47 protein-coding genes and 2 tRNA genes (2 of these 49 running past the window's edge) are annotated in these 57,671 nt (G+C 66.4%); 19 read left to right on the top strand and 30 right to left on the bottom strand.

All coding sequences use genetic code 11. From position 1 onward, the window contains the following. A protein-coding gene (locus AC0B44_RS16245; protein WP_471903865.1) for a hypothetical protein crosses the window boundary here: on the top strand, window positions 1-168 show its end. It extends 264 nt beyond the left edge of the window; the window shows 168 of its 432 coding nt (coding positions 265-432); its start codon lies beyond the left edge, outside the window; the stop codon is at window positions 166-168. 6 nt (window positions 169-174) lie between these two features. On the opposite strand, the gene AC0B44_RS16240 is transcribed toward AC0B44_RS16245, so the two are convergent. Further along, window positions 175-348: a hypothetical protein gene (locus tag AC0B44_RS16240; RefSeq protein ID WP_471903864.1), complete on the bottom strand. Its 174-nt coding sequence runs from the start codon at window positions 346-348 to the stop codon at window positions 175-177. A gap of 246 nt (window positions 349-594) precedes the next feature. Between AC0B44_RS16240 and AC0B44_RS16235 the strand changes: the two genes are divergently transcribed. Beyond that, the gene (locus AC0B44_RS16235) at window positions 595-2,535 is read left to right on the top strand and encodes an acyl-CoA dehydrogenase family protein (protein ID WP_471903863.1); all 1,941 of its coding nucleotides are present in this window, start codon (window positions 595-597) and stop codon (window positions 2,533-2,535) included. A gap of 69 nt (window positions 2,536-2,604) precedes the next feature. Here AC0B44_RS16235 and AC0B44_RS16230 read toward each other — a convergent pair whose 3' ends face one another. Beyond that, window positions 2,605-3,894: a lipase family protein gene (locus tag AC0B44_RS16230; protein WP_471903862.1), complete on the bottom strand. Its 1,290-nt coding sequence runs from the start codon at window positions 3,892-3,894 to the stop codon at window positions 2,605-2,607. Between the two features lie 305 nt (window positions 3,895-4,199). Here AC0B44_RS16230 and AC0B44_RS16225 point away from each other — a divergent pair, with 305 nt between their 5' ends. After that, the gene (locus AC0B44_RS16225) at window positions 4,200-5,321 is read left to right on the top strand and encodes a DUF7159 family protein (protein WP_471903861.1); all 1,122 of its coding nucleotides are present in this window, start codon (window positions 4,200-4,202) and stop codon (window positions 5,319-5,321) included. A 16-nt stretch (window positions 5,322-5,337) separates the two neighbouring features. On the opposite strand, the gene AC0B44_RS16220 is transcribed toward AC0B44_RS16225, so the two are convergent. The 19 genes from AC0B44_RS16220 to dnaA all read right to left on the bottom strand — a co-directional run bounded on the left by AC0B44_RS16220 (window position 5,338) and on the right by dnaA (window position 28,450). Continuing rightward, window positions 5,338-6,315: a R2-like ligand-binding oxidase gene (locus AC0B44_RS16220; RefSeq protein WP_471903860.1), complete on the bottom strand. Its 978-nt coding sequence runs from the start codon at window positions 6,313-6,315 to the stop codon at window positions 5,338-5,340. Between the two features lie 65 nt (window positions 6,316-6,380). Then, window positions 6,381-7,553 carry a Dyp-type peroxidase gene (locus AC0B44_RS16215; RefSeq protein ID WP_471903859.1) on the bottom strand — a complete coding sequence of 391 codons (1,173 nt, stop codon included), beginning with the start codon at window positions 7,551-7,553 and terminating at the stop codon, window positions 6,381-6,383. Beyond that, window positions 7,546-8,064: a copper chaperone PCu(A)C gene (locus tag AC0B44_RS16210; protein ID WP_471903858.1), complete on the bottom strand. Its 519-nt coding sequence runs from the start codon at window positions 8,062-8,064 to the stop codon at window positions 7,546-7,548. The genes AC0B44_RS16215 and AC0B44_RS16210 overlap by 8 nt, the downstream gene beginning before the upstream one ends. A 78-nt stretch (window positions 8,065-8,142) precedes the next feature. After that, the gene (locus AC0B44_RS16205; protein WP_471903857.1) at window positions 8,143-8,649 is read right to left on the bottom strand and encodes a hypothetical protein; all 507 of its coding nucleotides are present in this window, start codon (window positions 8,647-8,649) and stop codon (window positions 8,143-8,145) included. Between the two features lie 474 nt (window positions 8,650-9,123). Beyond that, window positions 9,124-9,196: transfer RNA gene (locus tag AC0B44_RS16200), tRNA-Ala, on the bottom strand. 137 nt (window positions 9,197-9,333) lie between these two features. Further along, a tRNA-Ile gene (locus tag AC0B44_RS16195) sits at window positions 9,334-9,407 on the bottom strand. Between the two features lie 74 nt (window positions 9,408-9,481). Then, window positions 9,482-10,936 carry a DUF3566 domain-containing protein gene (locus AC0B44_RS16190; RefSeq protein WP_471903856.1) on the bottom strand — a complete coding sequence of 485 codons (1,455 nt, stop codon included), beginning with the start codon at window positions 10,934-10,936 and terminating at the stop codon, window positions 9,482-9,484. Further along, window positions 10,937-13,441 (bottom strand): DNA gyrase subunit A, encoded by a 2,505-nt coding sequence (gene gyrA, locus AC0B44_RS16185; protein WP_471903855.1) that lies wholly within the window; start codon window positions 13,439-13,441, stop codon window positions 10,937-10,939. It abuts the gene before it with no gap. Window positions 13,442-13,619: 178 nt separating this feature from the next. Next, window positions 13,620-14,393, bottom strand: a complete 774-nt coding sequence (locus tag AC0B44_RS16180) for an MHYT domain-containing protein (RefSeq protein WP_471903854.1) — start codon at window positions 14,391-14,393, stop codon at window positions 13,620-13,622. A gap of 24 nt (window positions 14,394-14,417) precedes the next feature. Further along, complete coding sequence (locus tag AC0B44_RS16175; RefSeq protein WP_471903853.1) at window positions 14,418-15,212, bottom strand: MHYT domain-containing protein; 795 nt, start codon at window positions 15,210-15,212, stop codon at window positions 14,418-14,420. After that, complete coding sequence (locus AC0B44_RS16170; protein WP_169621077.1) at window positions 15,212-15,766, bottom strand: GTP-binding protein; 555 nt, start codon at window positions 15,764-15,766, stop codon at window positions 15,212-15,214. Before AC0B44_RS16170 ends, AC0B44_RS16175 begins: the two co-directional genes overlap by 1 nt. Before the next feature lie 13 nt (window positions 15,767-15,779). Further along, window positions 15,780-16,154 (bottom strand): DUF742 domain-containing protein, encoded by a 375-nt coding sequence (locus AC0B44_RS16165; protein ID WP_072701132.1) that lies wholly within the window; start codon window positions 16,152-16,154, stop codon window positions 15,780-15,782. Window positions 16,155-16,167: 13 nt separating this feature from the next. Continuing rightward, window positions 16,168-16,584, bottom strand: a complete 417-nt coding sequence (locus AC0B44_RS16160) for a roadblock/LC7 domain-containing protein (RefSeq protein WP_072701130.1) — start codon at window positions 16,582-16,584, stop codon at window positions 16,168-16,170. Next, complete coding sequence (locus AC0B44_RS16155) at window positions 16,581-20,654, bottom strand: sensor histidine kinase (protein WP_471903852.1); 4,074 nt, start codon at window positions 20,652-20,654, stop codon at window positions 16,581-16,583. Before AC0B44_RS16155 ends, AC0B44_RS16160 begins: the two co-directional genes overlap by 4 nt. Before the next feature lie 367 nt (window positions 20,655-21,021). Next, entirely contained in the window at window positions 21,022-23,058 is a 2,037-nt protein-coding gene (gyrB, locus tag AC0B44_RS16150; protein ID WP_471903851.1) for a DNA topoisomerase (ATP-hydrolyzing) subunit B, read from the bottom strand. Between the two features lie 212 nt (window positions 23,059-23,270). Then, window positions 23,271-23,825: a DUF721 family protein gene (locus AC0B44_RS16145; protein ID WP_471903850.1), complete on the bottom strand. Its 555-nt coding sequence runs from the start codon at window positions 23,823-23,825 to the stop codon at window positions 23,271-23,273. Beyond that, window positions 23,818-25,053, bottom strand: coding sequence for a DNA replication/repair protein RecF (recF, locus tag AC0B44_RS16140; RefSeq protein ID WP_471903849.1), 1,236 nt, complete (start codon window positions 25,051-25,053; stop codon window positions 23,818-23,820). Before recF ends, AC0B44_RS16145 begins: the two co-directional genes overlap by 8 nt. A gap of 25 nt (window positions 25,054-25,078) precedes the next feature. Next, window positions 25,079-26,263, bottom strand: coding sequence for a DNA polymerase III subunit beta (dnaN, locus tag AC0B44_RS16135; protein WP_169652309.1), 1,185 nt, complete (start codon window positions 26,261-26,263; stop codon window positions 25,079-25,081). Window positions 26,264-26,770: 507 nt separating this feature from the next. Further along, window positions 26,771-28,450, bottom strand: coding sequence for a chromosomal replication initiator protein DnaA (gene dnaA / locus AC0B44_RS16130; protein WP_471903848.1), 1,680 nt, complete (start codon window positions 28,448-28,450; stop codon window positions 26,771-26,773). A 565-nt stretch (window positions 28,451-29,015) separates the two neighbouring features. Between dnaA and rpmH the strand changes: the two genes are divergently transcribed. The 9 genes from rpmH (at window position 29,016) to AC0B44_RS16085 (ending at window position 36,042) form a co-directional block, all read left to right on the top strand. Then, on the top strand, window positions 29,016-29,159 hold the full coding sequence (gene rpmH, locus AC0B44_RS16125) for a 50S ribosomal protein L34 (protein WP_040744549.1): 144 nt from the start codon (window positions 29,016-29,018) through the stop codon (window positions 29,157-29,159). Window positions 29,160-29,179: 20 nt separating this feature from the next. Further along, the gene (gene rnpA, locus AC0B44_RS16120) at window positions 29,180-29,614 is read left to right on the top strand and encodes a ribonuclease P protein component (protein ID WP_471903847.1); all 435 of its coding nucleotides are present in this window, start codon (window positions 29,180-29,182) and stop codon (window positions 29,612-29,614) included. Continuing rightward, a complete protein-coding gene (gene yidD / locus AC0B44_RS16115) occupies window positions 29,611-29,895 on the top strand; it encodes a membrane protein insertion efficiency factor YidD (RefSeq protein ID WP_471903846.1) in 285 nt (94 codons plus the stop codon). The genes rnpA and yidD overlap by 4 nt, the downstream gene beginning before the upstream one ends. A gap of 68 nt (window positions 29,896-29,963) precedes the next feature. Further along, window positions 29,964-31,076 (top strand): membrane protein insertase YidC, encoded by a 1,113-nt coding sequence (yidC, locus tag AC0B44_RS16110; protein WP_471903845.1) that lies wholly within the window; start codon window positions 29,964-29,966, stop codon window positions 31,074-31,076. 22 nt (window positions 31,077-31,098) lie between these two features. Then, window positions 31,099-31,665, top strand: a complete 567-nt coding sequence (locus tag AC0B44_RS16105; protein WP_471903844.1) for a Jag family protein — start codon at window positions 31,099-31,101, stop codon at window positions 31,663-31,665. A gap of 109 nt (window positions 31,666-31,774) precedes the next feature. After that, entirely contained in the window at window positions 31,775-32,455 is a 681-nt protein-coding gene (gene rsmG, locus AC0B44_RS16100) for a 16S rRNA (guanine(527)-N(7))-methyltransferase RsmG (RefSeq protein WP_471903843.1), read from the top strand. Window positions 32,456-33,140: 685 nt separating this feature from the next. After that, entirely contained in the window at window positions 33,141-34,112 is a 972-nt protein-coding gene (locus AC0B44_RS16095; protein ID WP_471903842.1) for a ParA family protein, read from the top strand. Next, complete coding sequence (locus AC0B44_RS16090; protein WP_471903841.1) at window positions 34,109-35,278, top strand: ParB/RepB/Spo0J family partition protein; 1,170 nt, start codon at window positions 34,109-34,111, stop codon at window positions 35,276-35,278. Before AC0B44_RS16095 ends, AC0B44_RS16090 begins: the two co-directional genes overlap by 4 nt. Window positions 35,279-35,337: 59 nt before the next feature. Further along, window positions 35,338-36,042: a GNAT family N-acetyltransferase gene (locus AC0B44_RS16085; RefSeq protein ID WP_471903840.1), complete on the top strand. Its 705-nt coding sequence runs from the start codon at window positions 35,338-35,340 to the stop codon at window positions 36,040-36,042. A 47-nt stretch (window positions 36,043-36,089) separates the two neighbouring features. On the opposite strand, the gene AC0B44_RS16080 is transcribed toward AC0B44_RS16085, so the two are convergent. The 4 genes from AC0B44_RS16080 to AC0B44_RS16065 all read right to left on the bottom strand — a co-directional run bounded on the left by AC0B44_RS16080 (window position 36,090) and on the right by AC0B44_RS16065 (window position 40,109). Next, window positions 36,090-37,268, bottom strand: a complete 1,179-nt coding sequence (locus AC0B44_RS16080) for an N-acetylmuramoyl-L-alanine amidase (protein WP_471903839.1) — start codon at window positions 37,266-37,268, stop codon at window positions 36,090-36,092. A gap of 128 nt (window positions 37,269-37,396) precedes the next feature. Further along, on the bottom strand, window positions 37,397-37,732 hold the full coding sequence (trxA, locus tag AC0B44_RS16075) for a thioredoxin (RefSeq protein WP_471903838.1): 336 nt from the start codon (window positions 37,730-37,732) through the stop codon (window positions 37,397-37,399). A gap of 46 nt (window positions 37,733-37,778) precedes the next feature. Beyond that, a complete protein-coding gene (trxB, locus tag AC0B44_RS16070) occupies window positions 37,779-38,747 on the bottom strand; it encodes a thioredoxin-disulfide reductase (RefSeq protein ID WP_471903837.1) in 969 nt (322 codons plus the stop codon). Window positions 38,748-38,909: 162 nt separating this feature from the next. Beyond that, window positions 38,910-40,109: an NADH:flavin oxidoreductase gene (locus AC0B44_RS16065; RefSeq protein ID WP_471903836.1), complete on the bottom strand. Its 1,200-nt coding sequence runs from the start codon at window positions 40,107-40,109 to the stop codon at window positions 38,910-38,912. Between the two features lie 95 nt (window positions 40,110-40,204). On the opposite strand from AC0B44_RS16065, the gene AC0B44_RS16060 reads away from it, so the two are divergent. Then, a complete protein-coding gene (locus AC0B44_RS16060; protein WP_471903835.1) occupies window positions 40,205-40,768 on the top strand; it encodes a TetR family transcriptional regulator in 564 nt (187 codons plus the stop codon). 16 nt (window positions 40,769-40,784) lie between these two features. Here the strand turns inward: AC0B44_RS16060 and AC0B44_RS16055 are convergent, their stop codons facing one another. The 5 genes from AC0B44_RS16055 to AC0B44_RS16035 form a co-directional block, all read right to left on the bottom strand. Next, window positions 40,785-41,453 (bottom strand): hypothetical protein, encoded by a 669-nt coding sequence (locus AC0B44_RS16055; RefSeq protein ID WP_471903834.1) that lies wholly within the window; start codon window positions 41,451-41,453, stop codon window positions 40,785-40,787. 68 nt (window positions 41,454-41,521) lie between these two features. Next, window positions 41,522-42,082: an RNA polymerase sigma factor SigM gene (sigM, locus tag AC0B44_RS16050; RefSeq protein WP_471903881.1), complete on the bottom strand. Its 561-nt coding sequence runs from the start codon at window positions 42,080-42,082 to the stop codon at window positions 41,522-41,524. 105 nt (window positions 42,083-42,187) lie between these two features. Further along, entirely contained in the window at window positions 42,188-46,000 is a 3,813-nt protein-coding gene (gene murJ / locus AC0B44_RS16045) for a murein biosynthesis integral membrane protein MurJ (protein ID WP_471903833.1), read from the bottom strand. After that, entirely contained in the window at window positions 45,997-48,417 is a 2,421-nt protein-coding gene (locus AC0B44_RS16040; protein ID WP_471903832.1) for a DUF6049 family protein, read from the bottom strand. The genes murJ and AC0B44_RS16040 overlap by 4 nt, the downstream gene beginning before the upstream one ends. Continuing rightward, window positions 48,414-49,019 carry an NUDIX hydrolase gene (locus AC0B44_RS16035; protein WP_471903831.1) on the bottom strand — a complete coding sequence of 202 codons (606 nt, stop codon included), beginning with the start codon at window positions 49,017-49,019 and terminating at the stop codon, window positions 48,414-48,416. The genes AC0B44_RS16040 and AC0B44_RS16035 overlap by 4 nt, the downstream gene beginning before the upstream one ends. A 75-nt stretch (window positions 49,020-49,094) precedes the next feature. Here AC0B44_RS16035 and AC0B44_RS16030 point away from each other — a divergent pair, with 75 nt between their 5' ends. The 6 genes from AC0B44_RS16030 to AC0B44_RS16005 all read left to right on the top strand — a co-directional run. Continuing rightward, the gene (locus AC0B44_RS16030) at window positions 49,095-50,549 is read left to right on the top strand and encodes a CCA tRNA nucleotidyltransferase (RefSeq protein WP_471903830.1); all 1,455 of its coding nucleotides are present in this window, start codon (window positions 49,095-49,097) and stop codon (window positions 50,547-50,549) included. Window positions 50,550-50,709: 160 nt separating this feature from the next. Further along, the gene (locus AC0B44_RS16025) at window positions 50,710-54,780 is read left to right on the top strand and encodes a molybdopterin-dependent oxidoreductase (protein ID WP_471903829.1); all 4,071 of its coding nucleotides are present in this window, start codon (window positions 50,710-50,712) and stop codon (window positions 54,778-54,780) included. Window positions 54,781-54,843: 63 nt separating this feature from the next. Further along, entirely contained in the window at window positions 54,844-55,248 is a 405-nt protein-coding gene (locus AC0B44_RS16020; RefSeq protein WP_471903828.1) for a TOBE domain-containing protein, read from the top strand. Beyond that, entirely contained in the window at window positions 55,245-56,012 is a 768-nt protein-coding gene (modA, locus tag AC0B44_RS16015; RefSeq protein ID WP_471903827.1) for a molybdate ABC transporter substrate-binding protein, read from the top strand. Before AC0B44_RS16020 ends, modA begins: the two co-directional genes overlap by 4 nt. After that, window positions 56,009-56,809 (top strand): ABC transporter permease, encoded by an 801-nt coding sequence (locus AC0B44_RS16010; RefSeq protein ID WP_471903826.1) that lies wholly within the window; start codon window positions 56,009-56,011, stop codon window positions 56,807-56,809. The genes modA and AC0B44_RS16010 overlap by 4 nt, the downstream gene beginning before the upstream one ends. Next, on the top strand, window positions 56,806-57,671 hold the 5' portion of the coding sequence (locus AC0B44_RS16005) for a sulfate/molybdate ABC transporter ATP-binding protein (protein ID WP_471903825.1). Its footprint extends 223 nt past the window's final position; only the first 866 of its 1,089 coding nucleotides appear in the window; it begins with the start codon at window positions 56,806-56,808; the stop codon falls past the right edge of the window. The genes AC0B44_RS16010 and AC0B44_RS16005 overlap by 4 nt, the downstream gene beginning before the upstream one ends.

Below are 57,671 nucleotides of genomic sequence, written 5' to 3'. Positions count from 1 at the left end.
GGACGCAAGACGCTGGTCACGACAGGTGTCGTGGGTGCGCTGGTGCTCGGCGCCGTCGCGCTGTACCGGAGTCGCCGGCCGGCTCACCCGCCGATCGCGCCGGAGCCTCCTCGCGTGCGTCCGGTCGCTACCGACGCCGCCGCAACGCCCGCCGACCGAGCCGGCTGAGCCGGCTTATCGGGGCGTGGGAAGCCCGGGGGTCACGGGATCGGAGACGATCGGCGTGTCGCCCGCAGCGCCGTATTCGCGTTCGGCACTACGGATCAGATGGTCCACGATGCGGACCGAGACGAAGTAGAGCAGCGCTACGAGGGTGAGAAGAACCGGGACGGACGCCAGGAATGTCATGGTCGTCTCCAACTCGATCCGGGGATCGACGAGGGCTGACGGGCGGAAGCGTCGACGGTGACTACTCGAGCGTAGGCGCGATCCGGGGATAGAGCATCTCGGACAGGCGCTGCCGGACACTGATCTGATTCACGCTTTCGGGACCTCCTGCATCGATTACCGGCCGGTATCGTTCCGGAGATTTCTGTGACGCACAACACACATGGGGTGAATACTCGCCGGTAGGCAAGCCATCTGGAGGCAAAAATGGCAGACACCCGCGTCACCGAACAGCAGGCCCGTGAGGTCGCCGAAGAGGCACGGGAGGCGGACTGGACCAAGCCGTCGTTCGCGAAACACCTCTTCCTCGGCCGGTTCACCCTCGATCTCGTCCATCCGTTCCCCCGCCCCACCCCCGACGAAGACGCACGCACCGAGGAGTTTCTGACCTCGCTGCGGAATCTGTGCCGTGACATGAGCGGCCCGAAAATCGAACGCGATGCCCGCATCCCCGACGACTACATCCGGGGCCTGGCCGGACTCGGCTGCTTCGGTATGAAGATTCCGGTGGAGTACGGCGGTCTGGGGCTGTCTCAGGTCGCGTACAACCGGGCGTTGATGGTCGTCGCCTGCGTACACCCGAGCCTGGGGGCACTGCTCTCGGCACACCAGTCCATCGGTGTCCCCGAACCGCTGAAACTCGCGGGCACCCCGGAGCAGAAGAAGCGGTTCCTGCCGCGTTGCGCTCGTGGCGCGATCTCGGCATTCCTGCTCACCGAACCGGACGTCGGTTCCGACCCCGCACGACTGGCCACGACCGCGGTTCCCGTGGACGACGGCCGGGCGTACGAACTCGACGGCGTGAAACTGTGGACGACCAACGGTGTCGTCGCCGAACTGCTCGTGGTCATGGCGCGGGTCCCGAAGAGCGACGGGCATCGAGGAGGTATCTCGGCGTTCGTCGTCGAGGCCGACTCCCCTGGCATCACCGTCGAACGCCGCAACTCCTTCATGGGTCTGCGAGGCATCGAGAACGGCCTGACCCGGATGAGCAAGGTGCGCGTGCCCGCCGAGAATCTCGTCGGACGCGAAGGCGACGGCCTCAAGATCGCCCTCACGACACTCAACGCCGGACGGCTCGCCATACCGGCGATGTGCGCCGGGGCCGGCAAGTGGGCACTCAAGATTGCTCGCGAGTGGTCCGGCGCCCGGGTGCAGTGGGGCAAAGCCCTCGGCGAACACGAGGCGGTGGCCGCCAAGATCTCCTTCATCGCGGCGACCTCGTACGCGCTGGAGTCGGTGGTGGAACTGTCCGGCCAGATGAACGACGAGGAGCGCAACGACATTCGCATCGAGGCCGCGCTCGCGAAGTTGTGGGCCAGCGAGATGGGCTGCGCCATCGCCGACGAGCTGATCCAGATCCGCGGCGGCCGCGGCTACGAGACAGCCGAATCTCTTGCCGCGCGCGGTGAAAGAGCCGTGCCCGCGGAACAGATGGCCCGGGACCTGCGCATCAACCGCATCTTCGAAGGTTCGAGCGAGATCATGCGGCTCCTGGTGGCGCGAGAGGCCGTCGACGCGCACCTCCGCGCCGCCGGCGACCTGATCGACCCCAAGGCGTCTCTCGAGACCAAAGCGCGGGCCGCGGCGAAGGCGAGTGGCTTCTACGCCAAGTGGTTACCCTCGCTGGTGGCAGGCAAGGGCCGTCTTCCCGGATCGTTCACCGAATTCGGGATCCTCGCACCACATCTCAGGTTCGTCGAACGTAGTTCACGCAAACTGGCCAGGTCGACGTTCTACGGCATGGCCCGGTGGCAGGGAGGTCTCGAGAAGCGGCAGAACTTCCTCGGCCGCATCGTCGACATCGGTGCCGAACTGTTCGCCATGTCGGCCAGTTGTATACGCGCCGAACGACAACGCGCCGACGGCCATCCAGGTGCCGACGCCGCATACGAACTCGCAGACGCGTTCTGCCTGCAGTCCAGGTTGCGGGTCGAGGCGCTGTTCGACGGATTGTGGAGCAACACCGACGATTCCGATCGCAAGCTCACCCGCGGTGTCCTCGACGGTCGCTACAGCTGGCTCGAGAACGGCATCCTGGATGCGAGCGAAGGAACGGGCCCGTGGATCGCGGAATGGACACCGGGTCCGTCCACCGAGGAGAACGTCGCCCGGCGGATCATCATGGATACCCGTAACGTCGTGTAAGCCCGACGGGCAGAACCACAACGGCCCGCGCTCATGACGAGCGCGGGCCGTTTGTCGTGAGGGGTTCGGTCAGAAAGCGCCGCAGTTCGAGGGCGCGGGTGCGTCACGCAGACGCGCATCGAGGTACTGAACGGCAACCGGCAGGCCCGAGAACAGCGGCACCGCATGGTTGATCACGAAGCCCGGGAGGATCGGCGGCGTCTGATCGGCATGGAACTGCACGGTTGCGCCCTTCTCGCACCAATCCAGTGCGAGTTGGCGGCCCTGCCCGTACGGAACGGTGTCGTCCTGCGTGCCGTGCTGAAGGAACACCGGAATCTGCGGCGTCATCCGGCCGATCCGCTGTTCGTCGATCGCCTTCTGGACCTGCGGGAGGCGGCCGACCACCACGTCGAGCGGTTCACCGGTACGGGTGAAATCTTCCGTCCGCTGGAATGCGAGGGTGGCAACGGTTTCCGGGACGCACTGGTTCGCAACCGAGGCAAGCATCGCGCGGCCGCGATCGTTGATCTCCGCGTCCACCTCGGGGCCGATCTCCGGGTAGGCCTCGATCAGCCCGTTGATCGTGTAACCCACGGCGCCGGTGAGGAGCGTTCCATCGATCTGCTTCAGGGTCGCCACCAGGTCTGCCGGAGGTGCGCCGACGTACGCGCCCTTCAGGTTCAGTTCCGGGGCGTAACTGGGTGCGAGTTCGGCTGCGGCACCGCTGGCACCACCGCCCTGCGAGTATCCGTACAACCCGACGGGGCTCTCCGGCGTGACGCTCGTTCCGGGCAGGTTCAGCGCGGCCCGAACCGAATCGAGCACCGCATGCGCCCCGGCGGCGCGGTTCACGTACGTGTGGTGACCGGGGGTGCCGAGTCCGTCGTAGTCGGTCACGACAACCGCAATGCCCTGCAGCAGAAACGCGTTGATCGAGAGCAACTCGTATTCCGTGAACAGGTCGAGCGGCGGGTTGTACTGCACGAGCGATCCGAGATTGCGCGACGGAGCGCACTGGTCGCCCTGACCGTGGGTTCCGACCGCCACCGCTACGAGCGGGCGCGGGCCGTCACCGTTCCACGGGGTCGACGGTTCGAGGTAGGTACCGCCCACCGCGTTCGGGGCGCCCTTGGCGTCGTTCGAGCGGTACAGCATGCGCGTGCCCTGCGCGGGGAATACGCCGTCGCCCGTGGGGACGCGGATCGCAAGATCGGACGGTTCGCTGCGAAGAACGTCGCCGGGGTTCCCCGCCGGTTCCAGCGCGGGCGGCGTGTAGAAGTCGCCCTCGGCGTACGCGGTTGCCGGCGCAGCCAGTAGTCCTCCGACGAGGGCCGCCGACGTCAACGCCGCTGCAGCCCATTTCCGGGTCTTGCCCATACCTGCTTCTCCTCCACCGCATCCCGGACCTAGGCGTGCCTTCGGTCACATGGTACGGACTGTAACACGTACATTACCGGGCAGTAAGTTGCGACCTGGAGCGGAGCAGACGTGCTGCGGCCCCCGAAAAGGCTGGCACCGTACCCGACGCGCACCCGATTTCGCCCGCTCGGCAGGAGGACTGTTGCGCAGCACATGTTGCGTGGTATGTCCTGAACACGACGATCTTGGTCGCGGCGCGGCACACTGCTACCGGGTGCTCCCGGTAGCAAGATGTACCCGGATCGGCAGACGAGGGGAGAAGCATGGCAATCGGGGTGGGGCTCCGAATCGGCAGGATCGTGTCCACCGCAGTGGTCGCGTCCAACGAACCCGGCACTCCGGACCCGGTCGTCATCGCACGAGACACCGTTCTTCACATCGGACGCGACGACTCGACCTTCCTCGGCGGGTCCGTCCGGGCGGACGACGAAGTTCGCACCCTCACCGGTTTCCTCTCCCGCGTCGGCGACCCCGCAGGAGTGTCGGCGAGCGACGGCCGTGTGTACCGCGCGGAAGATGCCATGGCCACGGCGATCCACTGCCTCCTCACGGAGTGTCATCCACTGCCGACCTTCGGTGGCATGGACAAGGACAGCGACCCCGGCTACACCGCGACCTACCCCTCCCAATGGGATTCCGCGACCGCCGCCACCCTGCGATCGGCGCTCGACTTCGCCGATCTCCGGCACGTCGACCTCGTGTCGGACGCCCAAGCGGCAGCGGCCTGGTATGCCTCGGAGATTTCCGAGACCCCCGGTCAGCTCGTCGGCGTCTATCACGTCGACGACGTGGGTTCGACTGTGACACTGGTGCGTTCGGGTGTTCCCGTCGGCAAGGCATTCCGAGTTCCGGTCAAGAATGCGCCGTCACCGGCAGCGCAACTCGCCTCCGCACTCGGCTCGTTCGGGTGGTTGTCCGACAACCTCGACGCGGTCGTCGTGATGGGCGACGGACTCGTCGCACGCGACCGGTCGCACATTCAGGAAATCGCCAACAGCCTCGCCACGAAACTGATGGTGCGCAGCCTCGTCGGACCCGGGCCGGAACAGACCGCCGCTCTCGGCGCAGCGATCCTCGCGGCGGGGTTCACCCCGGCACGCGAAATGAAGAAGGCCCGGATCGGCCTTCCCCCGTCGTACGACGAAACCGACGTGCTCACCGGTGGCATCGCGCGCCTCAAGGCTCTCGACGACAGCTACGAACTGGAGAACTCCGCCGAACGGGAGAAGCCCGCCCCTGCCGCCGTCGTGGCCACTGTCCCGGCGCGCACAGCCGAGAAAGAACCTCCACAACCGGTGCGGGGTGGACCCGAGACGGTGCGGATCGCTGTTGCCGTGCTGGTGACGGTACTTGTACTCGTCGTCGCGGTCGCGATCCTGATCTGATCAGGATCGCAGAGGGCTAGCGACCGATCCCGTCTCCCCCGTCGCCGATGGACGCCAGCTCGGCCGCATCCTCCGCGCCGAACTTCTCTTCCAGCGATTCGGGCGAGTAATCGAGATCGATCTCCTCCACCGGACGACCCCGCGCGGATTCGATGGCACCGAGTCGTCGCTCCGCCCTGTCGGCGGCGTAGGAGACGAATTCGTCGGGGTCGAGGCCGTACGGTTGTTCGTCGAACCGATCGTTGACCCAGCCGATCATGCCGAGAGCCATCGGGAGCAACTCGTTCATACGTTGTTGCACCACATCCCAATTCGAGTCGTCTGCCGCGACGTGCCGACGACACGTGAATGTGCCCCATGCCATGTGCCGTCGCTCGTCGTCGCCGATCCGCCGGACCAGTTCCTGCATTCCGGGAAGGATGCCGCGCGTCGTGCAGACCTTCTGCCACGCGTAGTAACCGGTGAGCGCGAGGCTTCCCTCGATCACGTGGTTGTAGGTGACGCTGGCGCGCACCTGGTTGGCCGGCGACGGATCGGACTCGAGCAGTCGCAGCGAGTTCGGCAGTTCGTCGTAGAAGAGTTGCCGATAGAACGGATTGTCGGCCACGTAGGGATGCAGGTCGGAGGTGAGACCGACGGCGTCCATCCACATCCGGAACACCTGGAGGTGCTTGGCCTCCTCGAAACAGAACTGCGTCAGGTACATCTCGTCGCCGATCCGGCCTTCGGCCTCCATCGCGCGGATGAACGGCTGAATGTCCTGGGTGACGGCTTCCTCACCGGCGACGAACTGAGCCACGAGGTACGTGGAACTGCGTCGCTGCTCGGAGTTGAGCGCTTCCCAGTCGGCCGCGTCGCGGGAGAAATCCAGGTCTGCCGGATCCCAGAATTTCCCGTTGCCCTTCGCGAAAAGCCGGAGCGGGAAGGCGTCCCAGTTGAGCCCGCCTTCCCGCAACGACGAGAACCCGATACGCGTCTGTGTGCTTCCAGTCACACCCCGAGGGTAACCCCGCACCGGGAGTCCCGAAAGGATTCGTCACCGGCACGTCCGGCGTGAGTTCACCGGCGCAGGAGCGTATCCCCCGGATAGCCGTCCGGACCGAAACCCGGTGGGACGACGAACACCGCCGACCCGACCGGTGTGATCCACGGATTCAGAGCGTCGTGCTCGGCGAGACGGCCCTGCACGGGGACGAACTGCCGGTCCACGTCGGCCTGATACGCCGCGAACAGCAACCCCGCACTGTCGTCGTCGTAGTTGTAACCACGACGCAGGAACTGCTCGTCGGCGGTCCGCGGGCGCGCCCTCGCGATGTGCGACTCCGGCGGGATCACCGGAATCCCGTACCTGTCCGTGGCCTCGAAGTCGGCGTCGTCGTGCTCCTCGGTGCCGGTCAACGGTGCCCCGTTCGACAGAGTCCGGCCCACTGCAAGCTCACGCGCGGGCCGGTCGAGTTCGTCCCACGTGTCGAGTTCCATCCGGATCCGGCGCAGTACGAGCGACGTTCCGCCGCGAAGCCACTCCGGGTCGCCCTGGTTCCAGACCTGCCGGTCGAAGTCCGGGCCGCCGGCCGCCGGGTTGACGGTGCCGTCCACCTGGCCCATCAGGTTCCGCATGGTCATGCCGTCGGGCCTGGCACCCACGGCGTGCCGGAAGCCGCGCTGCACCCAGCGCACCGCGGTCAGCGATCGCACGCTCTTGGTCAACGTTCGCGTCGCGTGGGACACCACAACGGGGTCGTCGGCACAGACCTGCAAGAGCAGGTCGCCGCCCGACCACCGGTCTTCGAGGCGGTCCACGGAGAACGGTGGCAAGGGCCGCAACCAGGACGGCCGGCGGTCGGGAATACCCGCGACGTCGAAAACGGCCGGTCCGAAACCGACAGTGACGGTGAGCCGGGCGGGATCTGCCGCGAGTTCGGGCTCGGTGTCACCCAACGCGGGTTGTCCCGCGGCGAGACGCCGGATGTCCTCGGCCCACACCTTCATGACACCGATCAGACGGTCGCGGTCGACTCCCTCCGCCAGATCGAGTGCGGCAAACGACGCGAACGCCTGCGGAGCGGTGTCGATGCCCGCCTGGTGCGGGCCGTGGGGATCGACGGTCGCCACACCCATCCGGTCGGGGGTCCGGGCCGCGACGGCTGCACCGCCGCCGACCGCCGCGAGACCGGCAGCCCCTACAGCTGCCAGACCTCCGCCGAGTAGATGACGGCGGCTGAGCTCAGCCACCGTGACCCGCCCCGGTCGTCGCCGGCTCGTACTCCTCCTGTGCCCCTGCGAAGTCGCGTACCTGAGCGGTGAAGTCCTTCGTCGAACCGTCCTCGAACTCGAGCGTGAACATCACGTCGCTGCCCGGCGTGATCGGTTCGACGATGTCCAGGAGCATCAGGTGGTCGCCGCCGGGAGCGAGACTGTGCGTGCTTCCGGACTCGATCAGCAGACCGTCCGCCATTTCACGCATGACCATCGCGCTTCCCTCACCCGGCGCCATTTCGTGCAGTTCGGTGCGCTCGGCGTTCGGGCTCGATGCGGCGACCACGTGCACGTCGGTGTCACCGCCGTTGGACAACTCGGCGAACGCACCGGTCATTCCGCCGTCGGCGGCTTTGACCCATGCGTCGGACACCGTCAGCGCGTCGGCTGCGGTGGCAGGCTCATCGGTGGATCCGCAGGCGGGAAGGACGGCCAGTGCTGCGGCGACTGCCGCGACGACCACGGTACGAACAGGTTTTCTCGTCATCGATTACTCCAGGAAAGTGGGTTGGCGCGCGACGGCGCCGACCGCCGTGTGCACGGTGGTCGAGGAGGGAAAAGGAGGTCAGACGGTGACGAGAGGTGGTCCGCGGGTGGACACACCCTCGGGGAAGACTTGCGTACGACGCCGTTCCGGCCCGGGATCCACGGGCAGTGCGGCCGGAGCGGGCGGCGAAGGAACGGGCCCCGGAACGGACGTCGCGCGGCGCACCGCGTTGAGCGCGACAGCACTACCCCGTTCGGCACCGCGTATCAGCACGGCGGCGGCAAAGACCGCTGCGAGGTGGGCGACGAGCATGCCCGCATCCGGAATGTGGAGATGACCGCTGCCGAGGGAAAGGGCCACGTGGCCGAGAACCTGGCCGACGATCAGCAGGGGAACGATCGCGACTCGGGTCGATGCCGCGAGCACGCCCGCGATCACGGCGACGCAGAGGAGCACCGTCAGCGCGGTGGTCCCGGGATACCGACCCGCCGCAAGAGCGTGGGCGACAGTCGCTACGACGCCGGACGTACCGCCCACGAACCCACCACGCATGCGCGCGAGGAGCTGGGGGTCGGCGGCGGACACGCTCCGATGATACGGGGTTTACTACAGGGCGTCGTATGTCGTGCGTCCCACCCGACGAGCGGGGTTTCACGTGAAACCCACCTGGTAGAGGCCCGGGAGTCCGGATACGACAAAACTCACTTCGACGAATGCTCGGACACGCGAGCGCTGCGCTGACGATCGATATGGGGCACCTGTTCGACGACCACCTCGGCATGGTCGCGGAAAGCCTCGACAAGCTCGCCCGGCTACACGTCGCGTGAGCACTCTTCGACGGATCTCACAGAGGACCGCCCAGACCGATACGTCGCGATACCGGTGCCGGACGGGGAGACCATCGTCCGCATGCGGAAGCGGATCAACGAGTTGATCAACGCCGATCTGCGGTTCACATTCGGGCAGTAGCAGCACCGCGACCGGCGACGGATGTGGGAAAACGAGAAGAGGACATCTTCCGAAATCCCGGAAAACGCCCTCTACCTCGATATTTTCTTGTGGAGCCTAGGAGATTCGAACTCCTGACATCTGCCTTGCAAAGGCAGCGCTCTACCAACTGAGCTAAGGCCCCGTACGCCGACTAGCGACTGGGTACCTCGTGCCATTCGTCCTCACTACGCAGCATGCGAGCGAGTCCGACGACCGCCAGAAATCCGGCTCCCACAGCAATAAGGAACTTCATTCTGGCAGCCTTTCCGGCACGGGGAGTGGGCCTAGGAGGACTTGAACCTCCGACCTCTTCGTTATCAGCGAAGCGCTCTAACCGCCTGAGCTATAGGCCCTCGAACCGGATGGAACACTACCCCACCGACGCCGGATGATTCAAATCGCCTCGGCGGGGCAGCATTCCTGCAGGTCAGTCCGGGTCTGCGAGCGTTACCTGAACGCCGCCGACGAGGTCGGTGCACAGGTTGTAGATGAAGGCTCCGAGCGTCGCGAGCGCGGTCATCAGGACCATGTTCGCCAGACCGATCACGGTCGCGTAGCCGAAGACCTGACCAACCGTCACCAGTCCTTCGCTACCCGCGTCGCTCACGATGTCGGTGAACGCGCTGTTGAGCCGGTCCCACACGCCCATGCCTGCGAGCACGGCGTACAGCAGACCGACAGCGATCATCCAGACGAAGAACAGCGAGACCGAAATCACGGACGAGATCTTGAGCATCGACCACGGATCGATACGCCGAAGCTGCACAGTCGCGCGCAGAGCGTCGCCCGTGGCGACACCTGCGGCAGCCGGAGCGATGGCCGTCGGGCCGACCTTGGGCGTCTCCCCCGTTGTCGGCGCGACCGGCGACGGATGCTTGACCGCAGACAGATCGGGCAGATCCTTGGCGAGATCCTTGCGCTCGATATGCCGTGTCGGCCCGTCGATGACCGCGGCTTTCGCCTTCGCGGCAGCCGCACGATCGTTGCCGCCGTGGTCGGTGGTGCGCGCACCCGAACCGGACGTGCCGGCATTCATCGAAGCCGCTGCCGTGCCCGTCACGACCGGACGAGTCGGCGGAGCCGGATTCTGCGCTGCCGCAGGCTTACCTGCCGCAGGCTGGCCGCTCGTCGACGGGCGAGGAGCGGAGGACCCACGTCCTGCCGCCGGGCCGCCCGACTTGCCGAGACCCGGGCCGACGCCGGGCAGGTTGGTCTGCGGGGTCTTCTGGGGCGAGGATCCACCCTGCGCATTCCCCTGCGGTCCGCCCTGGGCGTTCCCCTGCGGTCCGCGCTGCCACGGAGGTGTCTGACCGCCCGGTCGGGCCGTCTGGTTCGCGGGTCGCGCCGGACGCGATTGATCCGCGCCCTGCGACGGCTGCACGTTGGCAGACGACGACTTGGCGGACGACGACGGTGCCACGCCGTTACCCGCAGCCGGAGTTTCGGGCTGCGACGATGCCGCTTCCTTGCGCCCCTGGTCCTCGGCCTGCCCCTGCTGAACATTCCGCGCCGGCGCATCGGACGGTGCGGACTTCGGTGCGGCACCCTCCGGAGCTTTGCTGTCGGAAGCCTGCTTCGGCGGGGTGTTCACCGGAGTTTTCGGGGAGTCGTCCGCAGGCTTCGACGCAGCGGACGACGACGCCTCACCAGCGTTCTGGGGAGATCCGGCCGGTTTCGCCGTTGCCGCATTCTGCGGTGACCGGTCCTGGGGAGACCGATCCTGCGGCGGTACCCGGTCGTTCGAGGATGCCCCCTGCGGAGCCGGCCCCTGTGAAGGAGCCGCGCCGGACGGACCGGACGGCACCTCCTGCCCATTGCGATCCTCGGGTTGCGGGCCGGGTTTCCCCTGGCCGTTTCCGTTGGGTCCCTGGGGAGTGCTCACTTACGACTCCTTAGCTCCGGATACGTCTGCGTCGTCCAGCTCGTCGGCATTGCGCGCGATCGCCAACAGTGTGTCGCCTTCGGCGAGGTTCATCAGGCGCACACCCTTGGTCTGCCGCCCTGCCTTGCGCACCTGCTTGGCGACAGTACGGATAACGCCACCGTTCGACGTGATCGCGTACAGCTCGTCATCGTCCTCGACGATCCGAGCACCGACCAGGGTGCCACGTCGGCGGTCGTACTGGATGGTCAAAACGCCCTTGCCGCCGCGACCCTGAACCGGGTAATCCTCCATCGGCGTGCGCTTCGCGTAGCCACCGGACGTCGCGACCAGCAGGTATGTGCCGTCCTTGACGACGTTGAGAGACAGCAGGCTGTCTTCGCCGTTGAACCGCATACCCTGCACGCCGGACGTTGCACGACCCATCGGGCGCAGCGCTTCGTCGGTCGCGGAGAAGCGGATGGACTGTCCCAGCTTCGACACGAGGAGCAGGTCGTCGTCGGCGGAGCACAGGACTGCGCCCACCATCTCGTCGTCCCCACGCAGGTTGATGGCGACGATGCCACCGCTGCGGTTGGAGTCGAAGTCCGACAGGCGCGACTTCTTGACCAGGCCGTTGCGGGTCGCGAGCACCAGGTACGGCGCGTCCTCGTAGCTCTGCAGGCGGATGACGCCCTGGATCCGCTCGTCCGGCTGGAAGGCCAGCAGGTTCGCGACGTGCTGGCCGCGGGCGGTGCGGTTCGCTTCCGGCAGTTCGTAGGCCTTCGCGCGGTAGACACGGCCCTTCGTCGTGAAGAACAGCAGCCAGTCGTGCGTGGACGTCACGAAGAAGTGCTTGACGATGTCGTCCTGCTTGAGCTCGGCACCCTTGACGCCCTTGCCGCCGCGCTTCTGCGACCGGTACAGGTCGGTGCGGGTGCGCTTGGCGTAGCCCGTCTCGGTGATCGTGACGACCACGTCTTCGCGAGCGATCAGGTCTTCGTCGGTGACGTCGCCGTCGGCCGCGACGATACGGGTCCGGCGGTCGTCGCCGTACTTCTCGACGATCTCCTTCAGCTCGTCGCGGACGATGGCGCGCTGCCGTTCCGGCTTCTCGAGAATGTCCTTGTAATCGTCGATTTCCCGCTCGATCTCGGCGAGATCGTCGACGATCTTCTGACGTTCCAGAGCAGCGAGACGGCGCAACTGCATCGCGAGGATCGCGTCGGCCTGGATCTCGTCGACCTGGAGCAGATCGATGAGTCCGGTACGCGCGAGGTCGACGGTCTGGGACCTGCGGATGAGTGCGATGACGTCGTCGAGGGCGTCGAGCGCCTTGACCAGGCCGCGCAGGATGTGAGCGCGTTCCTCGGCCTTCCGCAGCAGGTAGCGCGTGCGTCGGACGATGACCTCGACCTGATGCACGACGTACAGCCGGATCATCTGATCCAGACGCAGGGTGCGCGGCACACCGTCGACGATCGACAGCATGTTGCAGCCGAAGCTCGTCTGAAGCTGGGTGTGCTTGTACAGGTTGTTCAGAACGACCTTCGCCACCGCGTCGCGGCGGACGGTCACGACGATCCGCATACCGACGCGGTCGGAGGACTCGTCGTGGATGTCGGAGATGCCCGCGATCTTGCCGTCGCGGACCTGCTCGGCGATCGAGGTGATGAGGTTGTCCGGGTTGACCATGTAAGGCAACTCGGTGATGACGATGGTGGTGCGGCCCTTGGGGTCGTCTTCGATCTCCACGACACCGCGCATCTTCACCGAGCCGCGGCCCGTGGTGTACGCGTCGTGGATGCCCTGCGAGCCGGTGATCAGGCCCGCCGTCGGGAAGTCGGGGCCCTTGATCCGCTCCATCACCGCAGCGAGGGTGGATTCCTCGTCGGCTTCGTAATTGTCGAGCGCCCAGTAGATCGCGTCCGCGACCTCACGAAGGTTGTGCGGGGGGATGTTGGTCGCCATTCCGACCGCGATGCCACCCGAACCGTTGATCAACAGGTTGGGGATACGGCTGGGGAGAACCGTCGGTTCCTGGGTCCGGCCGTCGTAGTTGGGCTGGAAATCGACCGTGTCGTGGTCGATGTCCCGCAGCATCTCCATCGCGAGAGGCGTGAGCCGGCACTCGGTGTACCGCATGGCGGCCGCACCGTCGTTGCCGCGCGACCCGAAGTTGCCCTGCCCGTCGACGAGCGGGTACCGCAGCGCCCACGGCTGCGCGAGGCGAACCAGGGTGTCGTAGATGGACGAGTCGCCGTGCGGGTGGTAGTTGCCCATCGTCTCGGCAACGGCACGCGCCGACTTCACATAGCCGCGATCCGGCCGGAAACCGTTGTCGAACATGGCGTACAGCACGCGACGGTGGACGGGCTTGAGGCCGTCACGCACGTCGGGCAGAGCACGCCCCACGATCACGCTCATCGCGTAATCGATGTAGCTGTTCTGCATCTCCAGCTGGATGTCGACGGGCTCGATGCGGTCGTGCCCCGGCCCCTCCGGAGGCAACGTGGTGTCGGTCATGAGCTCCTTCTTCTACTCGGCTCGAACGTCCGTCCACGGTCTTCCGCCCGACGAACGTCTCGCAACCACACGAGTCTATAGGTGCAGGTCATGCCACGCCGCGAAGGACAGGCACTTTCCCCTGGCGTCTGCCCCGGGGAGAGGGAGATCACAGTCCGGAAGGCTGTTCGGCGGCGCGTCATGAGCGGATCGGCGCGTCTGCCGGAGGCTCGAGAGGGTCCTTCCGGCGGAACTCGTCGCTCCCGGGCGCGAGCACGAGAGCGGTGATCGGTGCCGCCAGCACGATGATGCCGAGGATGAACGCCGGGAAGAGCAACGAGAGCACGGCGATGCCGCTCGGTTCCGGTGCCCCGGGATCGATGACCACGTGGACACCCGCCATACCGGTGTAGTGGAGCGCCACGACTGCCGAGGCCATGACGAACGCCGACACCAGACGAAGAACGAATTGTTCCGCTGCCCGTGCGAGGGCGAGTGCGATTGTCGAGGCGACCAGACCGATGACCACCGAGACGACGATGAACCTCGTGTCGTGGTGGATCGTGCCCTGAACCCTGATCGCACTCATCCCGGTGTAGTGCATGAGGCCCACCGCCATGCCCACCACCGAACCTCCGAGGGCCGGACGGATCCCTCGTGGCAGGCGGTCGAGCACAGCCGAGCGCACAGTCACGATCCAGATGCCGAGCATGGTCGTCACGACCGCGACGATCACCGAGAGCACCGTCGGGACGAGCTGGTACCGGATCGCGCCCGGCACCGAAAACCCCATCATTGCGATGAAGTGCATGAGCCAGATACCGACGCCGCCGAGGGAGAGGGACGCCATCAGCAACCACCAGTTACCCCCGCTCCGGCCCGTTTCCTCGCGCTTGCGACGCATACAGGCCAGTCCGGTGTAGGCCCCGGCGACCGCTGTCGCATAGGCCAGCAGAAAGACCCACGGACTCATGGAGAAGAGGTGCACGCCGAACGGTTATCGACTCGGCGACCGGAAGGATTCGGCGTTCCACTCGTCGACTTCGCGCTCGAGCGTTGCCGCGACGCGATCCGGAGCGAGCAGCACCGCGACAATCGGAACGACGAGCAGGACCAAGCCGGCGACGAACAGTGGGAACAGAATCGAGAACACCTCGATGCCGGAGGGTGCCGGCGTCGTGGGCTCGGGGGTCACCTGGATGGATGCTGCGGCGAGGAAGTGCACGACCATGACCGCAGCGCCGACCAGTGCGCCGCCGACGAACCGCTTGGGCCACGTGTCCGCCTGCTGCACCTGCCACATGAAACCCGCGGCCGTCACGAATGCGAAGAAGACGGCGGCCGCGACGAATGCGGGGTTGAACGAGACTTCGCCCTGGGTGCGGACCGACCACATGATCGCGTAGGGGACAGCAGCGAGGCCGACACCGAGAATCAGGGCCGCCGGTGCAGTCTTCGGAGGGCCGCCGTCCGACGGCGTCGCGACCACCAGTGCCACGAAGACCGCCACCAACGCGAGCAGCATCGAGAACATGATGGTGACGAGGTCGTATCTGACCACGCTGCCCTCGACGGCGAAGCCGGCCATGGGCAGGAACTGCGCCAGCCACACGCCGACGCCACCGATGACGAAACATGCCATCACCAGCCAGAAGTTGCGCGCGCGGTTGCTCACCGCGGTGCGCACCTTCCTGACACTGGTGACCCCGACGAACACCCCGATCGCCGAGGTGAGGTACGCCAGCACGATCACCCATGCACCCATGGTGAACAGCTGGAGTCCCTCGACCACTAGGGGGCCACCGGCTGGTGGAGCTTCCGCAGCGCGTATTCCGTGACGGTGACCAACGCCTGCTTCGCCGATTCACGGGACCGCGCGTCGATCGACACGATCGGGACATCGGGTGAGATCGCCATAGCCTGGCGAATGTCCTCGAGCGGGTAACGCGGAGCGTCGTCGAACTCGTTGATGGCGACGATGAAGGGGAGGTTTCGCGCCTCGAAGAAGTCCACGGCCGCGAAACTCTCGTCCAGTCGACGCGTGTCGATCAGCACGATGGCACCGATGGCACCCCGGATGAGGTCGTCCCACATGAACCAGAACCGGTGCTGACCCGGCGTACCGAACAGGTACAGCACCAGGTCCTCGGCCAGACTGATACGCCCGAAGTCCATCGCCACCGTCGTCGTCGCCTTCTGCGGCGTCGCGGTGAGGTTGTCCACCCCGTCGCTGGCGTTCGTCACGAGCGCTTCGGTTCGGAGGGGGACGATTTCGGACACTGCCCCGACCAGCGTGGTTTTACCGACACCGAAGCCACCGGCGATCACGATCTTGGTCGAGGTCACGCGCTTGGTGGCGCTAGAGTTCGCGAAGTCCACTGAGGACCCTTTCAATCAGCTCACGACGCTCCGCGTCGCTCGAATCGTCTTTCAGCGTGGCCAGGATCTGTACGTGTCCGGCTTCGACAAGATCGGCAACGAGTACGCGAGCCACACCCAGCGGCACGCCCACCCTCGCCGCGATCTCGGCAACCGAGGGCGACTCCTTGCACAATTCCAAGATCGTGGCGTTGATGTTGTCCAGGTCACGGGCTCGAGGGTCCGTGCCCGGGATCGCCTGGATCAGTGCTTCCAACGCCAGTTCGACCGCGGGACTCGTACGTCCCGAAGTCAGCGAGTAGGGCCGTACCAGGCTGGGCTGATCCGGCACCGACTCTGGCTTGCGCGATTCCATGGCCACCTCGACGTCAGGACCCCTGGCCGACCCGCGGGGTTGCCTCGACCGAGGCACCCACCCGGTCCACCAGGAGCGCCATCTCGTAGCCGACCTGTCCGATATCGCATTCCGACGCGGTCAGCGCCGCGAGATGCGAACCGTCACCGACACTCATCAGAAGCAGGTAACCGTGCTGCATCTCGACGACCGACTGCAGGACTCCCCCACCGTCGAACAACTGCGAGACACCGTTGGAGAGGCTTGCGAGTCCGGAGGTGACGGCAGCGAGCTGCTCGGCACGGTCGACCGGAAGGTGCGCACTGGCAGCCATCAGCAGGCCGTCGGCGGACACGAGTACGGCATGCGAGACACCCGGAACTTCGCGCGCAAAGTTGGAAACCAACCAGTCCAGTGGACGGGCCACGTCGGATCCATGATCAATGTTCATCGAACTCCCTGTTCATTGTTCTCGCGATTGCTGGTATTCGCCGAGGTGCGACCGTTACGGACGCCCTGCTGGTGGCGACTCAGGTTCGCCCGAATGGCTTCCGGGTCCCGGCGTCGGATCGTCTTGGGCAGCTCCCCGGTGGCGGGAGCCCTCACCGCACCCGGAACGAGGCGGTGACCCGGCTCGCGCCTCGGAAGGCCGGCCGTGGTGTGTTCTTCCACCGATACTTCTGCTGCTCGCTGCGCTGCTTCCCATCCCGCGTCGGCTGCCGAGCGCCATTCCTTCTTCCTGCGGTCCTCCGGAAGGCTGGTCGGATCGACGAGCCAGTCCGACATCATGTTCGAGAAGATCGGAGTGTGCGGCGCGGGCTGGGGCCGGAGGCCCCCCGCATCCTGCCTGGGCTGGAAGAACGAGGCCGTCTTCGCCGAGTTCGTCCGGTAGCGATGACGAGCAGCGTTCTGCGCGTCGCTCTGCGGCGAGACCGACCCGCCGTCGGCAATACTCGCAGACGGGATGGAGGTCGGACCCGACAGTACAGCTGCCGAGGGTTCCGGCGCGGACTCGGGCCGCGGCGGCAATCCGGGGGTCGCACCGGGCCGGCGGCGCGGAAGCCCTGTGGGCGCTGCACCTTCCGGGCGAGGCGTTCCACCGGCAAGACCCGGCGTGGCACCCGGCCGACGCTGCGGCAACCCGTTCGGAGCCTCCTGCTGTGGCTGCGCCGGACGGAGATTCTGCGGCTGCGGTGCCTGCTGGGAATGCTGCGACTGCGAATGCTGCGGAGCGCGCTGCTGACCCGGCTGGGGTGACTGGCCCTGCTGGGACGGCGGAGATTGCTGCGCCGGCGAAGACTGCTGGGGCGCACCGCGTCCCTGCAGTCCGGGCGTAGCGCCGGGCTGTCGCTGCGGCAACCCCGACGTACGGGTTCCCGACTGCGTATCCGGCGACTGTTCCTGTGCGGCCGGGGCCGAACGGCTGGGCAGACCGGGTGTACTCCCCGGCCGACGCTGCGGGAGACTCGACGAACCTTGCTCCCGAACAGGTTCCGGCTGCCGGTGGGCGGGCGGTTCGCTCGCGGAATGGCTACCGGTCCGTTCGGCAGGACGATCGTCGCGCGCCGCATGCCGATCGCGCTCGTTCTGCTCGGGACGCTCTTGACGAGATTGCTGCTCGTTCTGTGCTTCCCGCTCCTGCCGGCGAGCGTGCTCGTCCTGCCACACCCGGTCCTGGGCCGGCCGGTTCTGGCCGTGCTGACCGCGCGGCGGAAGCGCCGAAACGAATGCGGCTGCAGCATCGGGCTGGATCCTGCGCGGAGCCGGCTGTGGCTGCGGAAGACCGTTGGTCGCACCGGGCTGACGTGTGGGCAGACCGGGAGTCGCCCCCGGCTGACGAGTCGGCAGACCGGGAGTCGCACCGGGCCGGCGGGTGGGCAGACCGGGCGCCGCCCCCGGCTGGCGTGTCGGGAGACCCGACGCCGCTGCACCGGGATCGCGCGGGGGCAGACCGGAACCCGCATCGGGCTGACGCGGGGGAATTCCCGACGCCGATCCCGGCTGACGTGTCGGCAGACCCGACCGGTTGCCCGGACCACGCTGCCCTTGTCCGGGCACGCCGGACTCACGCAGCGCAGACAACTCGTGCGCGCCGGTCGTCTCACGCGGAGCCGCTTCACGAGATCCCGGCGGGAATCCCGGACGACCCGCGTCGCGGGGTGCAGAGACCGCGGCGGAGTCGCGACGGGCTTGACCCGAATCCCGTCCCTCCGAGGACCGCTCGTCCTGGCCGTAGGAGGACCGGTCGTAGGCCTCGATCCGAATCGGCTGCGACTTCGGAGCGGGGTCCTCGCGATCGGGCCGGTCGTACGCATCCACGCGGATCGGCTGAGACTGCGGAGCGGGCTGTGGCTGAGCCTGGGGTCGAGACTGCGGCTGAGCTTGCGGACGAGCCTGCGGCTGCGGTTGCGGCCGGGGCTGCGGCTGAGCTTGCGGACGAGCCTGCGGCTCCGGGCGCGCTTGCGGCTGCGGCCGGGACTGCGGCTCGGGCTGAGCTTGCGGCTGTGGCTTGGGCTTCGCTTGGGGCTTGGGCGCTTCCTGGTCCTTTTCGCGAACAGGAGACGCGAGCTGGGGCATTTCCTGCGACGACGGCGCGGACAGTGCGGCGGGCTGCGGTTCGGGCTCTGCATCGATGACCCGCGGTTGCGGACCCGTGTGCGACAGCGCGAGCGGCGAAACCAGGAGCACGTCCGGGATGTGCACGCTCGCGGTGATACCGGGGTTGCGCGCGGTGTCGAACGTAGGACGGAGCCTGACAGTGAGGCCGTGACGCTCGGCGAGACGCGACACCACGAACAGACCCATGTGACGGGCGGTGTCGGGACCGACTGCGCCGCCGTTGGTCAGACGCTGATTGATGATCTCGAGTTCCTCGGGAGGAATACCGATACCGCGATCGGCGATCTCGACGAGCAAGCCGCCGTCGACCGCGCGCGCGAAGCTGAACGTGACGGTGCTGTCCGGCGGGGAGGCGCGCAACGAGTTGTCGACCAGTTCGGCGAGCAGGTGCACGATGTCGGCCGCAACCGCACCGCTCAACGCACCGTCCGGTGTGGAACCGATCTGGACGCGCTGGTAGTCCTCGACCTCGGACATCGCGGCACGGAGGATGTCACCGAGTTGCACCGGAGCCGAGTGACCGCGGCGGATGCGGGTGCCCGAGAGAATCAGCAGGTTGTCGCCGTTGCGTCGCATACGCGCCGCGAGATGGTCGAGCCGGAAGAGGCTTTCGAGACGACTGGGGTCCTTCTCCTCGAACTCGAGACGCTCGATGAGCCCGAGCTGCTGCTCGACGAGCGACTTGCTCCGTCGTGCCAGCGTCTCGAACATGTCGTTGATCTGGAGACGGAGGTGGGCCTGTTCACCTGCGAGACGCAGAGCCTGGCCGTGCATGTCGTCGACCGCACGCGCGAGCTGACCGATCTCCTCGGTGGTGTGGACAGGAACCCGGGTGAACCCGATGTCCTCGATGCTGTCGCCGACCTTGATGCGGTCGATCGCTTCGGGCAGTTCTTGACGGGCAACCTTGAGCGTTCCGTACCGCAGCCGGCGGATCGGTCCGACGAGAGAACGCGAGACGAGCAGCGCCAGGACGAGGGCCGCGAGCAGTGCTGCGAGCACAATCGCAGTGTCGCGCAACGCCGCTGCGCGGGTCTCCGCAGCGCGATCCTGGATCGTGGTGGTGATCTGCTGGGCAGCGGCATCGATGATGCCGCCGTACACGTCGACGCTGTGCAGCAGGGACGCACGGACGTTGAGGATCGGGAGCGGGCCTTCGCCGGCCGCCGCGACCATGTCGGTGCGTTCCTTGACTCCGGAGCGCAGGTCGGCGATCTGGGCGTCGGCCAGCGGGTAGGAACGTGAAAGAAGATCGAGCATCGCGAGCTCGCCGCCGGAAGCGGTCACGAGACCGGTATCGGGCTTCTCGGGGTTCTCGAGAATGTCGAGCACGCCGAGTACCTGGCCGAAGAGGTAACGCTGGGAGTACCAGGCGTTCACGAGTTGGTTGCCGTAGTCGAGGATCTCGCGGTCGTCGACGCCGTCGAGGACCGCTTCCACGATCCTGTTGAGGTTGTCTCGCACCTCACTGGTGACCGTGGCGATCTCGGCGATCGCGACGGGCCCGGCCTTCATCTTGGTGTAGAGGGCATCCGCGATGGCGATCGTGCGCTCGAGGTCCGAGACGAGTGCCTCGTCGAACTGAGGACTGGCAGCGATCGTCTTCATCGTGACGAAGGTGTCGCCGAGGGTATCCATCTCCTCGGGCGTGATCGTTCCCGCCGCCACGTTGCCCGTCGCTGTCGCGAACGCAGTCGAGAAGTCGACGATGTCGGGCACTACCGCGACCTGATCGGCGGCAGAGGAGAAGTGCACCGCATTGGTGAGTTCGTTCTCGACGCGAAGACCACCCAGGACCATCGCCACTATCACGGGGACAGCGAGAACGGCGGTGACCTTCGTGCGAAGACCCCACCCCTCGATGTTCCACCACCGCTGCCGGGGCGGCGACTTGTCACTCATGGATTAACAGCTCTCCTTCCACCCCGTTCGCGCCAGGCGACGAGCGCCAACCGGCGCACCGCTCGAAACTGAGTGCGTTTTCGATCGATGCAGTCGAACGAGACGTTCCTGGGTGAGGGCACCATAGCGGTACACACAGGGAATACGGAAGGCGATCTCTCACATCCCCCTGCGAAATGCACCAGACCCCCTGTACGGCAGCCACACATGCCGGTGGCCCAATGGACTGTACTAGCGGGTAGCCAGCAAGTGTGACCAGCGTGTCATTGTCACATGTCACAGCATCGGGACCCCTAATGTGATGTCTCTCACGAAAGGGATCCCGATGTGGCCGTTTTTTACTCAGCGAGCAACGAGCAGCCCCGCATCAGACGTCGAGGAACCGCACGTCTTTCGCGTTGCGCGTGATGAAGCTTCGGCGTGCCTCCACGTCCTCACCCATGAGGACGCTGAACAGTTCGTCGGCCGCAGCAGCATCGTCGAGAGTGACCTGACGAAGAATCCGCACCGCGGGGTCCATCGTGGTCTCCCACAGTTCCTTGGCATTCATCTCACCGAGGCCCTTGTACCGCTGAATGCCGTCGTCCTTGTTGATCTTCTTACCGGACTCGAGACCGGCCTTGAGGAGAACGTCGCGCTCACGGTCCGAGTACGCGAACTCGGGCTCGCTCCGCTGCCACTTCAGCTTGTACAGCGGCGGCTGAGCGAGGTAGACGTGGCCGTCCTCGACGAGAGGCCGCATGAAGCGGAACAGCAAGGTGAGCAACAAGGTCGCGATGTGCTGGCCGTCGACGTCGGCGTCGGCCATCAGCACGATCTTGTGGTAGCGCAGCTTCGCGATGTCGAACTCTTCGTGGATGCCCGTGCCGAACGCCGTGATGATCGACTGGACTTCCGCGTTCTTGAGCACGCGATCGATGCGAGCCTTCTCGACATTGATGATCTTGCCGCGCAACGGCAGGATCGCCTGGTACATCGAGTCGCGACCCGACTTCGCGGAACCGCCGGCCGAGTCGCCCTCCACGATGTAGATCTCGCACTTGCTCGGATCCTTGGAACGGCAGTCGGCGAGCTTGCCGGGCAGGCCACCGATATCCGTAGCGCTCTTGCGCCGCACCAGTTCTCGCGCCTTACGTGCAGCCAGGCGGGCGTGAGCCGACGAAACAGCTTTGGTCACAATCGTCTTCGCGTCGGCCGGGTTCGCCTCGAACCAGTGCGACATGTGCTCGTTGCACGCCTTCTGCACGAACGACTTGACCTCGGTGTTGCCGAGCTTCGTCTTGGTCTGGCCTTCGAACTGAGGCTCGGCCACCTTGACGGAGACGATCGCCGCGAGACCCTCGCGGATGTCGTCACCCGTGAGGTTCGGATCCTTGTCCTTGAGAAGCTTCTTGTCCTTCGCGTACTTGTTGACCACGGTGGTCAGGGCCGCACGGAACCCTTCCTCGTGCGTACCGCCCTCGTGGGTGTTGATGGTGTTGGCGAAGGTGTGCACGGACTCGGAGTAACCCGAGTTCCATTGCATCGCGACCTCGAGTTCGTGGCCGGTGCCCTTGGCCGTGAACCCCACCACCGAATTGTGGATCGGCGACTTGGTGCGGTTCAGGTGGCGCACATAGTCCTCGAGACCACCGGGGTAGTGGTAGACGCGGGTCTTGACCTTCTGGACCTCGGGCTTCTTGGCCTCAATTTCCTGATCCTCGGCGGTCTTCGGCGCTTCCGCGGTCTCGAGGACGACGTCGTCGGTCACTTCTTCGGGAAGCACGCGCTCGTCGGTGAGCGTGATGGTCAGTCCCTTGTTCAGGAACGCCATCTCCTGCAGGCGACGGGCAACGGTCTCGAAGTTGAAGGTTGTGGTCTCGAAGATCTCCGGGTCCGGCCAGAACCGGACCGTGGTTCCGGTCCTCGTCGTGGGCTCGCCCTGGACCAGTTCACCCGGCTTGGAGTGCGTGTACGTCTGTTCCCAGTGGTAGCCGTCGCAGTCGATCTCGACCTCGAGAATGGTCGAGAGCGCGTTGACCACGGAGATGCCGACACCGTGCAGACCGCCGGAGACGGCGTACGCATCGGAGTCGAACTTGCCGCCGGCGTGCAGCTGGGTGAGAACGACCTCGACCGTCGGGGCACCCGACGAGTGCATACCGACGGGGATGCCACGGCCGTCGTCGACGACCTGCACACCGCCGTCCTCGAGAAGCGTGACCTCGACCTTCGACGCGTACCCGGCCATCGCCTCGTCGACCGAGTTGTCGACGACTTCCCAGATCAGGTGGTGCAGACCACGCTCTCCGGTGGAGCCGATGTACATGCCTGGGCGCTTGCGCACCGCCTCGAGTCCTTCGAGGACGGTGATGGACGACGCACCGTAGTTGTTCTTGCTCTTGTTCGCCTTCTGGGCAGCCACGGGGGGGTAGCTCTCCTTCTCCGCCTCGGCCGCGCACAATGCGCGCGGCATTCTCCATCCATCCTACGTGGCCGACACCCATATGCCCGGCTCGACACAGAATGCGGTTGTAACCCCGCTGACATGCCCGCAGCGGGCCGCGCGCGCGTCAGCACAAGTATTTTCGTGCGCCGGATCCGTCCGACGCTCATAGCGGTCGCGGGCGACCTGGATCACCCGTACGTGTCGCGGGGGCCGCGACCACGGATGTGCCGCTCACCCTTGCGCCAACTCGGGGCCGTCGGACCGGTGATCCGCAACTCCTTCACCACTCCGTGGCCGACCGACGCGGCGATCTTCGCCAGGATCTGCGACTGCATCATCCGCAACTGGGTGGCCCAGGCCGTGGACTCGGCGGAAATATGCAGGATGCCGTCTCGCAGCGACGTCGGCTGGGCGTGCCCGGCGATGTCCTCACCCACCACCCGCGGCCAACTGCCCATGACGGTGCCCTCGGATACATGGGTCGACCAGCCACGTTGCTTCGAGATCGCTCCGGTGAGTGCTCCCAGCGGCTGGGGATCCCGGTCGTCGGGTCCGGGGCCGGACCAGCCACGGCGACGGCGGCGCGGACGCAGATTCCCGCGCGACGCGCGTCCCTGGCCGACCGCCTTGCCACTCGCTTTGGCTGCTGCTCGAGCTTCCTCGAGCGCCCGCCGTGCCAGGTCGACGCCCTTCAGTTCCGGTTCACCGGCCGAACCGCCGTCGGGCTGTACTTCGTCAGTCATCGGAACCCCCCACCGCTTGTGTGTGCGCCCACTGCACAGATCCCAGAACAGAGATACGACCGTTTTCGGTGTCTTCCGCTTCCACAGGGAATCGCGCCCCGCTCAACTCGTCCGGTACGTCCTCGGGGACTGCCGCGGTGATGAGTACCTGTTCGGCCGAGGCAGCCACCTCGGCGAGCGCGGCGCGACGACGACGATCGAGTTCGGCGAAGACGTCGTCGAGCATCAACACCGGGTCGGTGCCGTCCGTCCGCAGCAGCGCGAACGCGCCGAGGCGGAGCGCCAGCGCGAACGACCACGACTCGCCGTGGCTGGCATATCCCTTTGCCGCGTGCTCGCCCAGAATCAACTCGAGATCATCCCGGTGCGGACCCACCAGGCACACTCCGCGCTCGATCTCCTTGGTCCGCGCTTCAGCCAGCCGGTGCAGAAACACCGTCTCGAGGAATTCGCGGTCGTCCGGAGCCGGAACGCGGGCCGGATCGGAGAACTCCTCGGGCAGGGCATCTCCGAGACTGCTGCGGTAGCGCAGGCTCGCAGGACGTGATTCCGGGGCGATCGAGCGGTACGCCTCCGTCACATGCGGAGCCAGAGCGTGCAGCAACTCGAGTCGGGCCGCGAGCAACTCGGAGCCGTGTGCCGCCAGGTGACCGTCCCAGATATCGAGGGTTGCGAGTGCACTCGCACCGTCACTCGAGCGCGTACCGCGGCGCAGCGCACCGCCGGCGGTCTTGAGAAGCGCCGAACGCTGACGCAGCACCTTGTCGTAGTCGGCCCGCACACCGCTCATCCTCGGGAAGCGGGTGGTGAGCAACTCGTCGAGATATCGTCGCCGGTCACCGGGGTCGCCGCGCACCAGCGATAGATCCTCGGGCGCGAACAGCACGGTCCTCAGGATGCCCAGGATCTCCCTGGGTCGACGGGCCGGCGACTGGTTGATCCGGGCACGATTCGCCTTGCCCTCGAGAATCTCGATGTCGGTGCCCAGTTCGCGGCCCGCATTGACGACCTGGGCACCGGCGAATGCGCGAGAAGTACCCGCTCGCAGCAGTGGTGCGTCGGACGCGACACGGTGTGACGACAGCGTCGACAGGTATCCGAGAGCCTCGAGCAGGTTCGTCTTGCCGTAGCCGTTGCGTCCGACGAAGACCGTCGCTCCGGGCTGGAGATCGACGGAAACGGCTTCCCAGGAACGGAAGTCACGCAACGAGAAGGTACGAACGTACACGGACCGTCCAAATCTGGCGCGCCGGTCAGCCCGGCAGGCGCACCGGCATCAGCAGATAGGTGTAATCGCTCTCGGGGGCAGCGAAGGTACCCGAAGCGTCGGGCGACGGTTCTTCCTCGAGTGCCGGCCGGAGAACGGCAGGGCGGCTCGCGGTGGTGAAGCCGAACGAGACCTTGTCGGTGTGCAGCGAGGTGAGTCCGTCGAGCAGGTAACCGGGATTGAACGCGATGACCAGCGGTTCGCCGTAGAACTCCGCGGGATGTGATTCCTCGGCGCGACCGGCATCGTCGCCGCCGGCTGACAGGAGCACGCCGCCGTCGGTGAACTCGAGTCGAACCTGTGCCCCACGCTCGGCGACGAGCGCGACACGCTTGATCGCTTCGACGAGCGGAGCGATCTCGACGGTGGCCATCGCAGTGTGCTCGTTGGGCAGCAACTGGCGGAACTTGGGGAATTCGGCGTCGAGCAGGCGGGTGGTGGTGCGACGACCGTCCGCGACGATGCCGAGAAGTCCTTCGGCACCGACGGACGAGCCGCTACCCAATGCGAGCTGCACAGGTGAATTCGACGAGCCGCCAACAGTTTTCGCGGCTTCGGAGAGGGTCTTGGCAGGTACGAGCACTGCGGCCGTCGTGGTGTCCGTGGTGGGCATCCACTCGAGTTTGCGCACTGCGAGACGGAACCGGTCGGTCGCGGCGAGCACTACGTCCGTGCCGTCGATCTCGACCCGGATGCCGGTGAGCATCGGGAGGGTGTCGTCCCGGCCTGCGGCAACCGCAACCTGGCTGATGGCCTCGGCGAACAGGTCGCCGGCCAGCGAGCCGGTCTGCTGAGGCAGTTCGGGAAGCTGGGGATAATCCTCGACGGGCATCGTCGGGAGAGAGAACTTCGCGCTGCCGCACGTGATGAGCACGCGGGTGCCGTCGAGCACCACGTCGACCGGCTTGTTGGGCAGCGAGCGGGTGATGTCGGCGAGCAGCTTGCCCGACACGAGCGCCTGGCCGGTGGTGATGACCTCGGCGGCCACGTGGACCTGCGCCGATACCTCGTAGTCGAATCCGGAGACGGTCAATCCCTGCTCTTCGGCTCCGAGCAACACCCCGCCCAGAACGGGCACAGGCGGACGGGACGGCAGGCTCCGGGCAACCCACGCGACAGAGTCGGCGAAGTCCTCGCGAGCAACACGAAACTTCATGCTTCCAAGCTCCATCGCCCGGTGGATCCCTTCGATCGTGGTCTCGACAAGTCGTACGAAGTCTGACACAAGGCCCCGACTCCGCAGGGCGGCGTCGGGGGATGCGGCTCCACGGTATGCCTTCCCCGGCTGGTTGGAAAGCCGGGGGCTCGGGGAACACAACCTGCTCGAGAGGCCTGTGGACCGGTTCCATCCACACAGCTGTTTTTAAATAGTTTTCTAGGAAGAACTCACAGAAGTAGTAATAGGTCCTGTGGAATCTGTGGACCGATCTACGTCTACGCTGGTGGGTGCGCTTCTCGAGGGCCCCCAACTCGAGGATGAACTCGAGGACTACTCGAGGATGAATGTGGATTCCTCGAGACTGTTCATCCTCTGTCCACCGTTCGTCCACAAAGATCCCACGTTGTGCACACCGTTGTCCACAGGTGTGAGTGTCCGGACTTTCTCGAGATGCGGGACGAAAACCACACAGGGAGCGCCTTGTGGGCACTCCCTGTGGATGACTTTCTGCGGTGTGAACTACCGCTTGGACCTCTGCTTGATCCGCGCGGTGAGTTCCTGAACCTGGTCGTACACCTTGCGGCGTTCGGTCATTTCCTTGCGAATCTTCTTGTCCGCGTACATGACTGTGGTGTGGTCACGTCCGAATGTCTGCCCGATCTTCGGCAGCGACAGATCTGTCAGTTCGCGGCACAGGTACATCGATATCTGCCTGGCCTGGGCGAGAGGACGCGCCTTGCCCGGCCCGCACAGGTCGTCGATGGACGTGCCGAAGTACTCCGCGGTCACCGCCATGATGGTCGCCGCGTTGATCTCAAGAGCAGTCGAATCGGGCATCAAATCGCGCAGCACAACCTCGGCCAGCGTCAGGTCGAGAGGCTGTCTGTTGAGCGACGCGAAGGCCGTGACACGGATCAGCGCACCCTCGAGTTCGCGGATGTTGCGTTCGATGCGGCTGGCGATCAGCTCGAGGACGTCGTGCGGGACGTTGAGCCCGTCCATCCGCGCCTTCTTGCTGAGGATGGCGATACGCGTCTCGAGTTCGGGCGGCTGCACATCGGTGATCAGGCCCCACTCGAACCGCGTGCGCAGGCGTTCCTCGAGCGTCGCCAGCTGCTTGGGCGGCCGGTCCGACGACACCACGATCTGCTTGTTCGCGTTGTGGAGCGTGTTGAAGGTGTGGAAGAACTCCTCCTGGATACCTTCCTTGCCCTCGATGAACTGGATGTCGTCCACCAGCAGGATGTCGGTCTCCCGGTATCGCCGCTTGAACGCGACCTTGCGGTCGTCGCGCAGGCTGTTGATGAAGTCGTTCGTGAACTCCTCGGTGGAGACGTACTTCACCCTCATCCCGGGGAACAGGCGCTGCGCGTAGTGACCCGCCGCGTGAAGTAGGTGGGTTTTACCCAGACCGGACGCACCCCAGATGAACAGCGGGTTGTACGCCCTGGCAGGGGCCTCGGCGATCGCGACGGCGGCGGCATGGGCGAAGCGGTTCGACGCACCGATCACGAAGGTGTCGAAGGTGTACTTGGCGTTGAGGCTGCTACTGCCCATCGAAGGGGCCTCGGGCGGCGGCGGCTGCGTGAAGTACGACGGCCACGATTCGCGAACCGCGGTCAGGGCTTCCCTGTCGTCGTCGACTTCCTCGTGGTCGTTGTCGCCGTCGAGCATGTCGTGGTCGCGGGGCGAGCTGTATCTCCGCCGCAGGTGCCCGATACCTTCACCCGGCGCCATACCGTCGCGGGACGACCGTCCGTCTCGAGGCGAACCACCGTCTCGAGATCCCGCCGGCTCGCGCCGTGCGTCCCGGGCGCGGCTCTCTCCACTGCGGGTATCCACCGAGGCCCTGTCCCCGGGCAGGCCTTCGAGGGGAAGTGTGTCGCGGGGTTCGGCGTACGGATCCTCTGCGGGGTCGTCGACCCGTTCACGTGGTTCGACGCGTACACCGAGGCCCTCGACGCGATGACCGAGGTAGCGGGTGAGCACTCGCAGGATCGGTTCGCGCAGATCGCGCTCGATCGACTGCTGTGCCAGCGTCGACGGTACGGAGAGGAGGGCGAAGCCCTGGGCCAACGTGATCGGTTTGACCAGTGCGAGCCATGCCTTCTGGCTCTTGGTCAGTACTCCGTCGTCCGCTGTCAGCTCGGCGACGACGTCCGCCCACACATCGGCAAGCGCGTTCGGCTCGTCGTTCACGTAGCTTCCTCCCACAGGGTCGACATGATTTCCACACGATTATCCACAGGTGTGGACAACCGAGTGGTATGACCCGGTGGATGTGTGCAGGAAAGGTGCAACCGTGTGCACAGACGAAGGGGACGATCGAGTTCTCGTGCCGGCTTCTCGTGCTCAGTGTGACACACGGGGAGCCATCCGACCGGTGTGCCTCGGCGCGCGGTCAGGGGCGGTAGTGCGTGACCGGCGGCCGCGCACATCGTCGGTGCTCGTGCGGCGGTGGCACGAGCGGGCTTGTGTGCTGCGGGTTCGCGGACGAAGCCATGCGAGAGATCGTAACCGAAGGTGATGTGGCACACACCCGTTGTGGGAGGGCAACTTCCGGGCAGTTTGTGCGGCGTGTCGGGTTGCGTGGGCACGGAGACGGCGGTTTGATTTCGCGTCCGTATCCGAGTAGCCTCGAACAGTCACTCATGCAGAAGTGATAGGTCCGTGCTGCACTCATTGCGCACGGGTCGTGCGAAATCCGTACAAGTTAGACCGATGGCGCCTGCCGGCGTCACATATATCTCGAGGAGTGTTGACCGTGGCTAAGGGCAAGCGGACGTTCCAGCCGAACAACCGACGCCGCGCGCGCGTCCACGGCTTCCGTCTCCGGATGCGGACCCGTGCGGGTCGCGCAATCGTGACGGCGCGTCGCCGTAAGGGCCGCGCTTCACTCACCGCCTGATCCCGTAACGGGAGCTCGGGGTGTTACCTGAGCCGTATCGACTGCGGCGCCGCACGGACTTTTCCGATACCGTCCGTCGCGGCCGCCGTCAGGGACGGCGAGACCTTGTGATTCACGCTCTCGAGCGGGATCGGTCCGAGTTCTTGGTGAGTGTCGACGGTCCCCGTTTCGGGCTCGTCGTGAATAAGGCTGTCGGGCCGGCGGTGATTCGACATCGAGTCGCGCGCCGGCTTCGTCATATCTGTGCTTCCCTCGTCGAGCGTGTGCCCGAGAACACCGACGTAGTGCTGCGGGCATTGCCCGGCGCGGCCACCGCGGATTCGCGTGAGCTCGACAAGCAGGTCCGTACGGGTTTGGCCCGACTCGGACTTCTCGACTCCCCGGACAGCGTGGCCGACCCTGTCGCCGCCCCGCCGGAACACGACCGCTCTACCGACCTCCGGAATCTCGCATGACCGACGCGAACTCGAGCTGGACCAGGATCCGGTCCGCGCCGGCGCGGGCACTGGTCTTCTGTATCGAGCTCTACCGCACGTACGTGTCGCCCACCCGCATGCCGACGTGCCGGTTCACTCCCACCTGTAGCGAATACGCGGTCGAAGCGTTACGCACGCGAGGGTTCGTGGTCGGAACTGCGCTCACGGTGGTGCGGTTGCTCAAGTGTGGTCCCTGGCATCCTGGAGGATGGGATCCGGTACCCGAGCGGAGACATCGGTCGTCCCATGTGGATACCTGACCGGAGCGAAGACCTGAGACCGACGCCTCTCCGTGGCGACATGGACGACCCGAGGAGTACATAGAGCCGTGCTCGACTTCATCTACTATCCCGTGTCCTGGATCCTCTGGGTCTGGCACAAAGCCTTCTCGTTCGTACTTGCGCCCGACAGCGGCTGGACGTGGGCGCTGTCGGTGGTGTTCCTCGTGTTCACCCTCCGCGCGATCCTGTACAAACCGTTCGTCAAGCAGGTCCGCACGACCCGGCAGATGCAAGAGCTTCAGCCGCAGATCAAGGCGCTGCAGAAGAAGTACTCGAACGACCGCCAGCGGCAGGCGCTCGAGATGCAGAAGCTTCAGAAGGAGCACGGCTTCAACCCGCTCATGGGCTGCCTGCCTGTTCTTCTGCAGGTGCCGGTGTTCATCGGCCTGTTCCACGTGCTGCGGTCGTTCAACCGGACCGGCACCGGTTTCGGTCAGCTCGGTCTGACACCGGAGCAGAACGCACAGGTCGGCAACTACGCGTTCAGCCCGGAAGACGTCGAATCCTTCCTGAGCGCGCGCCTGTTCGGTGCCCCCATCTCGTCGTGGATCACCCAGCCGATCGCATCGCTCGAGGCTTTCGCGCCGTTCGGTGACATTCCTTCGCGGTGGCAGATCGCGGCCGTCGCCGTTCCGCTCATGATCGTGGCCGGCATCGCCACGCACTTCAACGCGCGGGCTTCGGTCGCGCGCCAGAGCACGCAGGCTGCGGCGAATCCGCAGGCAGCGATCATGAACAAGTTGGCTCTGTATGTGTTCCCGCTCGGTGTTCTCGTCGGTGGTCCGTTCCTGCCGATCGCGATCATCCTGTACTGGGTGAGCAACAACGTCTGGACCTACGCACAGCAGCACCTGGTCTTCCGGAAGATCGATCAGGAAGAAGAAGAGAAGCGTGCCGCGGCGCTCGCACGCCGGAACGAGAATGCCCCGAAGCCGGGTGCCCGGCCCAACAAGGCGAAGAAGAAGAAGGGCGCTGTGGCTTCGGCAGACACTGCTCCCACGGACGGTACGAGCGCCGTGGAGGGGCCCGAGGTGTCGCTGACGAAGAAGGATGCAGACGAAACCCGCGCGGCCGGCGACTCCACGCCGACGTCCGGTCCCGGCTCTTCGGCGCCGAAACCGGGTAGCCGTCCCAAGAACTCCAAGCGCAAGCGGCGCTGACCGAAGTAGAAGAGAGCTGATCATGGCCAGTGACCTGGACAAGGCACAGGAGGACATCGAGGTGACCGGCGAGGCGCGCGAGCCTGCACTCGAAACCGACCCTGAACTCGACACCGACGTGGTCGACGACGAAGACCTGATCGAGGAAGGTGAAATCGCCGGCGACTACCTCGAGCAGTTGCTCGACGTGCTCGACTTCGACGGCGACATCGACCTCGATGTGGAGGGCGACCGGGCGGTCGTGAGCATCGACGGTGGCAAGGATCTGAGCAAGCTCGTCGGTAGCAACGGCGACGTGCTCGACGCACTCCAGGAGCTCACCAGGCTCGCCGTGCAGCAGGCCACCGGCGAACGCAGCAAGCTGATGCTCGACATCGCAGGCTGGCGCGCAGGTAAGCGTGCGGAACTGACCGAACTCGGTACCTCGGCCGCCAAGCGTGTCCTGGCCGGCGGTGGGCGTGAGGAACTCGCACCGATGACCCCCTTCGAGCGCAAGATCGTGCACGACGCGGTCGCGAAGGTCGACGGGGTTTCCAGCGAGAGCGAAGGCGCCGAACCGCATCGGCGCGTCGTGATCGTGCAGGACTGAGCCAGCCGCTTTCGGCTCGAAGAGGGACCCTGAACCGTCGGGGTCCCTCTTTTTCTTCGATGGAGGCTTCGACGGAACCGGCATCACCGGGGCACCGTCGCAGGAGAGGATGTTTCACGTGGAACAGGACGAGGCAGACCTGCTCGCGAATGCGCAGCGGATATTCGGCGACCGTTTCGAGATCGCCGAGCGCTACCACCGGTCGCTGTCGACGGACGGCGTCGAGCGCGGACTCATCGGCCCACGCGAGGTGTCCCGCCTCTGGGAGCGCCATATCTTGAACTGCGCAGTCCTGGGGGAACTCATTCAGGAGGACGAAGCAGTCGTCGATGTCGGCAGTGGTGCGGGGCTACCCGGGATTCCCTTGGCGATCGCTCGACCGGACCTGAAGATCACACTGGTGGAACCGCTCCTCCGTCGCACCGTGTATCTGGCGGAGTTCGTCGAAGCCAACAACCTCGACAACGTTCTCGTGGTCCGTGGCCGGGCGGAGCAACCCAGCGTGCTGCAAGAAGCAGGCGGCGCCGACGTGGTCACCTCGCGTGCCGTCGCGCCACTGGCGAAGCTCGCCAAGTGGTCGTTGCCGCTCATTCACGAAGGTGGCCGCATGCTGGCGCTGAAGGGGGCTTCGGCGCAGGAAGAGATCGACCGTGACCGCGACGAACTTGCGCGTCTCGGTGCCGGCAATCTCGAGGTGCTCGAGTGCGGTCACGATGTACTTCCGGTACCGACTCTCGTCGTGAAGGCGGAACGCATGGCTCGACTTTCGCGCCGGCGCAAAAACCGGTAACTGTTCCACGTGAAACGAACCCCTCCCCTCCCCCGCCGCGGGGTGGAGAGGGGTTCGCTGCATTCCGGGGTTTGCAAATTCCCGGCGACCGATTTCGCGCTTCCGGAACACGCACGACGTGTCTCGAGCTCGAGTCGTCTCTCTCGAGTACGAACCACTGCGAATGGGGAGTTTTTGCGGTCGATTCGGCGGGTACCACCGACCCGGCTGCATTTCGTCACTGTGACGATGGAGTTCGGGCCAGCAAGTGGCGAGCACTGATAGGGAAAGACTCACTCCTCCAATACTTTCCGATTCTCGTTGGGTGAGTTCCGCTGGGCTGCAAGGTATTAGAATTTTGCTTTCAGCTGCTTCCCGGCTCGCCGCCGCGCTCCGTGGAATCCGGAATGTTTCACGTGGAACCACCCGGGAAGCCCGGGAGTCGACGTCGCTGTTTCACGTGAAACAAAGACGGCATGTTTCACGTGGAACGTCCTGCCGTGCGATCGAGTGAGGGACACATAGAATGCGGATGGAATACTGAACCGACCGAGGAAGTGGACGTGAAACGACGCGTCGAAGCTACGGCCATTTCTCCGGATCATGTCTCACCCCTCGTTGTTGCGAGCACGCCGTGCGCCGCGGCCCGGGAGCGAAGAGGATGTAGCGTGCGGACCGTGCGGATCAAACGTTTAAGGAGCGTTCTATGACGGGTGGATCTGAATCCGCTGTTTCACGTGAAACCGAGGCAATGAACGACGAGTTCTCACCCGTTCCCTTCGATGGGTTCGCCGGTATCGATACTCCCATCGGCGCCGCGGCCCACCGTGCGAGTCAGGTGCTTCACCCGGGCGAGGCCATCGCGCTTCCGAAGCCCCACGAACGCCGCGTCTTGACCATCGCCAATCAGAAGGGCGGGGTGGGCAAAACCACGACCGCCGTCAACCTCGCCGCGGCGCTTGCAGTCCAAGGACTGACGGTGCTCGTCGTCGACCTCGACCCCCAGGGCAATGCGAGCACGGCGCTCGGAGTTCCCCATCATTCCGGCGTCCCGTCGAGTTACGAGATTCTCCTCGGCGAGGTGGCCGCCGCCGACGCCGTTCAGCAGAGTCCCCACAGTGAGCGACTCTTCTGCATCCCGGCGACGATCGATCTGGCCGGCGCGGAGATCGAACTCGTCTCCATGGTCGCCCGCGAGAACCGTCTCCGGAACGCTCTCACGAAGGAGGCGCTGGGATCGCGGGACTACGACTACGTCATCATCGACTGCCCGCCTTCGCTGGGACTGCTGACGGTGAACGCACTCGTGGCAGCCAAGGAAGTGCTCATCCCCATCCAGTGCGAGTACTACGCACTCGAAGGCGTCGGCCAGTTGCTCCGGAATATCGAACTCGTGCAGTCGCATCTCAATCGCGAACTCCACGTCTCCACGGTGCTGCTCACGATGTACGACGGGCGCACGAAACTGGCAGATCAGGTCGCTTCCGAGGTGCGGGCCCACTTCGGCTCGGCGGTGCTGCGGTCGGTCATCCCGCGCAGCGTGAAGGTTTCCGAAGCTCCCGGATACGGGATGACGGTGCTCGATTACGATCCGGGATCGCGCGGTGCGATGAGTTATCTCGACGCCGGGCGCGAGTTGGCGGCACGCGGGATACAGAAGAAGCAGGGGAACGAATGAGCGCAACACGCAAGGGCGGGCTCGGACGCGGATTGGCAGCACTGATCCCGACCGGCCCTCCGGTGGATGTGCCCGCACCGGACACCACCGGATCCGCCCCGACTACGACCGCTCCTCCTGCGGCGCCCACTCCCGCGCCGGCCACGAAACCGGCAACCGGACGTCGTCCCGGGACGTCGCCGGGAATGACACTGTCGCCGTCCGGGCTCGGAACCGCCGCAGCAGACCTCATCATCGGTGACAGCCAAACCGCATCGGCGGACACCAAGAACGACGACGCGGAACCTGCCGAGGCGGAGCGCGAACCCCTCCCCTCCCCCGCCGGTGCGGTGTACCTCGAGATTCCGATCGACCGGATCGACCGGAATCCCAAGCAGCCCCGCCAGGTGTTCGACGAAGAGGCGCTGACCGAACTCGTCCATTCGATCCGCGAGTTCGGCCTCATGCAGCCGATCGTCGTGCGGCGAGCCGAAGGTGATCGCTTCCAGCTGATCATGGGTGAGCGCCGGTGGCGCGCATCCCAGGAGGCCGGCCTCGACACCATCGCCGCCATCGTCCGCGACACGGACGACCACGCGCTGCTCCGCGACGCTCTGCTCGAAAACATCCACCGGGTGCAGCTCAATCCTCTGGAAGAAGCCGCGGCCTATCAGCAGTTGCTCGAGGAGTTCGAGGTCACCCACGAGGAACTGGCTACCCGTCTCGGCCGTTCCCGTCCGGTCATCACCAACATGATCCGGTTGCTGAAGTTGCCGATCCCGGTCCAGCGCCGCGTCGCTGCCGGTGTGCTCAGTGCCGGCCACGCGCGCGCCCTGCTCGCCCTCGAAGCCGGTGCCGATGCACAGGAAGCCCTCGCGATGCGCATCGTCGCGGAGGGGATGTCGGTACGAGCGACCGAAGAAGCGGTCATGCTCGCGAACCGAAGTGGCGCCCCCGACGCAACTCCCCCGGCGCGCCGTAAGCCCATCCAGATGCCCGGCCTGCAGGACGTCGCCGAGCGACTGTCCAACTCGTTCGATACCCGCGTCACCGTGAGCCTGGGCAAGCGCAAAGGCAAGATTGTGGTGGAGTTCGGGTCCGTGGACGATCTCGAACGTATCGTGACGATGATGCAGCAGACCCAGGGCGAGATCGACCGAGACGCGAATCCGACCCGCCCGTCTTGACTCGGGGCCGGGGCGGGACAACAGTCTGCTAGAGAAAGACGTGGAGGCGAAAGTATCCCGTGTCGACGCGAGTCACGCCGCTGTCCTTGAGTGCGATCGAGTTGTTGCCGGCGCACCCACGCCGGTGCGTGTTCTGGGAAATGGATCCGGCACCCGCCGGTGACGGCCGCAACTTCTGTGATCCCGAGTTCGAGAAGGAAGCGTGGCTCTCGATGGTCATGCTCGAGTGGGGGTCGTGCGCGCAGGTAGCCACCTTCGAGGGCTCCGAGGACAAAGTGGCAGGGGTGGCGTTCTACGCGCCGCCCAACATGGTTCCCCGGGCGCGCCTCTTCCCGACCTCACCGGTCAGTGCCGACGCCATTCTGCTCACCACCATGCGGATCGAGCCGCACGCGTCCGATCTGGACGTGGGTGCCGATCTCATCCGCGCAGTTGTGACCGATCTTGTCCGCCGCAACGTTCGAGCCCTCGAGGCATTCGGGGTTCGTCCGCAGGAGGACGACAGGCCGTCGGCAGGAGACGTGCCCAGCACCACCTCGGCGAGGGAATGCTCCCCCGCCGAATGCATGATCGGTGCCGACTTCCTCGAGGACATGGGCTTCGAGGTGGTGGCACCCCATCCGCGCTTCCCCCGGTTGCGACTCGAACTCGATCGCGACCACGGGTGGAAGGAAGAGGTGGAAGCGGCGCTCGAGCGCCTGATCGAAGCGGCCTCGCTGACCGTGGAGGATGTCACCGGTCGTACCGCGGTGGCGGTGCCGTGACGCACTCGCCTGCCGGCCCTGCGCGGCCCTGACGGCCGGGCAGGGACTCAGCGGGTCTCGGTGATGGACAGTTCCTCGGCGAGCAGTTCCGCGAACGTGTAGGTGCCGGTCGGCTGATCGTCCTGCCCGAGCAGGTACAGCCGTTTCACGGCGACGAGAATTGCTTCCGCGATCACGTCGCGGGTTCGCGGGTCGGCGAGCAGTGCTGCGTCGTGCTCGTTGGTGAGGTAGCCGAGATCGATCTGCACGGTGGGCATGTTCGTCAGGCGGAGCAGATCCCACGTGCGTCCGTGACTACGGCAGTCCTGCAGCGACGTGCGAGCCACGATTTCGCGCTGGATGAACCCCGTCAGCACCTGCCCGATCATGGACTCCGAGCCGTGGGAGTTGCCGTAGTGGAAGCTTGCGATGCCGCTCGCATGCGGGTTCGAACTCGAGTCGCAGCGCAGCGAGATCATGAGATCGGCACCGAACGCGTTGGACGTGCCGGCACGCTCGACGTCGCTCGGATTCGCGTGGTACGGGCGCGAGAGGAAAGTCTCCATACCGGTGGCGGCCATCCGGCCCTCGAGCCGGCGCGCGAGATCCCACAGGATGTCGGCTTCGGAGATCGGCCCGTGCACGCTGGGCACGATGATGCCGTGGTCGGTGCTGCCGAGACCCGGATCGATGACGATCCGCTTCCCGCTCAGCTGGGGGCCCGACCGCCGGACGATTTCTTCTTCGCTGATCGCATGCGGCGATCCGCCCGACACCCGGGTGCCGAGCAACTCGAGTGCCCGCAGGGTTTCGGGACCGCAGATCCCGTCCGCGGCGAGACCGATCTCGCGCTGGAACGAACTGAGTCCCTCATGGGTCTTCTGTCCGAAGTAGCCGTCGACCCGGGAGACGTAGAACCCGAGATCCTGCAGCCGAGTCTGCAGCGCCGCCACATCGTCGCCGTACAACGGCGCCGACAGCTGGTACATCAAGGTGCGTGCGCCGAGCCGGTACGACGCCTCCTTGAGAGAGCGGTACGTCGCGGGACCGACGATCCCGTCGACGAGGAGACCGCGTTGCTGCTGGAAGGCGCGAACCGCGCCGTCGAGTTCGCGGTCGAACACGACGTCGGAGCCCATCCAGGCGTCGGAGGACTCTGGACGAGCGTTCAGGAAACCCAGGCCGGCCAGAGTGCTCCGAATCTCGGCGACTGCCGGGCCGTGGTCGCCGTGACGAAGAGGGCGCATGCGTTGGGCCTTTCCGTGCTGACCGGATTGCGCCCGGCTCGGGGCAGGGCAGCATCGAGAAGAATTATCTCAGATGCGCCGGGAGCCTGGGCCCCGGGCGCATCCGAGATTCGATCCTCGGGACCGTACTACAGGACGTCCGCGAGGTCCCGCAGCAACGCCGCCTTGCCCTTTGCACCCACGATGGTCTTCACGGGCTTGCCGCCGGAGAACAGGATCATGGTGGGGATGGACATCACCTGGTAGTCGCGGGCCGCCGATGGATTGGCGTCGATGTCGAGCTTGGCAATGGTCAGCTTGTCGCCGTGCTCGCCCGCGATCTCCTCGAGAACCGGAGCGACCATCTTGCAGGGACCGCACCACGTGGCCCAGAAATCGACGAGCACGGGCTTGTCGGCCTGCAGTACATCCTCGACGAACGAGGAATCGGTGATGGTGACGGTGTTGGTGTCCTTGGCGGCCACAATATCTCCTGTGTCGAGCGGGAATCGATGAGTGGGTGGGGTGCTGTCAGACCTGGGCGGGCACGACAGAGGGCGGAACCTCGTGGCGGGCGACGAGCCAGCGCTCGGCGTCGATCGCCGCGGAACAACCGCTGCCGGCCGCGGTGATGGCCTGGCGGTAGGTGTGGTCGACGAGGTCTCCGGCGGCGAACACACCCGGCAGCGACGTCGCGGTGGTGCGGCCGTTGACCTTCACGTAGCCCTCGTCGTCCAACTCGACCTGTCCGGTGACGAGTGCGCTGCGCGGGTCGTGGCCGACGGCGACGAAGAGTCCGGTGGCCTGCAGTTCGCTGCGCTCGCCGGTGACGGTGTCCTCGACGGTCAGCGAGGTGACGCTGTTCTCACCGTTCACTTCGACGACCCTGGTGTTGGTGAGGAAACGAATCTTCTCGTTCGCCTCGGCGCGCTCGAGCATGATCTTCGATGCGCGGAACTCTTCGCGGCGGTGGACGATCGTGACGCTGCGCGCGAAGCGGGTCAGGAAGGTGGCCTCCTCCATCGCGGAGTCACCGCCACCGACCACGACGATGTCTTGGTCCCGGAAGAAGAAACCGTCACAGGTCGCGCACGCGGACACACCGCGGCCGAGGAGTCGCTCCTCCCCCGGCACGCCGAGGTACCGGGGTTCGGCGCCCATCGCGAGGACGACGGCATGGCTGCTGTAGGTTTCGCCGTTCGCCACGACGGTCTTGACCGGACCGGTGAGGTCTACTTCCTCAACGTCCTCGGTGCGGATGTCCGCGCCGAAGCGGAGTGCCTGCTCACGCATCTGGTCCATCAGTTCGGGGCCCATGATGCCGTCCTTGAAGCCCGGGAAGTTCTCGACCTCGGTGGTGGTCATCAGTTCGCCGCCGAACTGTGTTCCCTCGAACACGACGGGCTTCAGTTCCGCGCGGGCCGCATAGATCGCGGCCGTGTATCCGGCGGGTCCCGAACCGATGATGATGAGATCGTGAATGGTGGGCGGGGTCGTCATGCGGCGAAGGCCTTCCGGGTAGGCGGGCGGGACTGTCGTAGCCACCGCGGGCCGGGAAACCGGCTCGGCAGCATACACAGATGTCAACACCAGGGTAAACGGTGTTGTTCCCCCCGCGCCGTGCGTCACGCCACAGCGCGTGACGCCCCCTCCTCCGGACCGTCAGACGGCTCCGGGGACCTCTCGCAGTGTTTCCCGGATCACGCATTTGGTTCCGGTGTAGATCGTGGGCATGCACTTGTTGCAGTGGATGCACAGTCCTTCGTCGGCGGTGTGATCGCGGAACTTGTCGACGAGATACGGGTCGCGGAGCAGAGCCCGTCCCATGGCCACGAACTCGAATCCTTCGTGCAGAGCGTTGTCGATGGTGTCGAGCCGGTTGATGCCGCCGAGCAGGATCAACGGCAGCGACAGTTCGGAACGGAACTGCCGGGCCATCGGAAGGAAGAACGCTTCCTCGAACGGCAGTTTCGGGAAGATCTTGGGTCCGTACACTTTCAGGCCCCACCCGACGACCTTCGGCTGTGACTGCACGAACTCCTTCATCGGGACGTCGCCGCGGAAGAAGTACATCCCGTTGAGCAGCGAACTGCCGCCCGTCAGCTGCATGGCGTCGATCGTGCCGTCGGATTCGATCAGCTTCGCCATGGGCAGGGACTCGTCGAGCCACAGGCCCTTCGGCACACCGTCGGTCATGTTGAACTTGGCGATCACCGCGACCGAGTCCCCCACTGCTTCCCGGATCGCTGCGAGCACGCGGCGCGGGAAAGCTGTGCGGTTGGCGATACTTCCGCCGTAGTGGTCGGTGCGCTTGTTGAGGTTCGGGCTCATGAAGGAACTGAGCAGATAGTTGTGGCCAAGATGCACCTCGAGCGCGTCGAATCCCGATTCCACGGCGTAGCGCGCAGCCGAGACGTAGTCCGCGACGATCGCGTCGAGGTGCTCGAGTGTCGCGCCGCGGACGAGGCCCATGGCGGGTGCGCTGATCCGCGTCGAGGGTGCGGTGGTGCTCATCCCGTTCGACAACTGGTTGGCCACGAGGCCGGCGTGCCCGATCTGAGCGGACGCGAGCGCGCCCTCGCGGTGCACAGCGTCCGTGAGCCGTGTGAGGCCGGGAACGGCGTCGCGGTCGAGTACGAGGGTGTCGCGGTGGACGCGGCCGGCGGGCGAGACGGAGCAGTACGCCACGGTCGTCAGGGCGGTGCCGCCACGGGCTACCTCGGCGTGGAATTCGACGAGTTCGTCGGAGACCGCACCCCGGGGCATGACGCCCTCGAAGGTCGCCGCCTTGATGATGCGGTTGCGGAGAGTGAGCGGCCCGAGGCGGGCCGGCTCGAAGACGGTGGATCGCGGCGCAGTCATGACCCTACTTTCGATGCCAGTGGTATCGTAATCATCCCGACTATAACCCCGATCACACTCCAGGCTCCGTCTGGTCCCACTCACACGAGATGCCGATGTCAGCTCCTCCCACTGCGAACCCCGGACGCCCACGAGACCCCCGAATCGACAGCGAAGTTCTCGCGGTCACCCGCGCGATGCTCGTCCGGGACGGATGGGACGGTCTCAGCATGCGTGCGATCGCCGCACGCGCGGGTGTCGGACGCGCCGCACTGACTCGACGGTGGCCCAGCAAGGCACACCTGGTCCTCGACGCTCTGCTCGGCTCGGCGCCCGACCTGTCCCCGTACGACGGGATCGACCGCAAAGGGTGGATCGAATGGGTGGTCGCCGGCAGCAACGAACTCTTCTCGCGACCGGAGGTCCGTGCGGCACTCCCCGGTCTACTCGCGGCGCTGCGGGATCACGAAGATCTGCGAAACGCGCTGTGGCGCACTTTCAGTGGACCCAGTACCGCGCTGTTCACCGAGAACGGCGACGGAGACGCAGAACTCGATGCGCGCGCGGCGCTCGTGATGGCCGCCGGTACTGCGCTGTTCACCGGATTGATCGCGGCCGAGGACGACACTCCGGCATTGCGCGCGAGGATCCTTCATCTGTTGCTCACCATCGCCGACTGAACGGTGGTGCTGGTGGTCAACCGATGGTGTGAATCGCGAGGGTAGCGGGATCGGCTGCGCCACATTCCGTTCCGACCATCACCGCCGTCAGCTGCGGGGGGTTGGGTCCGCCGAGAAGCAACAGGACGGCGTCGCGCTCGCGGAATTCCGTTTGACGCGAACCGAGTACCGGGTATGAAGAATCGAAACCGTTGGCGCCCAAACACTCCCGGAGCCTCACCTCGTCCGACAGAGGACCGAGCGAGGTCTTGCCGACCATCGAGCGCAACGCGGCCGGATCGAACACGGCATCGCTCTCCGGAGCGGCGTAGGCGTCGCTGCCGGCGTCGTCTCCCCCGGGTGCCGAATGGATCAGGACGATCGCGAACACAGCGGCGAACACCGCTGCCGCGGCGATACCGGCTCCGGAAATCCAGGTCCGGGCGGGTCGTCGTCGCGCAGTCGCGAGCGCGGTGTCGATCCGCGCGGCGACCTCCGGAGGGATCGACTCCGTCGGTTCGCGCTCTCGCAGCCCACCCAGTCGCGTCCGGATCGCGTCGAGATGTCCCACGACTGCGGCAGCCTCCGGGTCGGCGCGTACCAGCGGCCAGAGTCGTTCGGCCACGTCGTCGTCCAGGACGCCGGCGTGCAGATCGGCGAGCAGGTCGTGCGAGTACGGCGGACGGGGTAACTCGTCCTCGTTCATGCGCGTTCTCCTCGACGGATCGGGTGTCCTCACCAGAGTAAGACGATTCGGACTCGTGTTCGGTTCCCTCACTCCCGAAGGTCGCCGAGCATCACCGCCAGTTTGCGGCGCGCCCGCGCACACCTGCTCTTGATCGTCCCCTCCGGCACACCCAGCCGCTCGGCCGCTTCCCGCACCGAGTATCCCTCCACGTCCACCGCCACGATCGCGGCCCGCTGGTCCGGGGGAAGTGTGAACAGTGCCGTCTTCACATCCAGTGCCAACTCAGTGTCGTGAATGGAATCCCGTACCGCCCGGGGATTCTCGGAGTCGTCGGCGAAGAGCGGTACCGTCGGGCGAACCTTGTTGCGGCGGATGCGATCCAGGCACGCGTTCACGACGATGGTGTGCATCCAGCTGCGCACCGCAGCGTCCTGGCGAAAGTTCGCGGCCATCCGGTGCGCCGACAGCAGCGCCTCCTGCAGCGAATCTGCCGCGTCCTCGGGTGAGTAACTGGTGCGTCGCGCCACCTGCCACAAGTGGTCGTAATGGCGCGACAACAATGTCGCGAAAGCCTCCCGATCGCCGGCCGCGTGCGCCGCCAGCAGAGCGGCGTCCGACACGGACGTACCCGAGACCTCTGGTGACAGAGAGTCGTCGGGCACGGCGATTTTTGCGATCCCCCCGAAAATTCGCACGCGCGGATGGTAGCCGATCGCACGACCGTTGCCCCGGCTTACGCTCGGGGCGACGGGTTACTCGGAGCCGGTGAACTCGACCTCGGAGATCGAACTCTTGTTGCTCCCACCGTCGGAGCTGAGGCCGGTGATCCACAGCAACACATGCGAGGTGCGTCCGTCGGTGTCGAGCGGGATCTCGGTCTCGCCGGATCCCAGTGTCGCCGAACCGATCACCTGCGTCTGGTCCAGGGTGGTCGAATCCGATGGCGCGCTGCGGATCTCGAGCACCGTGCCGGGCGAGTTCGAAGTGATCTTCGCCGACTCGAGCGTCGCGGCGTCATCGAGAGTCACCAGCAGACCGACCCCGCTCTTCAGGGACGGGAAGGGATCGAAATAGGCGTCGGTGCTCCAGGAGGTGGCGGGATCGCCGTCGATCGCCAAGGAGGCCGACGCAGGCGAGTCCGGGGTGCCCTGCGGGGAGAACACCGACACGGTGGACGCCGGGATCGGTCCACCCGCCGCTGCGGGTGCCGCCTCTTCCGACAGCGCGGACTCGGGTGCCGCGGGCGCTTCGGCAGTCGGCGTGAGACCGAATTCCTGGCTGGTCAACGGAGCGTCGCTCGTGTCGCCGGCGAGAAGATTGGTGATCCACCAGCCGATGAGCGAGAGCAGCACGACCGTCGTGATGCCCAGGCCGATCAGCGCGACGAGCATGCGCTGGGAGTGCTTCTTCTTCTGTTCCAGCGCTTCCGGATCGGCAAGTGCGTGGGTTTCGGCCATGCTCGTGCGCTGGCCGATGCGCAGCGCCGGGATCAAGTCGGTCTTCTGATCCACCACCGACGCCTGGTCGAGGATGTGCTGCACGGTGGCCGCGGTGCGGATGCCACCGTCGGTGCTCAGGGCGCGCACGGCGACAGCGGAGATTTCGAAGGGAATGTCGGGGCGGAGAACCTTGGGCTCGACGGGCTTGCCGTCGGCGCCGCGATCGGCCTCCGGCATACCGCCGATGGTCGCGCCGCTGTGGTGCGGTGCCGGGGGACGACCGGGTGCGGTCGGCTCGTCGAGGGGCCAGCGCCCGGTGATGAGTCCGTACAGGCTCGCTCCGAGACCGTGCACGTCGGAGACCGCGTCGGCGTCCGAGAAGGTCGCGGGGAACGCCAGGACCGCGTCGCCGGAGACACTGATCCGGATCCGGTCGGGATGGTCGATCGACAGCGCGCTGCCCGCTCGGTGCGAGGCTTCGGCGGCGGCTGCGAGGGCACGGACGGCACGAGCGGCACCCAGCGGCGACGGTTCGGTCGTGGACATCTCGCGCAGCGAACGGCCCGGCGTCCACTCGGCGACGACGATGCCGCCCGAACTTCCGCGGACCACGTCGAGGACACGTGCCAGACCGGGCGAGTTGATCCGGCCGAGTCGCAGCGTGCGGGAGAGGATGGCCTGCGGGGAATCGGGCCCGGTGCCGTCGGCTGCACTCTGCTCGGCGTCGACGAACGTCAGTGCGACCTCACGGTCGAGCTTGACGTCGAGTGCCTGCCAGAACCGCAGTCCGCGCGCACCGCCGTGCGGGGACAGAAGGCGGTAGCGGCCACCGGCCACGGACGCGCCTGCGATGAGTTCGGGTCCGCGCATCGTCCGGCGAGGGGCCGAACCGGGGACTCGGACGGGCGGGAGTTGCGGCGATCCGATCGGGATGACTCCGGTGTCGTGGTGGGTGTCGCGGGTCGGCCGCGGCGGTGTGGGCCGCTGCTCGCTGCCGGCCGGCGTCGATCCCGTCTGCTGTGACGAGTCGATGGTGGACCTTCCGGCAGCGTGGTCGTCGTCGCTCACCCTCACTCCTTCGTTGTCGACTCGTCCACTTCCGGTGCGGAGACGAGGATCGCCGGTGGGGGCCGCGAAGTAGCGCGGACCACGGCGCCCGTGTCGAATCTGCTGTTGACCAGGGTACGGGAGTTGTTGCTGCGCCTCGACGGGACGGGGCACGTCTCTGATCGCCGGCATGACTTCGGTGATCGCGTCGTACGGCCCGACCCCGTAATCGCCGTAGTCGATCCGCGGCAGGACGACGGTCTTTTCGAGATCCGACTCGGGGTACGCGTCGTAGGCGAAGCGCCGGCGGACGGGAGCCACCGGGCGACCGTCCTGCGACGTTCCGGTGGAATCGCTGTCTTCGAGTTCGGCTTCGTCCGCGCCGCCACCGCGCACGGCGGCGATCTTGCGCCGCACTGCGGCCTCGATCGCCATGATTTCGGGCACCTTGAACAGGTACATGCCCACGAGTGCGACGAGCAGCATCAGCACACCGCTGATCGCGACGCGCACCATCGAGCCGAGCCCGCCGAAGCGTTCGGCGAGGGCGTCGAGTTGCAGCAGTCTGTCGGCGACGAGGACGACGACGGCCGCTCCCGCCGACGCGAGCACCACGTGCCAGATCGTGCGGCCCACGTTGGCCATCCGCAGGTCGCCGAGGGTGCGGTGCAGCAGGAAGCCGCCGATGAACGCGCCGCAGGTGAAGGCGATGCCGGTTGCGACGCCGAGCAGGACGACGACTTGCTGGTCGTTGGTCGCGACCACCGGTGCGAGCGCCGACAGACCGATCTTGACGGCGGTGATGCCGAGGATGATCCATGTCGGCGTCCACGCCTGCTCGCGCGCGTAGAACACGCGCAGGTGGATGAGCACCAGGGAATACGGGATCAGGGTGAAGGCGGACCAGCTCACGGCCTGGCCGAGGAGCGAGGCGTTGCCGGCGCCGAAGTTGCCGTACCCGTAGAGGGCGGTGCCGACGTGCGTGCCCGCGATGGTGAGGAACGTGACGATGGGAATCAGCGCGATCATCGTCATGCGCGTCGCCACCGACAGGTCGTCGACGACCGCTGGGGTGTCGCCCTCGGCGGCGTTGCGGCTCAGTCGCGGCATGATCGCGGTGAGCACGGTGACGCCGAGTACGCCGTACGGCAATTGCAGCAGCAGCCAGGCGTTGTTGTAGATCGCGGGGCCCGCGGCGTCGGCACCCGACGAGATGTTGGTCGCGAAGATCATGCCGATCTGGCTGATCAGCACGTACAGCACGATCGCCGCGGCCATCCCGCCGAACTGGTGCAGGCGGTCGTCGAGGCCCCACAGCGGCTTCAGGTTGATGCCCTCACGGCGCAGCGCGGGAATGAGGCACATCGCCTGGGTGATCACGCCGAGAAGCACACCGAGTCCGAGGACCAGCAGCTTCGGGTCGCTCATGCGCACCGGGTCGAGGGTGATCTCTCCGGGCATCAAGTAGTAGACGACCAGCACCAGCAGCACGACTACGTTGTTCGCGACCGGGGCCCAAGCTCCCGGCTTGAACACCTGCCGCGTGTTCAGGATGCCGGTGAACAGGCCGGACAGTCCGTAGAACACGATCGCCGGCAACAGCAGGTACGACAGGGCGGTCGTCAGCGACGTCGACACCTTGCCGGAGTCGTCGAGGAAGACATGGGTGGTGAGCAGCGGCGCAGCGGCCACGGCGAGGATGGTGGCACCGCCGAGCAGCACCACCGCCGCGGTGAACAGACGCCGGACGAATGCTTCGCCCCCGTCCGGGTCCTCGCGTTCGGCTCGCACGAGCACCGGCACCACGATCGAGGTGAGGACGGCGCCGAGGACGAGCTCGGAGATCATGTTCGGGATCTGGTGGGCGACCGTGAACGAGGACGCGACGCTCGCACCGAGCAGGGTGAGGATCAGAAGCTGCTTGAGGAACCCGGTGATGCGGCTGACCAGGGTGGCGACGGCGATCGAACCGGTGGCGGCGAGCAGACTCGGAGCCTTCCGGCCCTTGGAACCTGCACCGGTGACGTCCGGTGAAGTCGTCGGTGACTTCACGTCGTCGCGGGTCGCGTTCCCCGTCATTCTCGTTCGTACCCTTCGTCGGCTGGATCCGGCTCCCCGCAGAACCGGTGCAGAAGCCGCCTGCCCGCCAGGAACAGCAGGAGCGCTCCCGCACAGCCCGTCACGATGGCGAGAATCCGGCCATACGCATTGGAACGTACCGTCACGTTCGTCGGACTGCCGAGAGACAGGCCGGAGTCCGTGGTGAGCGAGAACTCGAGCTCGAGCTTCCGCGAGTCGCTGATCTGAGCGGGCACCGTCAGGGTGCGGCTACCGCGCGGAGGAAGCTGGGTCGGCCCGATGTCGGTGATCTCCATCGCCGCGGGCGCGTCCACGTTCAATCGCACGGTGATGCCCACGGGCAGATCGTTGCGCGCCACCAACAGTAGGGGACTCTGTTCGGAAGTCAGGGTGTACACACCGCCCGGTGAGAGCACCGTCACCCCTGCGAACATTCCGTCCACGGCCTCCTCGACCTCCACAGCGCGGAGATTCGCAGCGTCGGCCGCGCCCTCGGGGTCTTCACCGCGACGACCCGCCGAGGACATCGCGCGCAACAGGTCCTCCCGCAGCGGCGCGAGGAACTCCTGCGGGGTCAGCTGAGCCTGGGGATCCTCGATCATCGCCGCCTGCAGTGCGTCGAGTCGCGGTGGCTGCTCGGCCGCGATCGTGAGCACCTCTTCCGACACCCCGTCGGTGACCGCCTGCTCCGGGTAGGTGAGCAGGGACGCGTTCGGGTCGTCGGCGGTAGCGGCGGCCGCCGCAACGAAATCGGCGAAGGGACGCGTGGTCGCGGTGCCGGACCGGACCAGGGACGAGATCATCGACAGCGTGGCGGAGGCTTCGTCCGGGGACGGCGACCAGACCTGCGGCGGAGCGAACAACACCGACCGGCCGGCGGGCGGCAGCGGCAGCCCGGTCGCGTCGTTCACGGACGGAACGAGCGCAGGCCACGCCAGCGCGCCGAGCGCGTCCTGGAACCGGGCGGTCGCGGAGTCGTCACCGAGGTCGTAGCGCGCGGACTTGGTCACGAAGGAGGGGGTTGTCGGCTCGTCGCCCATGCCCGCGAGGGCTGCTGCGGCGGCCGCATCGAACAGACCTGCGGTCAGTCCGTCGACTCCGGACACCCGGACGCTGTTGCGCGGGGGCAGGCCGCTCATACCGGCTCGCCCGTCCTCCACCGCTGTATCGGCGAGCAGCGCCGTGACCGGGCCGTTCGCGGCAGCGAGGAGTCCGGCGCTTTCGGTGAGAACTCCCGAATCGGGCCAGACGACACCGGGGAGAGACGTGGTTCGCAGGATCGTGTCGACGATGGTGCCGGGGGATTCCAATGCGGGGGTGGTGAGCGACGGGTCGTCCAGTTCGGCGAGGGCGGTGAGGTCCACCTGGGCGAACGGCACAGGAATCGTGCACATCGTCGCTGCCAGGGTCCGGATCCGCCCGAGCCACGCGATCGCCGCGTCGGTACCCGTTCCCGGATGCGCCTCCCCCATCGGATCGGCAGGGTCGTCCACGACGAGATACTCCCGGGTCATGTTCGTCACGGTGACCAGCAGGTCGGGGTCGACGGCCAGGCACATTCCCTCCGTGACGCGGGGATCCGTCTCCAGCGCCCGCTCCGCAGCCCGCAGCAACCCGTCGAGTCGCCCTCCCTCGGCGAGGGACGTGGCGAGGACGTCGTCGACGAGGCGGACGGGTTCGTTCACGGAGCCGGGAACACCCGATGCGAGTCGGGGCGTGTCCGCGAGCGGCCACAGCATCGACACGGCGACGGGACTGGAGACCTCCGGAGGGACGGCCGGAAAGGTGCCGGTCTCGCTCCGGGGCACCGTGTCGGTGGCGCCGCTCGCCTCAGCGGAGGCAGAGGTCCGGGGACTCTCGGTGTCCTGACCGGCAGGTATGCCGAGCACCGGCAGCAGGAAGCGCGCGTCGTCCAGCCTGGCCTGACCACCGTACTCGGGTGAGCCGTTCACGTTGACGAGCAACGGATAGACGCCGGGTGTGTCGATGCCGAGCGACGGCTCGAGGTCGGAACGGAGAGGCAGTTCGATGGTGAAATCGACCCGGTCCCCCTGGCTCAACCGGTCCGTGACCTGCTCGAACTCACCGACGGTGTCGAAGCCCGACTGGTCGAGGGAGAGCGAGGTGCGCAGCGCTGCGGCGTCCGAGATGACGGGTGCGCGCTGGAGCCGCACCCAGACGTCCTCGACGTCGCGGTCGCCGACATTGGTGACGGTGCCCTTCACCGTGACCACTGACTCGCTGGTCAGCGACACCACCGACGGGGTGATCTCGGCGATGTCGAGATCGAGGAACTCGGGGCTTTCTTCGGTCGGCTGTGCCGACACGGGCGCGGGAACAGCCACACCGATCGTCGTGAGAACGAGCGCGAGTACGGCCAGAGCCGCGGCACCCGCCCGGGAGAACACCACCGTCATCCGAGATGGGCCCCCGGTTCGTCGGTGCGGGAACGCACCTCGGGATGCATCTCCGCAATGAGCTGGTCTGCGACGTCGGCGAGCTTACGTTCGTCCGCGTAGGCGAGTCGTGACCTCAGTTCGCGGAGCGGCACCCATGCGACTTCGGTGACTTCGACGTCCGCGTCCGACAGTTCGCCGCCGAGGTAACGCAGAAGATAGTGATGCACCGTTTTGTGGACCCGGCGACCTTCGGTGACGAACCAGTAGTCGATGCTGCCCAGCTCCGCGAGCACCGTGCTCCGCACCCCGGTCTCTTCGTGCACCTCGCGCATCGCCGTCATCTCGGCGGTTTCGCCCTGCTCGATGTGGCCCTTCGGCAGCGACCACAGCAGGCGGCCGCGACGATCGGTGCGTCCGATCAGTGCGGCGCACAACTTGTCGGGTGGGCCACCGAGGCCGTCGACGACGAGTCCGCCCGCAGAGGTTTCGCGGACGGTACGCAAGCGGGGACCGGGCGCACCCGGGACGCCCGGCGCGCCGCCCTGAGCAGCCTTTTTCGCGTGCGTGCCACGACGCCGCGAGCTGCGGCGGTTGCGATTGGCACGTTCGGCGGGCGACACCTAATAGATAGTAGATGTAGCGCCGTCGGTCCCGGCTCAACCACACGAACGCCCTGCTCGGTAAGGTGCAAAGACGTGAACTCACCCACCGCAGACCCCGACCGCCGAACCCGGTTGCTCGCCGGAGCCGACGTCACTCTGCGATCGCTGTCCGATGTCCTGGCCCCATTGGGTGCGCGCTTCACCGAGGCGGGCCACGAGCTGTACCTCGTGGGAGGCAGCGTCCGCGACGCCGTCCTGGGCCGGCTGGGCAACGACCTCGATTTCACGACCGATGCGCGCCCCGAGAAGGTGCAGGAACTGCTGCGCGGGTTCGTCGACCATCAGTGGGACACCGGTATCGACTTCGGCACGGTCAGCGCGGCCAAGGGATCCGAGCAACTCGAGATCACGACGTTCCGCAGCGACGCGTACGACCGCGTGACGCGGCATCCCGTCGTCCAATACGGCGCGAGTCTCGAGGACGACCTCGTTCGACGCGACTTCACCGTCAATGCGATGGCCGTACGGATCGGCCCGGACGGCGCCGGTGAGTTCGTGGACCCCCTGGGTGGCATGGACGCGCTGCTCGCGGGCGTGCTCGACACTCCGGCCCGGCCCGAGGATTCGTTCTCGGACGACCCGCTGCGGATGTTGCGCGCGGCACGCTTCGTCTCGCAGTTGGGCTTCACTCTCGCCGATCGGGTCGAGGCGGCGATCAAGGAGATGGCCGACGAGATCCTGCGCATCAGCGCCGAGCGGGTGCGGGCCGAACTCGACAAGCTGATCCTGGGCGACCATCCGGTCGACGGCATCGAATGCATGGTGGAGACCGGCCTGGCGGAGCGGGTGATCCCCGAGATTCCCGCGATGAAACTCGAGATCGACGAGCATCACCAGCACAAGGACGTCTACTGGCATTCGCTGACGGTGCTCACGCAGGCGATCGACCTCGAGGACGGCGATCCCGACCTGGTGCTGCGCTGGGCGGCACTACTGCACGACATCGGGAAGCCGGGCACGAAACGCAACGAAGCCGGCGGCGGTGTCAGCTTCCACCACCACGAGGTGGTCGGGTCGAAGCTGGTGCGCAAGCGGATGCGTGCGCTCAAGTACCCGAAGCAGATGATCGAGGACGTCGGCCAGCTGGTGTTCCTGCACCTGCGCTTCCACGGTTACGGCAAAGGCCAGTGGACGGACTCGGCGGTGCGGCGGTACGTGAACGACGCCGGCGATCTCCTCCCCCGGCTCCACAAGCTGGTGCGGGCGGACTGCACGACCCGCAACAAGCGACGTGCCGCCGCGCTGCAGGCCACGTACGACGATCTCGAGGTCCGCATCGCGCGGCTCGCGGAGGAAGAGGGCGTCGCGAAGGTCCGTCCCGACCTCGACGGCAACGCGATCATGGAGATCCTCGGTCTTCCCCCGGGCCCCGAGGTGGGGCGCGCGTGGAAGTTCCTCAAGGAACTCCGGCTCGATCGGGGTCCTCTCGAGCGCGAGGAAGCCGAGGCCGAACTGCTGAAGTGGTGGGAGCAGCAACCGAAGTCCTGAGCTTGTTTCCGGCACCTCACAACTCCACGCGTCGCCCGTGAGCCAGATGTCACAGCGTGCTCATCCCGTTTGACGCATCCGAAACACCGAGTCCGCAGCATGGAAGGCGTCGGATCGGCGACGGCACCGGCGGTTCCGCGGTGCCGGCTAGGAGACTCGGATGCAGGACGTAATTACGACGGTGAAGACCGCCTGCTCCTACTGCGGCGTCGGGTGCGGCATGGCGCTCGACGTCGCCACCGACCCGGATACCGGTGCCCGCAGGGTGGTCAAGGCTTACGGCGACAAGGAGCACCCCACCAACCGCGGTCGCCTGTGCACCAAGGGCGCGACGAGTGCGGAGATGCTGGCGGCGGAAGGCCGGCTCGAGACCGGGTTCCTGCGGGACGCACGGGGTGGGGTTCTCTCCCCGGTGCCGGTGGACGCCGCGATCACCGAAACCGCGCGTCGCCTGTCGGAAATCGTCGAACTCCACGGTCCCGACGCGGTCGCGTTCTACGTCTCCGGCCAGATGTCCCTCGAGTCGCAGTATCTGGCGAACAAACTGGCCAAAGGTTTCCTGCGCACCAGTCGCATCGAATCCAATTCGCGGTTGTGCATGGCCTCCGCGGGCACGGGCTACAAGCAGTCGCTCGGTTCGGACGGCCCGCCCGGTTCCTACGAGGACTTCGACCACGCCGACCTGTTCTTCGTGTCCGGCTCCAACATGGCGGACTGTCATCCGATTCTGTTCCTGCGAATGATGGAACGGGTTCGGCGCGGCGCGAAACTCGTCGTCGTCGACCCACGCCGCACCGCCACCGCGGACAAAGCCGATCTGTTCCTGCAGATCGCACCGGGAACCGACCTGGCGCTGCTCAACGGCCTGCTGCACGTGATCGTCGAGAACGGGCACGTCGATCGCGCCTTCGTCGACGAGTACACCGAGGGCTGGGAGGCGATGGAGGCCCTCGTCGCCGAGTACACCCCCGCTCACGTCGCGGCCGTCACCGGCCTCGCGGAAGACGACATCCGCACTGCCGCAAGGTGGATCGGAGAAGCCGGCGAGTGGATGAGCTGCTGGACGATGGGTCTCAACCAGAGCACGCACGGCACCTGGAACACCAACGCGATCTGCAATCTGCATCTGGCAACGGGCGCGATCTGCCGCACCGGAAGCGGCCCGTTCTCCCTCACCGGTCAGCCCAACGCGATGGGCGGACGCGAAATGGGTTACATGGGGCCGGGTCTGCCCGGTCAACGCAGCGTTCTGTCCGACACCGACCGGGTGTTCGTGGAGGAACGCTGGGCCCTGCCGGCCGGGACGCTGCGCCCCGAGGCGGGAACCGGCACCGTCGACATGTTCCGGGAGATGGCACAGGGAAACATCAAGGCCTGCTGGATCATCTGCACGAACCCGGTGGCATCGGTCGCGAACCGGGCGACCGTTCTCGAGGGTCTCGAGAAAGCCGATCTCGTCATCGCGCAGGACGTGTTCCTCGAGACCGAAACCAACTCGTACGCCGACATTCTCCTGCCGGGTGCGCTGTGGGCGGAGTCGGAATACGTGACGATCGGGTCCGACCGCACATTGAACCTGTTGCAGCAGGCCGTCGAACCGGTCGGCGATGCACTGCCCGACTGGCAGATCATCGCGCGGGTCGCGTGCGAAATGGGATTCGAGGATGCCTTCGACTATTCCTGCGCGGAGGAAATCTTCGAGGAGATCAAGCAGTTCTGGAACCCGCAGACCGGGTACGACCTGCGTGGCGTGACATACCACCGTCTGCGGCAGGGTTCCGTGCAGTGGCCGTCCGCCCCGGACGGGCCCGGCGACCGCAATCCGGTGCGCTATCTCAACGACGGCATCAGCCGATCGCTGGTGGTCCGCGACGACGGAACCGTGCCGGACCTGGCCTTCGCGACGCCGGACGGGCGAGCGCGATTCCTGGCCCGGCCCCACCTTCCGGCGGAGGAACTACCCGACGACGACTACCCGTTCGTTCTCAATACCGGCCGGGTGCAACATCAATGGCACACCCTCACCAAGACGGGCAAGATCGCGAAGCTCGGCAAGCTCGACCCCGGACCGTTCGTGGAGATTAACCCCGAGGACGCGGTGCGGTATTCGATCTCCGACGGCGGCGCGGTGGAAATCACCTCGCGTCGCGGTCGTGCCGTCCTCCCCGCAGTGGTGACCGACCGTGTGATGCCCGGCAACTGTTTTGCCCCGTTCCACTGGAACGACCTGTTCGGGGACGACCGTGCGATCAACGCGGTGACGAACGACGCCGTCGATTCCGCGTCGCTACAACCCGAATTGAAGGTCTGTGCCGTCGCTCTGACGAAGGTCGCCGCAACGGCGACGCCGGTGCCCGTCGCCACGGACGATTCGGTGATCGGACGGATCGCGGTGGAACTCAGGATCGGGGATGTCGCAGCCCCGCGGTTCGACGACGACGAAAAAGGCTATCTGGCAGGGCTGCTCACCGGTCTGCGTTCGTCGAATGCCACGGTCGCTCCCACCCTGCCGCGTTCGGCACCGTTCCCGCCGGCCACACGGGCGTGGCTCGACGGACTGCTCGCCGGGATGTATGCAGCGCACGCTCCCGCCGAGGACGCAGCCGAGGCGCTGTCGGGCGAGGCGGAGGATTCGGAGCCCCCCGTCGTGGTCGCGTGGGCGTCCCAGACGGGCAACGCCGAAACCTTCGCCCAGCTCTGCGCGGATCGGCTGCGTGCCGCCGGCCGGGCCGCCGACGTCGTCGGCATGTCGGCGATGAGCGTCACCGACCTTGCGCACGTGCCGGAATTGCTCGTGGTGACAAGTACATTCGGTGACGGTGACGCGCCGGACAACGGTTCCGCGTTCTGGAGGGATCTGAGCGGTGCCGACGCTCCGGCACTGGCCGGTACCCGTTACGCGGTCCTCGCTTTCGGTGACTCGAGCTACGACGACTTCTGCGGCTACGGACGCAAGGTGGACGAACGGCTTGCCGATCTCGGAGCCACCCGCATGGTCCCGCGTGTGGACTGCGAACCGGACTTCGAGGACAAGGCGAACGAGTGGGTCGGTACGGTGCAGAAACTGGTGGCACGCGGTGATGCGCGGGTGCCGCCTGCTCCGGCGCCGACGTCCGCGTATACCCGCAAGTCGCCGTTGGTCACCCGGCTGACACGAAACATCGCTCTCAGCGGCACCGGATCTTCGAAAGACGTGCGGCAGTTCGGATTCGAGTTGTTCGATCCGGCGTTCGAATACACTCCGGGAGATGCCCTCGGTGTGATGCCGACCAACGGACCCGAGGCCGTCGACGAATGGCTACAGGTGACCGCCCTCGATCCGGAGGCGCCTGTCGGAATCGCCGATCGGCCCACCGTTCCGCTCCGGGAAGCCGCGGCTCGATATCTCGACATCACCAGGACCACCACCGAACTGCTGCGCTTCGTGCAACGCCAGAGTGGGAGCCCGGAACTCGCCAAGCTGCTGCGGCCCGGCAACAAGATCGAGCTTCAGCGGTGGCTGTGGGGCCGGCAGGCAATGGACGTCATCGCCGAGTACCCGTTCAAGGCGCCGCTGGAGGAATGGCTTCCGATCCTCACGCGGCTGCAGCCCCGGATGTACTCGATCTCGTCGAGCCCGAAGACGAATCCGCGGGAGGTTCAACTCACGGTGTCGGTGGTCCGGTACGGGTTCGAGGGCCGAGATCGTGCCGGCGTGTGCTCGAGCTTCCTCGCCGATCACAGCAAGGGTGTCGACATCCCCATCTTCGTGCAGCCCAACCCGCACTTCCGCCCCCCGACCGGCGACACTCCGATGATCATGGTGGGACCGGGCACGGGGATCGCCCCGTTCCGGGCGTTCCTGCACGACCGCCGCGAATCCGGGCACACCGGCCGGAACTGGCTCTTCTTCGGCGACCAGCGATCCGACACCGACTACCTGTACCGCGACGAGATCGAGGAGATGCACGCGGACGGTTTTCTCACGAAGCTGGAGCTTGCGTTCTCCCGCGACCAGCGGCAGAAGGTCTATGTGCAGGACCGCATGCGCGAGCAGGGTGCGCACCTCTGGCGATGGCTCGAGGACGGTGCCCACTTCGCGGTGTGCGGAGATGCCGGGCGGATGGCGAAAGATGTCGATGCGACGCTTCGCGAGGTGGTGCAGACGCACGGGCGGCTCGACCAGGATGCCGCTGCGGCGTACGTCGATCAGCTCGTCGCGGAGAAGCGGTACGTGCGCGATGTCTACTGAAGCTTGATACATCCGCATCTGCGGAAGTATTCTCGCCAGCATGACTCGTATGCGGCGGATATTGTGACCGAGTTCCGTATCCGCGATGCCGCCGGCCTGCTCGGCGTCAGCGACGACACCGTTCGCCGCTGGATCGATCAGGGCGCCCTTCGCGCCACCAAGGACGACGCGGGCCGCAAGGTGATCGACGGGCGCGAACTCGCGGCATTCTCGCGGGCACAGGCCGATGCGGCACCGGACCTGCTCGGCGTCGGGAGTTCGGCCCGGAACAAATTCGTCGGTCTGGTCACGCGGGTGGTCTCCGATCCGGTGATGTCGCAGGTGGAGATGCAGTGCGGTCCGCATCGCGTCGTCTCGCTCATGAGTACCGAGGCGGTGCAGGAACTCGGCCTCGAACCGGGCAGCATCGGGGTCGCCGTGGTGAAGGCGACCACCGTCATCATCGAAACACCCGGTGGAGTCTCGTGAAGCGGGCACGGGCGGCATCGATCCTGGTGGCCGCGGTGGCGCTGGGGTCGGTTGCCTGCGGATCGGACACCGGCACCGACGGTTCCTCCGCTGGGGAGACCATCACCGTGTTCGCGGCGGCGTCGCTGAAGGACACCTTCACCGAGATCGGTGAGCGGTTCGAGGAAGCACACGGCACGGCGGTCGACTTCGCGTTCGCGGGTTCGTCGGACCTGCTGGCCCAACTGTCACAGGGTGCGCCCGCCGACGTGTTCGCATCCGCCGATACCGGCACCATGTCGCGGGCCGTGCACGACGGTCTGGTGTCCGGAGATCCCCTGCCCTTCGCCACCAACACACTCACCATCGTGACCGAGCCCGGAAACCCCAAGGACATCACGTCTTTCGACGACCTCACCGCGCCGGGAGTGTCGGTGGTCGTCTGCGCGTACCAGGTGCCGTGCGGGAATGCCACCGCCCGCGCGGAAGAGGCGACCGGCGTCGAACTCGCGCCGGTCAGTGAGGAGTCCTCCGTGACGGACGTACTGGGCAAGATCACCTCGGGGCAGGCCGATGCAGGGCTGGTCTACGTCACCGACGCCCGCGCCGCTGGTGAGAACGTCACCGCCGTACCGTTTCCCGAAACCGGAAGTTCGGTGAACACGTATCCGATCGCAGTGCAGGAGGATTCGCAGAACCCGGACGCCGCCCGTGCCTTCGTCGACTACGTCAGCGGTCCGGAGGGCCGGAAGGTACTGGCCGACGCCGGGTTCGGCGCCCCATGACGGCGCCCGCCCGGACCCCGACCGGCCTGCCGGCCTGGATCTACCTTCCGGCGATCGTCGGCGGAGTCTTCGTGGTGCTGCCGTTGGTGTCGATCGTCCTGTCCGTCGACTGGCAGCGTTTCCCGGAGTTGGTCACCTCCGAGGCTTCGCTCCAGGCGCTCGCGCTGAGCCTGCGTACGGCGTTCACCAGCACTGTGCTGTGCATCCTGTTCGGTGTGCCCATGGCCGCCGTCCTCGCGCGCAGCACCTCCCGCGTGATGCCCGTGTTGCGCTCGCTGATTCTGTTACCGCTCGTACTCCCACCGGTGGTGGGCGGTATCGCACTGCTCTACACGTTCGGCAGGCGTGGATTGATCGGGGAACACCTGGAGGCGTTCGGGATTCGGATCGCGTTCTCCACCACCGCCGTCGTGCTCGCGCAGACCTTCGTGGCCCTGCCCTTCCTGGTGATGAGCCTCGAGGGAGCGCTGCGAACCGCCGGGCGGCGATACGAGGCCGTGGCCGCGACCCTCGGTGCCCGCCCCACCACCGTGTTCCGCAGGGTCACGCTGCCATTGGTGCTGCCGGGTCTGGTGTCGGGTGCCATTCTGGCGTTCGCGCGAGCACTCGGGGAGTTCGGCGCGACCCTCACCTTCGCAGGCAGTCTCCAGGGCGTCACCCGCACTTTGCCGCTCGAGATCTATCTGCAGCGGGAAACCGATCCCGATGCCGCCGTCGCGCTGTCGCTGCTGCTGGTCGTCGTGGCGGTGCTCATCGTGGTGATTGCGCGGGGCCGGCGGATCGGCGACGCGCTGTGACGGATCTGCATGTGCGAGCGCGGGTCGACGCGAGGTCGGTGGACTTGGACTTCGACGTGCCGTCCGGCAGCGTCGTGGCAATTCTCGGACCCAACGGCGCCGGGAAATCCACCCTGCTGAACGTCATCGCGGGCCTTGTCCGTCCGGACGAAGGACGAATCGAACTCGGCGGTCGCATCATCACCGACACCGCGACCGGTGTGGCGGTGCCGCCGCACCGAAGGTCGGTGGCACTGCTGGCGCAGCAGGCACTGCTGTTCCCGCACCTGACCGCGGCCGGCAACGTGGCGTTCGCGCCGCGCAGCGCCGGGATGCGCCGCCGCGCCGCGCATACCGAGGCGTTGCGCTGGCTCGATGCCGTCGATGCACTGGAGTTCGCCGACCGCAAACCCCATCAGTTGTCGGGCGGGCAGGCACAACGCGTAGCGATTGCCCGCGCTCTGGCCGCCGACCCGCAACTCCTGATGCTCGACGAGCCGATGGCGGCGCTGGATGTTGCCGCAGCCCCGGCGATCCGGGCACTCTTACGGAGAATCCTTCGTGAGGACCGGCGTACCGCGTTGATGGTGACGCACGACCCTCTCGACGCGCTGGCCCTCGCCGATCGTGTCGCGGTGGTCGAGTCGGGACGCATCGTCGAATACGGCGCCGTGCGCGACGTCCTCACCCGCCCGCGCAGCGCCTTCGCCGCGCGGATCGCGGGGATGAATCTGATCGCGGGTACGGTCACGCGAGACGGACTTCAGACGGAACTGGGTGTGGTGCGGGGTGTCGTGGACGAGGAATGCGGGGAGGGTGATTCAGCTGCCGCCGTCTTCACCCCGGCCGCGGTGGCTGTGTATGCGCAAGAGCCGCACGGAAG

This window comes from Rhodococcus sp. NPDC019050, from assembly GCF_055664235.1.
This window is presented reverse-complemented; position numbering and strand designations above follow the sequence as displayed.

What these genes read in the sequence shown, in the direction of transcription:
- AC0B44_RS16010 (WP_471903826.1), top strand. Translation starts at nt 56,009, where the DNA reads ATGACGGCGCCCGCCCGGACCCCGACCGGCCTGCCGGCCTGGATCTAC.
- AC0B44_RS16055 (WP_471903834.1), bottom strand. Translation starts at nt 41,453, where the DNA reads ATGAACGAGGACGAGTTACCCCGTCCGCCGTACTCGCACGACCTGCTC.
- AC0B44_RS16095 (WP_471903842.1), top strand. Translation starts at nt 33,141, where the DNA reads ATGACGGGTGGATCTGAATCCGCTGTTTCACGTGAAACCGAGGCAATG.
- AC0B44_RS16105 (WP_471903844.1), top strand. Translation starts at nt 31,099, where the DNA reads ATGGCCAGTGACCTGGACAAGGCACAGGAGGACATCGAGGTGACCGGC.
- AC0B44_RS16230 (WP_471903862.1), bottom strand. Translation starts at nt 3,894, where the DNA reads ATGGGCAAGACCCGGAAATGGGCTGCAGCGGCGTTGACGTCGGCGGCC.
- AC0B44_RS16155 (WP_471903852.1), bottom strand. Translation starts at nt 20,654, where the DNA reads ATGAGTGACAAGTCGCCGCCCCGGCAGCGGTGGTGGAACATCGAGGGG.
- AC0B44_RS16025 (WP_471903829.1), top strand. Translation starts at nt 50,710, where the DNA reads ATGCAGGACGTAATTACGACGGTGAAGACCGCCTGCTCCTACTGCGGC.
- AC0B44_RS16160 (WP_072701130.1), bottom strand. Translation starts at nt 16,584, where the DNA reads ATGAACATTGATCATGGATCCGACGTGGCCCGTCCACTGGACTGGTTG.
- AC0B44_RS16235 (WP_471903863.1), top strand. Translation starts at nt 595, where the DNA reads ATGGCAGACACCCGCGTCACCGAACAGCAGGCCCGTGAGGTCGCCGAA.
- gyrA (WP_471903855.1), bottom strand. Translation starts at nt 13,441, where the DNA reads ATGACCGACACCACGTTGCCTCCGGAGGGGCCGGGGCACGACCGCATC.
- AC0B44_RS16080 (WP_471903839.1), bottom strand. Translation starts at nt 37,268, where the DNA reads ATGCGCCCTCTTCGTCACGGCGACCACGGCCCGGCAGTCGCCGAGATT.
- AC0B44_RS16240 (WP_471903864.1), bottom strand. Translation starts at nt 348, where the DNA reads ATGACATTCCTGGCGTCCGTCCCGGTTCTTCTCACCCTCGTAGCGCTG.
- dnaN (WP_169652309.1), bottom strand. Translation starts at nt 26,263, where the DNA reads ATGGAGCTTGGAAGCATGAAGTTTCGTGTTGCTCGCGAGGACTTCGCC.
- AC0B44_RS16060 (WP_471903835.1), top strand. Translation starts at nt 40,205, where the DNA reads ATGTCAGCTCCTCCCACTGCGAACCCCGGACGCCCACGAGACCCCCGA.
- AC0B44_RS16065 (WP_471903836.1), bottom strand. Translation starts at nt 40,109, where the DNA reads ATGACTGCGCCGCGATCCACCGTCTTCGAGCCGGCCCGCCTCGGGCCG.
- trxB (WP_471903837.1), bottom strand. Translation starts at nt 38,747, where the DNA reads ATGACGACCCCGCCCACCATTCACGATCTCATCATCATCGGTTCGGGA.
- rsmG (WP_471903843.1), top strand. Translation starts at nt 31,775, where the DNA reads ATGTTTCACGTGGAACAGGACGAGGCAGACCTGCTCGCGAATGCGCAG.
- AC0B44_RS16090 (WP_471903841.1), top strand. Translation starts at nt 34,109, where the DNA reads ATGAGCGCAACACGCAAGGGCGGGCTCGGACGCGGATTGGCAGCACTG.
- AC0B44_RS16180 (WP_471903854.1), bottom strand. Translation starts at nt 14,393, where the DNA reads ATGAGTCCGTGGGTCTTTCTGCTGGCCTATGCGACAGCGGTCGCCGGG.
- AC0B44_RS16040 (WP_471903832.1), bottom strand. Translation starts at nt 48,417, where the DNA reads ATGACGGTGGTGTTCTCCCGGGCGGGTGCCGCGGCTCTGGCCGTACTC.
- yidD (WP_471903846.1), top strand. Translation starts at nt 29,611, where the DNA reads ATGACCGACGCGAACTCGAGCTGGACCAGGATCCGGTCCGCGCCGGCG.
- AC0B44_RS16210 (WP_471903858.1), bottom strand. Translation starts at nt 8,064, where the DNA reads ATGACGAGAAAACCTGTTCGTACCGTGGTCGTCGCGGCAGTCGCCGCA.
- AC0B44_RS16165 (WP_072701132.1), bottom strand. Translation starts at nt 16,154, where the DNA reads ATGGAATCGCGCAAGCCAGAGTCGGTGCCGGATCAGCCCAGCCTGGTA.
- murJ (WP_471903833.1), bottom strand. Translation starts at nt 46,000, where the DNA reads ATGACGGGGAACGCGACCCGCGACGACGTGAAGTCACCGACGACTTCA.
- AC0B44_RS16225 (WP_471903861.1), top strand. Translation starts at nt 4,200, where the DNA reads ATGGCAATCGGGGTGGGGCTCCGAATCGGCAGGATCGTGTCCACCGCA.
- AC0B44_RS16145 (WP_471903850.1), bottom strand. Translation starts at nt 23,825, where the DNA reads ATGACTGACGAAGTACAGCCCGACGGCGGTTCGGCCGGTGAACCGGAA.